Genomic DNA, 41,592 nt, shown 5'->3' on the forward strand with positions numbered 1-41,592 from the left:
CCTCTAGGACGACTTTGGCCTTAAATTCGCTGCTGTAGTTTCTTTGCTTGTTTGCCATGATGCTTGCCCCCTATGGACTCTAGATTACTCTCTCTAGCTGCTGTCCTAAATTTGGGGGTCACTACAGATCGTCTTGCGATCGCCCTACCGACTGCCCATCCCCTAGCAAAACAGAACGATACAACGTTGTCTGATTTGGCAAGCGAACCCTTCGTTATGTGGCCAGCGGTAGAAGGTCGAGGCTTCCATCACCGAGTCATTCAACTGTGTACGGCAGATGGATTTGTGCCCAAGGTGGTTCAAGAGGCGCATCAGATGCACGGTGTGCTTGCCCTAGTTGCCGTCGAGATTGGCGTGGCGATTGTCCCGGCAAGTATGACAGGCTTTCGCGCGGAAGAGATTGTCTACTATCCTCTCGATGCAGAGAGTACGGGTTTTACGCTGTTCCTCTGCCATCGCGATGAGCCGCTCAGTGCAACAGCGCAGAACTTTATGCAGTTGTCTCACGATAGTCAAAAGCTATCGCACGAGCATAAAAGTGGTATTGGACAAATCGCTATAGAGATTTTACCTTTTTACTCAAGGAGACAAGGAGGTAAAAGTGATTGACTTTAAGGGGAGAGTGGCTATTGTTACCGGAGCCGGACGGGGCTTGGGTTTTGCTTATGCTGAGCTTCTTGCGCAGTGCGGTGCTTGTGTCATCGTTCACGATATTGGTGCTGACGGTGATGGTGATGGCCGCGACCACTCTGTTGCTGAATCCGCCGCAGAACGGCTTCGCAAGCAAGGGTTGGAAGCTAAGGCAGCGAGTAGGCCAATCGAAAGTAGAGAGGACTGCCGAACGCTTATTGAGACCACCCTATCAGCGTACGGTCATCTCGACATTCTCATTCACAACGCTGGCTGGGTTGGTTATCAGGAGATTGAAGCGATCTCAGAAGGTGCTTTTGACCACATGATGAATGTTGCTGTCAAAGCACCGCTATGGCTGGTTCAAGCAGCATGGCCGCACATGAAGACAACAGCGTATGGACGTATCGTACTCACAACCTCTGACCGGGCGCTCTATCCACAATATGTCCAGAAAGGTCTTGCTAGCTATGCTGCTGCCAAGATGGGTGCAATTGGATTAGTCAATGTACTAGCTGCTGAAGGACAGCCTTATAACATCATAGTGAATGCCGTTTCGCCAGTGGCTAAAACGCGCATGTGGGGTGTAGATGGCGAGCCTGACGAACTGCGACCCTCTGAGGTCGCACCCGGTGTTGCTTATCTGGTATCCGAAGATTGTTGTGCAACTGGCTGGGTACTACGCGCTAGTAACGGGCAATTTCATGCTGTCAAGCAGGTAGAAGCTGGTGGCGTAGACTATCCACGCGATCTTAATGCGGTGCGTTGTACAACAGTAGAAGAGGTTGCGCAACAATGGCCCCGCATCGTCGTTGAACAGAGGGAGACCCGTCACGATAGTTCGCATCTTTCTAAAAACTCTGCTTGAAACTTTCTGACAGTTGTTGTGCCTTTCTAAATGGTCTGGGTTTGATTGTTGCTCTCTTTTGTTGAGGCTGCCTAGTTGCGCCGCAGACAGCTAGGCAACCGTAGGTAGCAATGCTGCCTTGTTTACCAGATCAGTCACAGCTTGGTAGAGATTGGGAGGATGCTCGGCCAGCCGATTGCATAGGTATAGATGCCACTCCTTACCATAAGGGAGATAGATTCGAGTGCGATAGCCACGCTGGTGCATCGTGTCTAGCCGTTCCAAGGTGACACCTCTAAGCATCTCAAATTCAATGCTGCGAGTAGCTAGTGCCTGGTTTTGAATGAGCTGATGAGCGTAATCCAATATGTCAGAATCGTGGGTTGCAATCGAGCAAGCATGTCCGCTTTCTATAAGCAATTCCATCTGCTGTCGATAGGCCACATCGAGCGCTGCTCCCCTCGAATAGACGAGAGTCGAAGGTGCTTCGTAAGCGCCTTTTACCAAGCGAATCTTGCCCGGTCTTTGCATGACCACCGTTAAATCTTCTGATGTTCTGTATAAATAAGCTTGCAAGGTGATACCCACGTTCGAGAACTGCTCGCATAGTCTGTTATGGATATCTAAAATCAGCGTAGTTCGGTCAGCGCCTTCCATGCTGATCATCATCTCTAATCCTGCTTCGTGAGCAGTTCGAGCAAGAATGAGAGCGTTTTTATAGGCAAGTTCTGGATCAATTACTAGACCAATATGAGATAAATCTAACGAGATAGATGCATCAAGTCCTTTGTGCGTGATCGCACGAATTACGTTGAGAAATTCCTGAGTTGCCTGCGCTGCTGTGACTTCATCGCGAGTACTTTCGCCCATAAAGTCGATGGTGACCGCATGGCCCTGCTGATTAGTGGCGGCACCGGTCTGCACACATTCATCTAACGTCTCACCGCCAATGAAACGCATAGCGGCTTGTAGACCTGCTTGATATAGCGGTGGGTGCTGAAGCACATAGGCTTTAATCGATTCATCTAGGGCGAGATGCCGCAGCGCTTCAGCTGCCTCAAATTCAACACTCATAAGATTCTCCACTCTTCTCTACGAGTTTATGAGAACGTAGACAGTTATGCACTGAAGACGTGTGGTCGATTATCTAGGATAGGGACGATTTGAAACAGAAACCGAATGGAGCAAGCTTTGAGAAGAGACCAAGCCACTATTGGCAGGCTTTTAAGTAGTACGTGTGATCGTTCCGAAAATCTTCCCTTCTGACACTTCTAACCTATTGCCAAGCCCAAAGCATGAAACGCAGGTATATTCTACTTTTTCAGCTTCGTATCATGTCTTACAGTTGATGGCTTATACGAGTTTTGAGACAATCCTGTGAAAGAGGGCAATAAGCCGTTCTGGAGCAGCAGGCAGCTCGCTACTGTACTAAGGAATCGAAAACGGCTGAGGGCGATCGGTATGTAAGGCAATTCGAGTCGGTTGTATGAGCTGTAGGCATTTGGCTACTGTTTCAGCCGTTAGTGCCACACTGCATTACTGGCAGCGGCTAGATCTAACACAGCAGTCAGAACCAGGGCGGTCGCACTGAGGTGAAGCAGGGGGCAATCGCAATACATCTCCTCAAGCCTTTACATAAACGAGTATGAATAAGAGTGAGTATAAAAAATCCAAGCGCTATGTACACCGATGTAGTTGTAGTGGTGGCGATCACACTGTAGATGGAATAGAGCACTAGCGATCGCACTGAGAATGGAGATCACATTGAAAGGAGTAATCAACCTCTCAGCTAACTACCCTACTCATTGCTATGTGTAGAGGAAAAGGCAAAACGATGAGCACTGATTGAGTCGAAAAAGAGGGGGGGCGATCGCGCCTAGGAAGACGCAGCAGCAATCACATCAAACGCAACGGACAAGCAGCTCGACCAAACGATGTGAGTGTCTTGCAGGATGGGTAGCTTGCTAAGGCAATTTAACTAGCCCGCTGCTCTAGTACGTCTACACGACCCCCAATAGAAAGGATTGCGGCAAGCGCTTCCCTCTGTGTCTGTCTGTCTGCTCTGCCTTCTTCAATCAGCACCTGTATCTGCTGCGATTGGTCATTAACAGTAGCTTCTAGTCTGGTAATACTCTCTGTATTACTGGCTATCTGTCGCTGGTTCGCTTCTATCTGCGCTGTATTACTCGCTATCTGTTGTTGATTCGCCTCTATCTGCTCAGCATTAACCAGTGATTGAGCTACTAACGTTTCTAAAGCCGACTCTAACCGTTCTAGCCGTTCGTAGTTTGCAAATGCTTGTTGAGTAGCCGGTCTAATAAATTCAGACACTAAAACATCGATAGTACCGCTCAGTTGCTCTACTACCCTTTCTAGTCGCCCTAGCCGTTCATCTGACATCGTTACTTCCAGTGTCTAACGCTATTCTACATCACGCCAATTTCTCAAGCCAGTTGCTCGATCGCCAGCTTAGTAAAGCCGCTCACCTCTATAACGGTGAAAAGCTTAAAAGACCGATGCAGCCAGATTCAGAGCCGCACCTCCAGAAGGAACGGGAGCGATCGCACCCGAGAAAGAAAGCAACAAGCCGTTCTGGAGCAGCAGTGCCGCTCGCTACTGTACAAAGGAGTTGAAAACCGCTGAGGTCGATCGGTATCTACGGCGATTCGAGTCGGTTGTACGTGCTTTAGGCATCCGACTACTGTTTCAGCCGTCTGATGCCGTACTGCATGACTAGCAGCGGCGCGAGCACGAGGACGCAAAAGGGACAGGAAGAAAAGTATTACTGAAGGACAGATGCTAGAAGCAAGGCGTCTGGCTGAAGAGGGTAAGCTGAGCATTACAAATATATGTGCAAAGGTAGGTATCAGTCGTGCCAGCTACTATCGGTTGATCGCATAGTATGTCTACATAGATCTAAAGCTAAAGAAACCACAGCGATGACACACCTGAATCGACTGGCTAACCTCACAACAGAGCAAGAGCAGCTCATTTGGCAAGAGTTTCAAAGGCGTACCCTGTCGAACTTATTTCGGCCTACGAAAGACAACGAACATCAGCTCAGTATTAGGGACTTGATGACTATCTGCTGTGAATATGTTGACCACGATAATGCAGCTATCGATGTCATTGGCAATAGCTACTCACAGATGGATAAGAAAGCCTTTAAGCAAATGATGGAAGAAGTCCACGGAACCCACTTGCTGATTCCTTTAGCAGGTAGCAAAACTCAGCTAAGAGCAGTTACGTCTGATAGAGATAATGCCGTCTTCGTCTTGATTAAAGAATTGCAGAAGAAGCGGTTTAGGCTTGTTAACTACATAGTACGATCAAAGAAAGCTGCTGCATAAAAGATTATTCACGACAGGCAAACGATAGCTACCCACTCCAACTATCTCTATCGATTAAACGTTTTGAAAATGTGATTTGAGACATCAAAGGACGCATGGTTTGGAAGGTCTATATTTGTAGACGGCTGGACAGGCAAATGATGATGCATTATGTGAAGAAACAGTATAGATACGACATGATATACTCCATCTTTAAGTACATGAGTATTGCCTAACACCTCAGCCGCTGTTATGAGAATCAAGATCTATCCACCGTCTCCTAACATTGAATTTGTGCCTAATGGAATATTGGGAGCTTTAGCGATCGAGCCAGAGGTAGCCTTGTGTGCACTCTTCGTTTCTCAAACGTCAAAGAAAAAACAAGAAGAAGAGATTCGTGGAGAAGATTTCTTTGCTGGGTCTATTAATGAGCTTGTAAACGAGTTAGACGCATTCGGTGACGTTATCGGTCCACACCAGTGTTGTATCCTGATAACGTCACCTCTCTCTAATTCTTTAGAACTTACCTGTACAGTTTTCTCGGTTGATGATTCATCTCTATATATCAGAGCACTGTCTAGAATATGCACAGATATCCCTATCGCTTGGACTACACTCTTGAAGCCTCGAAAATGTGATTCCTTAGATGACTACCGTAAGATGAAGCACAGTGATTGGATTAGTTGGATTGAGAATGATCTCTCAGGTCAAGGAATAAACGCAACATTGAATTATCTGATAGGAGAAGGATACAAACACCGTGGAGAGCTAGCAGGAATCTGGGGTACGATAGCTGATGCATTCACAAGTGAAGAATGGCCACCTCTAGAAGAGCCATAGCTAACTGCACTATCCTTTTCTTCCTACCATAGCTGTCATTAGCAATAAACCTGCCCCAAATCACTCGTTGCCACCTGTACCAATGCCAGGAACCAGCATAGACCTTACTATCATTCTCGCCTTCGCTCTTCTGGCTTCAAAGCTCAAGTAGACAGACTATGCCCCTTCGTATACAACAAGGGGGCACAACACTTTTCCTTCAAAAGGTGCGGGCGATCGCTCAGCAGTGAAGCAACTAACATCCTGCCACAATCTCCTATACTAGCCGACTCACTTCCGGTAACGGTACGTGGACAGCAGGGTTGGATAGGGCAGTAGAGCTAGGGGTGATCGCTCTGCACTGAGTTAGATTGACCAAAGGGGCGGTAGATATAGAGCAGCTCTACTAGGCGTTATTTTCAGATTCTATATAGAATGCGAATATATGCAATAGCGGCAGACGGTAGGGGTGATCACGTGCTAGCAAATGTGATTATAGGTAATCACGTCATCGCAGCGGCTCAGTAGACAAACGCTAGTAGCAATTACACACGCTTTAGTGCTTCCACCCCTTCAGCCCGAGCAGTGACGACAGGCAGAGCACTCTAACTACAGCGGCGAACAGAAAGCTAAGACAGGGTAGGGCGCGATCGCTTCGACAAGGGTAACCAGCCTTCAGCTCAGACTATTCCTTATCCGTCGAGTAGACTATCAAATCGCTAGGACCACAGTTCAAGGCTAGGCAAAGCCTATCTAGCAATCCACCATCCACACGCGGCATATCATCGCGCTGCTTCAATTTGCTGACGCTGGTCTCGTGTAAGCCGATCTGTCCGGCTAGGGCTCGGTTAGTAATGTTCCTATCAGCCATCACCTGACGCAATCGCCACTGAATCATACGAACAACCGCTAAAGTCACCGCTTATTCTACAACAACGCTTAATATATAAACTTAGACGCTATATGTTAAGCGTTTAACGCTATATTACAGCTATAGAATCATAGGAGACTTTCACGGTGAGCAGACCTTCTCAGAATCCACGGCAGGTACCGCCACTAGAAGCACTTTGGCGCGGCTTAACCGCTGAAGATGTCGCTATTCTTCAAGCCGCACTCGACTACTTTGATGGTAGTTACAATAGTTTGACAGAAAGACTTCAGCAGCTTGGGGCGACTCAGCGCGTATATGCTGCTGTCAACGGCACCGCGAAGTCGATTTTGGGTAAGTCTCGTACTGATGTAGATACCTGGAACGTTGAAGAGATGGAAACCTGGGGAGATGGCTATCAGGGTACGATAGAGGCGATGGCGCTATACACTGCTATCAACGAACAACTAGCTGTCCTAGCAACGCGCAGAGGCTTTAGTGATGCCTAACCTGTTTGACCAACTCTATTCAACCATTGACTACGAGCAAGGAATCACGCCCTGGGACGTGGTTGAAACAGCCATAGCGCACGGCTGTACGCCTTGGTATGACCCCCGCTTTGTAAAAGGCTGCTATGAGTTACTCTTTGCTTGCTTTCAAAACACAGCTCACTGGCTGAAGGGACAGTACTACGCTCAGGTAGTGATTGGACAGATGCCACCGGGCATTGATGAAGACCTATTGGCAGTAGCCACGGCTCTAGTTCACGGGCAATTGCCTGCGGTCGAATCTTGGAATGCCGGTAATCCTTACGCCTCTAGGTGGCCTGCTGTCACTACAGAATACTGTTATCCCTGGAATGGCAAGATGCTACGTTGGACAATAGAAGAGAAAGCTAACAGGCGGCTATCACGGCGACTCAAGCTCAAGGCCAGTGGATACCAAAGTCCTCGCCGCCAGATCTACTTTCGGTAGGCTGCTTTGAAGTATTGGTTGCGATCTCTTCTCCGTGAAATAGAAAAGGAGTATAAGAAGCTAACGTTAGCGCTTGCGCGCGACTTGCCTGACTTTACGCTCGACGAATTGCTAGAGCGGGTGACGGAACTAGCTGAGCCTGAAGTCAACTGGGGTCAGCCAATGGGCAAGGAGATTTGATAGGTACATACCGAAACAAGGATGTCTTGAAACGCATTGAGCCTATTCTGCTCTCATATGCAATTGCACCTGAAAACCAGTGGAGTGAAGTAGGGGCGATCGCTCATTAGAAAAACCGTAAGCTCATTGCTTCACCTACAAGCACTATGGCTGCACAGCTCCATCTGCTCCCGATAGCCGTCATAGCGGCTCTAGCGGCAGGCAGCTCCAGCACAGCAACCAGAACGGGAGCAATCGGGGGTGGCGATCGCTCTGTGGATGGACTGAAGCAACGGCGATCGCATTGGTTTAACAGCGACAGCGAAAGAGGGCGATTGCTCTTCTCTATTATCTCTATAACCGATTCCTGCTGACCAGTGACGGCAGCAGCCAGCACCGTACCACTCTTTCACTTGGCGACGACAACGACAGTGCTGTACAACCGAGGGAGATCGCACCGGGTTGAAAAGATGGGGTAATCGCTCTTCGCGAGAAAGGTGATAGTGTGACAGCGTGAAATCACATCATCGCACTGAGCGCAGTAGAGGCGGTAAGGGAAGATAGCGCTGATGGTAGCAATAGTAGCAGGCAGGGAACAAGGGGCGATCTTGCTGTGTCGAAAGGGGCGACGGCAGCAACACATCACAGAGAAAAGCAGCAAATATAACAGCGGCGGTCATTCTAACAAACCTCATCAAGGACGATGACCATAGAATTAAGCGTAAAGTATCTGCCTCAACGGCGCTACTTTACGCTTAATCTGAGCATCATCCTTCATTTTGTCAAGAGGACCTCTGTAGGCTTCTATTGTATTAACCAGCTCTTTGACAGCGGGCCTTGAGACTCTAGTCTTCATTTTGGATATTAAGACCTTAAATTGATTCCGACAGAGGGGAATCTGTAAACTGCTCGCTATATCTATATTTGCAAACGATAGAACAGTAATCAGGACTTGCTTAGGCTCTAGCTGATCAAGCATAGATTCATATACGCTGTTTGCCTCGTGAGCAATGCCATAACCGTTGCTTAGAAATACTTCTACCAGACAAAGCACATACTCTTCTTCGACTTCTGAAGGAACATTACCTCCCTCTCCGATAAGTCTTTTTAGTTGTCGAGCAAAAGGAGGCTCAGTATAGAAGTTGTTCATACCTCTATGAGCGGAGAGCAAATCCTCAATAGCCGTCTGTATCTCTGCTGCGCGTAGGCCGTCTGGAATATAAGACAAACCGGACACAGTTTCTAGAAAGTCCCGTGCGAACTTAGCCTTTTGCTGCTCATTCGCGGCCACTAACCTAGCATATTTGACACCGATGCTCTGCTTCGTCTGCTCATCTACAAGTTCCCACAAATCAGGTGCGAGCAGACGGACGTTCTGCCTTGTCATAGATGCTGTATCCAACTGAATAAATAAACCAAAGAAACCTTCAGCTAGAGTGTACGCATTCTCTCTCGGCAAATTCTGAAAAAAGAAGAGATTTGCTTTGCTTCAGCTACGTCTACTCTATTTCTTTTGATGTTATCTAGAAGTTGCTTAATTCCTACAACTACGTCGGATAAGGGAAGCGTAATTACTTCGTTGATACAGGTCTCTAACATAGTAATTAGCTGCAAGCCAGTGATCTCGTTCTGGTTAGGATGAGCAGCGCTAGCCCAGTTACGCATGTACTTGACATATTCGAGATGCTTGAATCCGAAGTTTGATATCAGACCAATTTCAAGAGCACCATGAATTAGATTATCGTCTGATATTTTGTCAAGATCTTCTTCCGTCTTGAGCTTCTTTCGCTTCGTTGAACTACTGCCGACAGCCGCATCGTAGAAGTAATCTAAGTCGTATCGAGCTACTCGTCTTCTCAACTCATAAATAGTTTCATCCCACATGTAGTTCAAGGCAGCATCAAACAATCCAGCAGAAGCCGCAGCAATGAATTTTGAAATGTATATGGACCTCTGTAGTTGATCTGCCTCTACTTTTTCTACAACACCCTCAACATTAGCAAATACTTTTAGTCGCTCTTTCACAGAAACAAATACCTGATCAGTCGGCAGACCGTAGTGAGCTATAAATTCAAGTAATCCATTCTCAAACTGAGTAATCTGAGCTGAGTAGTCAGAGCCTGGAACAGGGGTTATTGAAGTTGATGGCACGCTCATAGTCCTTTCTGAAGCCAAATAGATTAGGCAGCAATGTAGTGATACGCCGGATGAGTTGAATTGCTTGTTTAAACTACGCTAGTTTAGACCTTTTCCCCTTAAGAAAGCTGAACTCAGATCACACAGAAGACGCTTAACGGCTGTTAGTAGGTGACCCGCTATGTCGGCCAGCGAAGGACTGAGTCAGGAGAAATGAAACTTGGCAGCAGAGCTTGAAGTGGCCCGATCCATGAGGGAAAAGCGTTTTGATAATTTCAAATTCTCTGTAGAATGCCAAAACTTACAGGCCGATGTAGGTCAGGATGGATAGTAGGTGCCGCCCGATGAACCACCGCTCAGTAAGCAGCCAGAGTATGCCAATAACAGTCATCGCTCCACGGTTGTCTCGGCTGACGACGGCGACGGCAGCGGCGGTAGGCACTAGGAGTGACTAACATGGCTTTCCTTGTTTTGGTTGAAGCCATCTAATGAGAAGAACCGCCTAGTGAAAGGCGGTGTGGATGACGGGTGCGCTTCCTTCAATCCTCTTGGTTCTCCTGCTTCTGCTCAATCCACTCAGCAAGTGATTTGCCTGCGTCTCGATAGTCCTTTAGCGCCTCATCCAGCTTTAGCATATTGGCGCGAAACTCCGGCCCCAGTCTCCTTAGATCGTTCATCAGCTTGGTTAACTGGGTATGTGCAAGCTCAAATATCATTTTCCGCTTGGCTAACTCTGGTTGGTAAGGGTCAATAGCCATAACGAGGCGATCACTCCTGTTGAAGAACGGCACAAACGCTCTAACGGCGTTGCTGACTATCGGGATGAATCTGTGAAGTTGAGAATGAGCCTGCTAGCCTTCGGGACAACGATCACAGCGAAGCTAGAGCCGTTCGTCAACGCGATCGCCTACATCCGACGTATCGCCGCTATGTGCCAGTAGTCGCCTGGGCCTCGACCTGGTGAGCTGCATGGTGGCACATAGATAATGCATTGAACACAAAGAGTTAGCGGCTATTGCTCCTTAATTGACACAGTGCCAATAGGCTTCCAATGAGCGATCGGGGTGGGGCTAGTACAGCCGGGCGAGCGGGATATCCGTTAACGCCACTAGTTAGGTAGAGGGCTGTACAGCTTAGGCATGTAGGCTCCGCCGTTTCAAGGAACAACTATGAAGGTCATCTGGGTTTATGGGCGATCGCCGCTATCGTGGCGCTGGACTTGACCGCACTGCTAGTTGGCGGTTCTGTCTCGGTTGGCTTTGGCGATGCCAGTGTACATATAGAATCAACGGCTGAAAGCAGGCCGTCAGTGCGATCTCCACAGTCCAACTAGGCAAGGCCACTTCACCGCAGTTGGCGCATCATCCATCACATCGCTACCGCTCGCAATCACGATCGGGATCTAAGTCCGTACCTTCTGGCAGTCGTGTATTACATAGAAGATTCACGATAAAACTCTATTCATTTTGGAGTCGTAACCCGCGCAGATTTATCAGAGATGCCGCTACCTCCCGACATGCCCGGTGACATCAATCACTTACTCTAAAACTCCAACCGCCACACCATGTAGACAGAGCCACTTGAGGCTATCAAGTGGGGTGAAGTCTATGGTGAGTATGACTGGTAGGGGTCAAGGGGTTGTTGCAACCCGACAGAAAAAGCGACGATGCGATGTCAAGAAGTGGATTACTCATGGATAAGTTGATGTTAGCCTTACTCTTTTTAGGTGTGGGCTACATAGTCGGAGTGGATAGCGAAAGAAGCAGAGAAAAGGAATACTCTATGTGCGACTCTGCGCGGATCTCATGGGCCGCGATTAAAGATAACTTCGAGAGCGAACGTACCTATGCTGAGTTTCAAATGAAACGCAGCGGCTTGACATCTTATAGGATAGAGCGACCCGAAGAAGAGCAAGCGTATATCGAGGCTGTTGATAGAATGCTTGTCTTGTGCGGCGATAGCATAAGTGAAGAGGTGTTTGAGCAAATTGAAGAAAGCATCGAAAATAACGATCAAGCAGAGGTTGATCAGGAGCCTCAACCATCCGACTAACCCCTAGCCCGCAAACACGCCATCACTTTATTTAATAGCCTCGCGAGGTTCAGGCTTACTCGTATTCTGTCTGGTTCCATAGCCAGCATTGTCACTGTCTATTTCAGCTTTATGCTCAACCATCCACTCTTTGACTAGCCCCGGCTTAACCTTGCTTTACTGGCGCAATATCGATCCAGTGATAGCAAACTGCTCAGAATCGTCGCGGCCTGCATCGTATTCCTGTGTCACTTCTACAGAGCGGCGTAGCTTCCCAGGATAGGTATCATGGCGGCGATCGCCATTCAATTCGGCATTCAGGCACGTTGTGCCAGTTGAAACCTGTCTGATCGGCTGTTCTAGAAGTCACCTCCTACGCATATGGAATTATGTCCCGAGATACGAAGTTTGTGACCATCTCCAGCTTGAGCATTCATACATCCACCGCTGTAGACAACAGATAAACCCAAAACAGTTAGACATATGACAATTAGTGGGATTAAAATACGATTAGTTTGCAGCACAACATAGCTCCGTAAACGACTGAAAGCCGCCTCTGACCAGGTGGCTTTCGCTGTCTTTATCTAAACATTAAGTGGATGAAGTTACGTAAGGCTAACGTCAAGAAAAAGGAGAAAAATATTTAGAATCTATTGGGGAAGTAATTGCTTCATCACGTCATCACGCTCAGCGCCTGCGCTGGCAGCAACTACTTCGCTCTAGTACTACGCACCCTTTAGCCTAATCAGTAGGCCAGGGGTGAGCGCGCTGCATAAGAGGGGTGATAGCGTGACAGCGTATAATCACATCATCTCAACAGCACAATAGAGGCGCTGACGGACAAACGAACGAACAGTGCAAAGACCAGCTCGACTCTCGGTGGCGCTGGTGGCCGATGACAACTCACCTTACCTCTTAGCCCGCCAACGCGGTTTGCTGCATTAGACTCTTCCCTAGTAGACACAGACTCAGATCTTCGGCTTGATGATAGGAAAAACGGTGAAGGCGATCGCTCGAACAACACTACAAAGACCAGCTCCAACGCTTTTGATTTCCGTACAAAATTCAAAGGGAAGAGGACACAAAGGAACCGTCCGGAGCGAGACTGCGGTCAAACTTCCCACAGCCTCGCTCTGAATCTAACCCTATACCTTCTGGCAGTTGCGTGTTGCATAGAAATGCTTTTGATAGCTGTTCTTTCCTAAGCTCTATAGAAAAGCGTAGGTCAGCATCGAATAGATAACTATCGTACAGGTTGGTACCGCCTAAGTAGGCATGGCGCAGGTCAGCATTATCTAAGTTAGCACCACTTAGATCTGTACCGCTTAGGTTTGTATTGCTTAGGTTGGCACCGCTGAGGTATGCATGGCGAAGATTGGCACCAAAAAGTATGGTACCACTCAGTCGGCATCGCTCAGGTCAGCTCCGCTTAGGTCTGTGCGCCTCAGATCTAGACCGGTTAAGAGCGGAAGAGACTTTACTTCTGTGGCTTCTAGCCTTCGGCTGAGATTAGATTCTTGCAGAAAGCTAACAAGTAAAGCATTATGTTCACTGCCTAGCTCCCTAACTGTCGTCGTCGTAAGCGCTCTAGCTACGCTGCACACCTCGCTATCTACCGACGACTCGCGCAGGTTTTCCGACAGCAACAGCTCCTTCATTTGCTCGAAATAGCTTGTCAATGTCTCTTGCTTGATCCGCTCATCAGCAATTCTTTCCTGTCGCCTCTCTATCTGGTTCTCCAGGTAGAACGCACCAACAGCCAAAAATGATGGGATTAGCAATAGCTCCATCCACTCCCACGAAGTTTTACCTAAAACGCCTGATGCAAACCATCGCACTGGCGAAGTTGGGATAGCCTTTACAATGTGATTCACAAAGTACACAGAGTGTCGTAGCGGACTGCTAACTATCTCCTGAGCCTGAGCCCAGTCACTATGCTCATCACCGCTACTATGCTGTTGCATACGCTTCTGATAGAGCTGGTAGGCGATCACGGCTATCCTTCGCCGCTTCTTGGCTGCTCGTTGTATTCTCTGCACCTGATGCATTCCTACAATTCTCTTACCTAATGCCATCGCTATCAACCTCATTCACTGAGGTTGATTAATACATGTAGAGGACACTAACGGTAACAATATGAGCGATCACACTGCGTTGAAGTAGATGAGACGACTACAGGGGCGATCGCTCGACCAGATAGCAGAGAAGAAAGCTGCATCTCAACCAACATTCCACTTACCTTCGTCCTGGCCGAGGTTGACAGACTGGCAGGGATAATCGCTCTCTAGCAAATGTGATTACGAGTAATCACATCATCACGGCAGCTCAGCGGACAGGCGCTGGCAACAATTACACATCGCTCTAGTACTCCCACAACCCTTCAGTCCGATCAGTGACAACGTAGATATGGGCGGACCTCGCTGCTCTACGTCAAAAAGACAGTTGCATAGCGATGGTGGCGGCGACAGCGCGAACACAGAAAGGGCAACAGCAGCCTGACAACATGGCTCAGCCAGTTCATGTTCAGACAGTTCATATATACTATCAACAATTGCTCCTACAAAGCATGATTCATATCCTCTGAAGTCTCCGACCAAGTAATCGAGTTTAAGAAGATTAGCTATGAACAAAGAGCAGCTGATGCTGTTTCCGCTGGACAATTACGTCAAACCGTCAGACTCCCTTCCTGAGCATTCACTAGGACTAAGCAAAGACGCAGAAGAAAACTTGTCTCGTTCGCTCAAACGCAATGTTGACGACGGGACACCCTACCTGCCATCGCATGGCGCAGAGTGCGGTTTGTTTACATCAACCTGGTGTAACCGCTGCTTAAAGCAACCACTCGACCCTACTAAAGGGGGCTGTTCAATATTTTTAGAAGCAATTATTATCAGCAATCAACCCGATGAATGGCTCTACTGTGAAGGCCATGCCTGCTGCACAAAATTCAATCGCCGTAAGCGGACTACTTAGATTCTCCTTGACATGCTCCCCTTGCTTCAGCGAGGGGAGCATGTCAACTGCGCTCTATCCTCCACAGCGATTCGCGCAATCCGCAGTACCAAGAGTCTATTGAAGTGATGAACTTTCACGGCTGGGCTAAGTCGATCCTCAGACGCTTACCTAGTCCCAGGTCATTCAAGAACGAAGAGGCTTACTAAGACTTAAGAGAGTTTGAGAGAAAAATCACAAAGCCCAGCACTTCAGGGCGGGGATGTAGTGATACGTCTCTCAAGTGAGCTGGAAGCGAGCAGTTCTAAACGGGTCGTTGCTGGTTTTCGATGTATTGTTTAAGGATCTCCAATGGTGCCCCACCAACCGAAACGCAAAAGTAGCTAGGACTCCATAGCGCTGATTCGGTGGGACATCGAAAACCAGTAGACCTGTATTTTCTACTCGATACGCCTTTAAGCGAATTGACCATCTGAGAGATTGATAGTTTCGGCGGATATTCCAACAGAACATGAACGTGGTCTGATTCACCGTTAAATTCCCGAATTTCAAAATTCATCTTTTCGGCTACGCTGCGAAACGATTCTTCAATGTTTTCAAGGCTTTTGCTCGTGAATATCTTGCGGCGTTTCTTGGTAACACAGACCAAATGACATAAAAGATTCGTAACGCTGTTCCTTTCTCGCCTAAAAGGGGTTGTCATTCCTACAGACCAAAGCTATATTAGTTACAGACCAACCTTAACACGACTTCCGTAAGCGATGCAAACGCGCTTTAGATATAAGCTTCGACCTAATACTTCTCAGTCAGACCAAATGACTGAGTGGGTCGTCAAGCTGCGTAAGCATCGTAACTATGCTCTGCGTGAACGCGAAACCGGATACAACTGCAATAACTTAGATTCCGAAGCGACCGTAACGTATGCGTTTGGTTCATTTTGCGATTTATCCAATAGAACCGAATATGGTGGTTGCTGTCCGTTAACTTGCGCTGTAGTAAAACACGGTGTTGTCTCGGTAGAGGTTTTGACTAAAACTAAGAAAGCGACCAACACTAAACCGGCTACTGTCGTCTGGAATAGTGCTAGTGGAATCCAGCAAAAACGCACGACTGAGCTACGCAACGAATCAGACTATTTCGGATCTATCGATTCTCAAGTTCTCCAGCAGAACATCAAAAAACTAGACGCTGCTTTCACTGGTTTTTGGCAGTACAACAGAGGGTTCCCAGCGTATCGTAAGCGCTCTAATTTCAAGTCGTTTCAGTATCCACCGGGGCGGGTTAAGTTTGAAGGCAGTCGCGTGTATCTCCCTGGTATCGGATGGATGCGGCATCACAACAGCCGCCCATTCCCAGAAAAATCTAAGCTCGGAACGGTCACGGTGATTGAGGAAGCCGATGGTTTCTATCTTTCGGTTATTGTCAAAAACCAACCTGATCTACCGATACCAACTGCGACAGCAGATCTAAAATCTAACGTTTGTTTCGATGTCGGCATCAACAAACTAGCTTCATTAACCGATGGGTCACACATCGAAAATCCACGATTCGCCACGAATAAAGCGACTAAGCGACGTTTGAAAATCAGACAGCGTAGAGTAAATCGCAAGAAAAAAGGGTCTAAAAACAGAGCTAAAGCAGGTGTAGCTCTAGCTAAAACTCATAAAAAGATTCGTGATCAACGCAGTGCGTATCAGTGGAAAGCGGCTCAGAAAATAGTCGATACAGCCGATTCTATTGGTCACGAACATCTCAATGTCCAAGGGATGAAAGCGCGTTGTAAGCCCCAAAAACAGAAGGGTCGTTTTCTTCCTAACGGTCAGTCCCGCAAACGAGGATTGAACCGTTCTATCTCTGACGCAGCTTGGGGCGAACTCTACGCTAAAGTTGCGTGGTTGGCTACCAAGTCTGGGAAGCCTGTTTTCAAGTATCCACCGCATCATACTTCTCAAGAATGTTCAGCTTGCGCTCACGTCTCTAAGTCAAATAGAGACGGTGAAAAATTTGTATGCGAGTCGTGCGGTCACATTGACCACGCTGATACGCAAGCGGCGCGCAACGGACAACGACGCTTAAATCTAAGGTTTGTCAGCACCAGACATAAAAAGCCGACCCCCAACCGTAAGGGGATACCCGTGGACTGCGGGAAATCTACGCCCATCAGTGATTTCGCCAGCAATGGCAAACGGAATCAGGCTGGGAACCGGACATCTAAGCAACCTATCGAGCCTTCTACGCTACGGTCGCTGAATCCCGGATACTTAGACGATATAGCCTGAAAGTCTAGGAGAATCCCCGTTCCTTTAGGTCGGGGAGTGTCAAGAGAATCAAACTCTAGTCGGGCTATGATCTAAGATGAGCCTAACTTTAGAAAGGATATATACACGCTGGTACTGGTCATGAACAACTTCTGGTATGGATATGCCATTGTTAGGATCATTAGTGGGGTCGCTAATATAGTCATTAATGTAGTCACTCGCTTCCCCCGCGCTTCGAGCCTGATGGTTGGCCTTGCCCTCTTGAGCTACGCTGTTGATTCCAAGACTGATATGTTCGTTGGAGGCAAGCAGGGGTGTTTGGCTAAGTTAGAGGCTCAAGGCATACCGAAGGAAGAATATCATTGGTTTACTGACGGTCAAGTTGCAGAGGTGTGCGGCTATATACCGAGTGTGAGGGTTAATTCCGCGTGGGATAGAAACCGCGATCGCCCTGTGAGAGAAGAGAAACTACAGGAGCTGGCCGCTTGCGAGCAAGCGTATAGAAACGCAGGAAGAGACCCTAAAAGGATGCATCGCGATTCAAAAGCTCAGATAGCAATACTTTGCGATGCCGTTCCTTTTTATCTAGATTGACAGGAGGCTAGTCAGGAAACGAACAGCTCATGGTTGATTCCTTTCTTCCTGAGTACTTTCATGTGTCTGGCCGTTCCAATCGGCAATCCACATGGCCCTAGTAGTTCCTGATTGGAAAGATGATGGCTAAAAGCACATGAAAGCTTCCATTCCCCAGTCGCTTTGCTTGCGATCGCTTCCCCGCCATCAGCAGAAGTACCGTAGGCATAGCCGTTGTAAACGACGACATCCTCGTAGCCATCTAGTACACTCGGCGCTGTAGCTGGTTGAAATGCCATCGCTGCGCCAGAGGCGATGGCATTGAAAGTTGCCCAAATTAGGACAGCGCAAAACAGTATAGTTTGCGCTTGCTTCTTAAGATTTCTTCTTTGGTGCCTTTTCATAAATGGACCTTATGGTGTAAGTTCGTTTTGTCTTCTACTAACCTTTGGAATCGCACTGCTAGATCGTGCTGGCTTTGCGTGACGTGGACCTCCATAATCTGCAAGGGCTTCTCTAGTCTGCTCTTGCCGAGTTAATCCGTTTATTTGGTCAGTGATCTTTTCTGCTAAGTTGCTAACCTCACCAATCTCGACGGAATCTTGAACAAGTCCGCTTTTTTGATCGAAGACGAAGACAGCATCTGACGTGACTAGCACAGAGTATTTGCTCTCGCCGTGAAGCGGGTATGTACCCTCCTCTATGCCGTCTTGAACAGCTTGCATCTGCGCTGCGCTTTTAATCTTCTGATGACTCTTAGAGTTTTGCCTACGAACTTCTTCAATGATTTCAGACTGAGCAACCTCAACGTCTGCTTGCGTTGTAGGAACGGTCCAGCCAAGGTTGTTTTCAGGCGTAGCGAGAAAATTAATATTTTCTTCTTCGATGGTAATAGATACGCGCTGTGTGGGATTTTCTCCCTGCATCGCCTCTGCAAACGCTTTCTGCTCTTCTACGCCTAGCTCTTCCAACCGTTCGAGAAGTGAAGACGAAGGTTCTGCTAGAACAGTATCTCCAATTTTGACTGTTACGACAGGATTGGTCTGAGCGATACGGTCGATCTTATCCTTTACAGATTGCCTATCAGGTGGCAGTGCCGTTGGCGGTGCCATAGCAGCGAGTTGATCTTGACTGGCACCTTCAATCGCCTGTATCGCCTTTCCCTCTATTAGAGGCTGCTCGTCTGTGTTGAATCCCTCACTGTATTCGTTCGCTTCTTTGAAGTTTTCTGGTTGGTCCTCAACCTCGACGTCAACTGCTTGAGAATCTTCCTCTTCTTCGGCTTCTGTTTCTTTAAACGCTGCTTTTATCTTCATATAAATCAGAGCAATGCTAAGAGCAGTGTAATAGGACGCTCCCGAGGCACTCGCTTCGGCAGTTCTAGATGAGGAAGATTGAGTATATCCACCTGCCCCTTGAAGTCCTGGATAATTCATGTCTATAGCACCTCAGTTAATCTTTTTAATAAGCTGGAATCCTTCGGTTTACCACTTTTAGTCGGAGCATTGTCATCTTCTAGATAGAACATCTTTTCTAAGAACTGCCGCCGCTGCTCAATCACTTCAGGATCGGTACTGTTATCCTGCGCTCTGGCAATTAGCTTCTGCCTAATCTTTGGCCACAGGTTTTCACATTTATCTGAAATGGCTGCTTCATTTTTTGGAATTTTAATCTGTCCAATGACCGGGACATAAGCTTCCTTTTTAGACGAATAGCCAGGATTGATAAACACGGCCTTACCAATGGGGAACTTCAGAAGAGTTGCCACTTCTACCAACTGTCTTTTATTGAGCTGTCTAGAGCGTGTTACCGATGAACTTTTACCACTGCTCTTACTACGCTGTCTAATATCTAGTGTTTCCTCACCTAAATAGGACGAGAAATATTCAGCGCTTGCTTTGTCTTGCGGATTGAGAATCACCTTCGTACCACAACCACCCAGAACTGTTTGCAAAATTCCCTTACCATAGGATTCCTCAATCTGACCAATATTTTGAAAGCCGATGATGGGACAAAGCCCCTTGAATCTTCCCTCAGTAACCCATCGCTTTAGATCCGGCAGATACAGTGAATCAAGTTCGTCTAGGCATAGGACTAGCGGATCTATCCTTTCTTTGTTGTATAGGTTGTAGTTGACTAGCATAGTCAACACTGTTGCTAACAGTGGCGAGACGGCGTCGCGTCTAGTCTGGTCCATCCCGATGATAAGAAGCTTCTTTCCTTCCATATCGATAGGGATAGTAGTTTTTCCGCAGAGCGTCGAAATTAGCTCCCTGACTAAGAATCTAGAGAAAACACGCTGAGCTGTACCGATGACGCCTGCGATTGTTTTTTCACTTTCCCTTAGTTGGATGACTTGAGCAAACGCCATGTAAGTTAGTGTAGATATCTGCCAGTCATTCTTTGAGGAATTTTCGCAGCGTTGCTTCACTTGAAGAATCCTATCAGGCAGCTTCTGCAGAGAAGCTAGTACGGAAGCAGTCATTAAGTCTGGTTCCGGCAAACTCTTTGCAAGCATCATTAGTGCCTGCATCAGTTGGTCGCCAGAATCTCCGAAGAACTCATCACGCTTCCCTGCGCTTTTCCCAGCCAAGTTTGCCGTCAAGGTTGATCCAATCTGTCTTGCCATCAGGCCATCGTCTGCATCTGACATGAAATCAAGTACGTTACAGATACTGCTTTCCTTGAACCCAGGTGCAAACACGCTAATTTCATAGCCCTTTTTAGCTGCGTAGGCAACTACCTTGCTGCTTTGTTCTGGGTATTTAAAGTCGTAAATGATAGTAGGAAACCCTTGCTCTACAGATGAGCGGATAAGCGGGTCAATCACACTATATGTCTTTCCCGAGCTAGAAGCGCCGATAGCAGCAGTTCCCCTTTGAGCATCGGTAACGAACATGGCACCTGGACCAGTTTTGTAGTGTTTACCGCTTGTGTCTACAGATTGAGTACAAAAGGAAACTTTATTGTGCTTTCGTTCCCTCATCTGCTTGAAGGCAGTTTTCTTCGCTGCTTTTGAATCTACTTTTCCTCCTTTTCTGCCGTGGGCTAGAAGTCTCCTTTCGCTGCCACTTCCATCACCTAGCAAAGAAGAGACAACAACCAAGAGAATAATGACACCTACCGTTTGTGTCATTGGCTGCTTGAGGATGTATCCCAGGTCTAGCGGTGACGAAGGCTGTACCTCTGCTGTCTGTGCAATATATGAGTAGGTCATGCCTTCTTCTTCCCAAATAAGCCTCTTAACATGAAATAGAAAGCGAGTAAGCCTACTAGAGCAGTCCCTAGTCCGGCTGCTATCAAAACCTTGAGAAACTGAGCCTGACCAGCCAAGGGTTGCGTTGCAGTATCAGGTAGATTACCTTCTTCTTCGGTAGTTTCTGGTGCCGAGAGTCTTTCCTCTTCATCTGCTAGGCTCCAGTCTTTCGCTGACACGTAGATACTGTCACCTTCAGCATATTGACCATACGGGAAGGGGCCAATCAGGTTGCATTCTAGTGCTTCTGCTTGTTTCCCGCAGGTTGGAAAGTACGCTGACACTGCTATCTTCTCATCTGATATCGTTGGCACGGCCAGATAGCTATCAAAAGGTCTTAGCCCATCTGCTGGCTGCTGACTCCATTCGAGAGTAAGCCCTGAGCTGTCTTTGAGAAGAACTATTTCCTGGTCGTCTTTTGAGGATATTGTGAGGGTTACTATGCTGCCATCGAGACTATCACTTGCGTCGATCGCCGCCTTTTTAAGCCCTGGAATTTCTGATACTTTGATATCTCCCCATCCAGGGATCTCCATAAGCGGAATCCTTAGTAGTCCTGGAATTTCTTGTTCTCCATATTGTTCTAGCTCTAGAAAGCCAAGTTTGAAGTTGCCGATGTCGGGGTACTTTGTCATCACCTGTGCTAGGGTGAGTTTTCTCTCACTGGCTAGAACAGGATGGGAAAGGAATGTCTTCAGTGAGACTAGTGCTAGAGGAAACTGGTCAACGTCCCTTTTATATGAATTCGTGAGATGAATAATCTCAGCGAAGGTAACCTCGCTAAGGAACGAATAATCTTGAAGGGTTAGCGCTTCGGCTTCTTCCCTAGAAATGTACTGATGGGCAAACCCTAGTGTCATATCCCTGATATCGACCAGGTTGGAAAAGTCGTAAAGGGAAATGACGTCAGCAACGCCTTGGTCACTTTCTGGTAGAGTGCCAAAAGAGTCAATTGATACCTGAGTGATGTCGGGGATTGTGGTGGACTCGTCTTCTATCTCTAATTGTGCCAAGGGTAGACTTGATACGCCAAGCAGCCAAGGGAAAAGGGCTAAAGAGAGATAGTTTGACGATAGGCTGGCGTATTGATTAAAGCGCCTTGTCTTTCTAGTTCTTCTAATAACACCCATTGTATATCTAGCTCCTGAGCAGCAATTCTCTGTACCTTCCCACTGCGAACTTCGTCAATAAAGCTGCGGACTTGAACAACGATTAGACTATCCTCACCTAGCGTTGTAGCATTGGAGTTGATTCCGGCTTCTACATTGTTTATATCTACCGTTGCTAGAAGCGGCGACGCAGTCCCTCCGTCTCTTTCCTGGCCATCAATTAGGCGAATCGATGTGTATTCAGGGTTTCCATCACTGTAGGAAATTGGGAATTGACAGGTTCTTTCACTATCTAGATCGGAGACTATGGCAGTAAGAACAGTCGTGCTAGTAGAAGGTAGTCCCTCAAAGTCAAGGGTCTCAATCGCTCTTAGATAGACAACACGGCTTCCGCCCTGCTCCATCGGTCTGTCGGTATCAAGCGTTAGCCGACTCGGATCTCCTAGCCATGCCCTTCGCACGACAAAGTCAGTTTCTGTAAAGTCGATCACCGCTCCCATCCCTCGATAGACAGTAACAGGAACTTCGCCATCACAAGACGGCGTTAGCTCTGCCTCTTTTACCAGCGACGCTCTGGCAGGCAGCGACAGAATGAAGACGAATAGCCAAGGTATGCAAAAAGGAACTTTCATCACAACAGAATCCGTTGATTTATAAAGATTTCAATGTTTGTTCCATGCTCGATAGCTAGGATAGAACTTCTGTCTTGTAGACTTTCAATTTGGTCCTGGTTCTGCTGCGCTCTCTGCGCTATTACTGTATTAGCAGCACCCTCTAAAACAGCGCCTAGAATACTAGGCGACCCGAAGTCTGTAGAGCTGATAGCACCCGTTGGACCAATCGCACTGTTACTGCTATTGGGTCGATTGAGTACACTGCCAACCTGTCCAATTGCTCCTAGAATTGCTTGGTTTCGAGTAAGTCTGTTGATATCTCTTTCTGAGCCCGACATCTCTTTAGCAACCAGTACGCTACCGTCGTTGCTACGTATCGTAATTGCTTCGACAGGTATCTGCATATAGCTATAACTGCTCTCTGGCAGGATAATCGAGGTAATTCTTAGTTCGACCATTCCGCTCGAACTAGCACCTGCTAATTCGACTGTTAGTTGTGTTCCGGCTGGCATAATGACAGTGCCGTTAGAGACTAGATCTTCTGTCAACTCAACTGCCCCTGGTGGGCTTTGAAGATCCTCTGACCATGCCATCGGCACGATGAACTGTCCCCCGGCACTGACTCCAGGTAGAATCTCTACTGCGCTGGACTGTTCAATGGCGTCGTTGCGGTTGCCGCCTGACATAATGAACGCAACGTCATCCTCGTACGCCTTGTTGAACTCTGTAGGCTCACTCGCAGCAGCTAACTCATTCTCCTCCTGACTCTCAGGTGTGGCTTCTTTATCTGGTTCCGTATCTATAGACGGCTCTGACGACACTACTTCCCGATAGACAGTTGGTTCAACAGAAGTGCTCTCGCTTACAACAACTGGAATGTATCTCTCTACTGGTTGCTGAGCTTCGCTGGTTATGGTCGCAGCAGCTGTCGAACTTTCTGCATTGACCTCAGACTCTAAAGCCCCTCCACCATTTCCCTGGTCGGCGACCCTGCCGTAGCTACCTAGTGCGACCAATCTTTCCCAAGCATCATATGGATCAATTACCTCTTCTGGGGAGGACTGAGCCGATGTAGGCACAGTAGATGGCCGAACTATAGGTTGTCTAGCCGCAGGCTGAGCGACTGACTGCGGTGAAACAGGTTGCCTGGCCACGGGTCTACGAGGAGTTGTGACGGGTCTAGCTACCGGCATGGGCCGCGACCTAATTGCAGAGGGACTAGAGACGGTGGCTGGCTGCGGCTGTCTGACTTCTGATGATGCTTCCTGAGTCTGCTCATCTGCTGGCTCTGACTCTGGCTGAACAGGTGGCTGGGGGCGCACTTCTGCTCTCGTAGGTTGGTTGTTCAACACTGATGCTTGATTGCCTAATGCATTCGCTGTTTTAAGCGCTGCAATCTCATCTTCTGTTGCGTTTTCTGTATCTACTTGTTCTGGTTCTGAGACTACAACGACATCCTCATTTTCATCGTCAGCTCTGTTCAGACCAGTCAGTCCGGTGAGCATAAAGCCAATTACAAGACAGGCAATCCCTAAAGGACCGCCAATGACTAGCATCTTCGTCCACGGCAATTGCCAGGGCTGTCTTTCCGTTCTCTCTTCTACGAAATCACCTTCTTCAAGAAGGTCTGTTTCTTCATCTGAAATAACTGACTCAGCACTAACTGGCGTACTCTTCTCTTCAGTATCACTGAGCCCAACCAACACTTTGATCTTATCTAGAGAATAGCCATTCTCCTGTCCAGTGCCTTTCACTATTTCGCCTCCAATTCGTAAATTTCATCGATTGTCAGCCCCTTAGATCTAGTTTGGTACACCGCTTTTTGTATGGCGGTAGTCTCATCAGGCAACGGATCTATAGCAGGCTCTACAGCTCTTACTACTATTGTTTTGTTGAAACTAGTCGTCTTACCCTGAGGATTCCTACCATCGAAGATCACTAAAAAAGCGACCATATCTACTTCCCAGACTCCCGACTTTAGCTCTCTAGGTTGGCTGAGATAGTCGATCAATAGAGTGCTCTGTACATCACCTGTCAAAACGCCTCTCGGGATAAAAGAATTTGCCATCTCCTCAAGAAAGACTTCTCTAAAGTCTTCTGCTATAGCAAAAGATGCCTGCCAGGTTCTAGTAGGCACTTTCTGCCCAGTCCCAATTGGAATACCAGGATCTGTGATTCGCCTGGTTTGTTGATCTTTACTAACGACGTTCCAAGTGAATATTTGTGAGATAGCTTCTTCGACAAAACTGGTGATAACCTCATCTGTTCTGTCCTGGCTGTCTATAGGTTCAACTAATACAGTCTGTCCATTATCTAGTTGAACCAAGCTTGGAACATCTTTGGCTGCTAAAACGATGAGAACAAACAGGCTAAGAATACCTGTTACGGTCCCAATGACGCCGAAACCTATAGCTGACCAGACAAGCGTAGGCAGCAGGTTTGACTTATCTAGAATCTTTTGTCTAAAGATCTCCTTGTTTAAAGCTGTCATACCTACCCTGCCTTGGCTGCGCCAGTTACTGATGCTATTACCGATCCCACAGAACCAGAGCTAATCGCTTCAAAGACGGCTACGCCACCTCCTTGCGCTAGCTTAATAGCAAGCACAGGGGCAAAAACTGCCAGAACGAGTAGATAGCCGTTCATATCGTGTGCATTTGAATTAACTATCACTACGCCGATGATGCCGATGAATATGTTGTAGTAGAACTGCACCATGACCATTGAAGCATAGGCCAACAACCAGGCGATGATCGGTCTTCCCGTTCCTGGGATGAAAGAAAGGGCGATTGCAAACGGAGCAACTAGTCCAGTTAGCAGCATCGCCATTTCAAGGCTGTTAACGAAGCCCCACTGTACCGCCAGTAAGAAGCCGTGGGTAAAGCCTTGGATAATGCTGCCCAGCGCACCTAGAAATGCGCCAGAGACCGCGCCAACGGCTCTACCTACAATTCCTTTGCCTTCTTCAGCCGCTATATCGAAACCTTCTTGAGCGGCTTCGCCCACCCTTTCTCCTGATCTACTGCCTGGATTTTCAATCATGACAGGATCATCGAAAGCATCATCGAAAGCAAAATCATCAATTGCATTGATAGCATCTCCTCCCCCTGGAACGAGTAGGTAGTCTAACTGTTCCTTCGTACTGGCATAGGCATCGGGTAGATCTAGCAGCCACTCATTCTCATAGGTATCGATCCTCTGCCCAATTTGCTGTCTTGCATTGATAAGACAGTTGTATTGCTCTTGTCCAACATACGCTTTGCATTGACCTAACTGCGCTTGTATAGCTGCTGTTAGATCTCCTCGTCCAACTGACGCCCTGATCGCGTCCTCAAGAGCAACATCATTGAGCTGGTAGGAAAGCGCTTGTTGATTAAAAACCTGTCCGAACCTGTGCAATCCTTGAACCCCATCCGCTAGAAATGCTCCGTTGTTGTTTAATAAAACTATTACGCACATTGCCCACATCAGATTTGGGTAAAACGAACGCTTAAAGACTTCACCTTTATCGAAATCTTTGATTTCACCCGTCATCCATATCACAATTGCAATTACCGCAGGATAGATGCTCATCTGCACGATGATAGAGAAAAGACCCGAATCAAAGATCGTTTCCCATCGTTCGTTCCAAGATGCGATTGCATCTTTGTTGACACCCATCGCATCTTGTACTAATTCTGTTGCTCCATCTACCGCTAGATAGAACGAATTTGACCAGATTAATAAATTAATCACTTGGACTGTCCTCCATAGCTTTTTGACAATGTGGTAGTGGATTGTCGCCACATTCTCCTGGCAGAAAAAGCCCTGCTGTTGCAATCTGCATTGCAGATACGTTACCTAGCAAAGAAGCTCTGTTATTTCTATTTTGCTCACTTAAAAGCTGCGCTATCTCGGTTTGAACCATAGCATCAGCGGCCTGCTGCTGTCTGTCAATGGTAGATTGCCTAAACTCATTTGCTCGAATAACACTATCTTGTGCTAACTGAGCCGATAGATTTTTCATGATGTCTTGGGTGACATCTTTATCTTGAGAATCATCTGCATACTCTATGGCAGCGTTAAGGGATTCCTTCGCACCCTCCAACTCAGCCTGCATAAGATCCTGGCCAGTTTTACTCAGTGTTCCTGCGGCAACGGCTTGTGAACCTGCTCGACGTATTTCGCCTCTTAGAGAAAGAGCTAGCCCTTGAGGGTTAGTTGAGAATCTATCAGCACCTTGTATTACTCGGTTGGGGTTACCATCTTTACCTGCAACTAGGGCATCGACTACCGATGGTATAGAGCTGTAGTCGGGAAGGCCCATACCGCCACTCTCAAAAGGAATGATATCGGCGTAAGGACGTGTGACACCTGCGAGCAGCTCGTTGAACGTAGCTGCAGTGACAACGGACGAAGCTGGAGAAAGGGGATCGTATGCTTTTTCTACAGATCGACTGCCACCGCCAAGAAGTCCGCCAAGAAGTCCACCAGTCGCCTCACCAAGTACATCGCCTGCGATATCTTCAACAGCCTCACCGAAAAGATCAGTGAGCCATTTATCAATCTGACCCTCTATGCCGCTCATAACGTTATCGATAGCCTGATCTACTGGGGCCATCACTTTCTGAATGCTCTTATCTACCTGCGCCTCAACGCTCCCGAGCGCACCTTGAATCGCTTCATCAATTGGAGAGACGGCTCTTGATAAAGCGCGGTTTATGCCATCGGTAACTCTTCCTTTCACTCCCTCTATAGAGCTGTTGACTCTTCCTGTGATCGGATCAATGTACCCGCCCGCATCTATATCTATGATGTCATCTACACTGCCGCGTGTATTGCCAACCACGTCGGGAACTGTAGCGCTTCCCTGTGAGGGGACAAAGCTTTGTGTAGGAGCGGCAGTCCCTGTTTGCGAACTGGTGTCTACACTCTGAGTTGGTGCAGCAGCTTCTGTTTGTGAGCTAGTGTCTACACTCTGCGTCTGCATAGGTAGATCAGAACTTTCTGTATTGCTCTGAAGCGTCCTAAATTCTCTAGAGAGCTGATCGAGAGACGTGTCGCTTTGTGCGACCACAGCAGTAGGAAATAGCAGCAAAACTGTTAGCGAAAGTGTCCATCTAAGCTGTCTCATGAAATTACCTCCATATCGTCACCATTTCGAATAGCCGCAGCGTACTGCTTTGAAAATGCTATGTACCCTTCTAACCTTCTGCCGCCATACCGTTCTGTGACGCGGTTTCTAGCCAGTTGCTCTTCCATATTGTTAGCAACAATCGCCAGCTGAAGTTCGCTTGGATAGTATCGGCAGTGGGTAAGCATTCCCCCTGTGTCCACTAGCCAGTTAGAATACAGCCCAGTTCGCTGTGGAAAGAAAGACTTACTGGCATTTTTGGAGATAATTTCCTCGTCGTAGCGGAGATATTTTACGAATGAGTCAATTGCCGTTTCTTTGATGCGCCCAGTCATAAAGATAGACATGTTCTGCATAATCTTTGGCCCAGCCGGAGATTCACAGATAGTATTGGGATCTTGAGCCGATAGGAACAGCCGAATCCCCTGTTTGGCACCGTTAGCAGCGATACGTCCAATCAGCTTTGCAATCGAATCGTACTCGAATAGGATGGGCGACTCATCAATAAAGAAGATGGACTTCGGCGCTCGATATGCAGATCTTAGCGCCGCTGCATAGGCGCTGAGTGCAAGCACCGCCGCCTCATCGTCATTGGAAAGATTACGCAGTGCGAAGACGATGAGCTGTGCGTTGATTGGGAAAGAACTGGGACGAGCAATCGCACGGCCTATCTTTGAATTAATCCAATACTCTAGCTGGATGGCTATATGTTCTCTGGCATTTGAGAGCGCAGTACTCGTTGATTCATCAAACTCAAGAAACTCTCTTGAGTAAAATGGCGCTAAGTCAGTGAGCGTAGGAATGTTGTTCCATTCATCTGATCCGAATCCGCCTTCTAATGCCGCGTCATACCGAGCGTTGATTTTCTCGTCACTGAAAAATCCGTTGAGCGCTTTACCTAGCAGTGCTCTCGCCATCTGGTTTAATCCCTCATCGCTAGACTTTACTAGCATCAGAAGGGAGCTTTCTAAAAAGCTTTTGTAGTCGTCGAATCGCTCTGTCTTAACCTCTGTTGGCAGTCCTCGCAAATCAGGAATCTCCATGATGTTTGAAGACTCCTTCCCGATATCGAAATAAGCAGCTCTATCTCCCAAAAAATCGGCGTAGTCGCTAAACGTAGATGTACCATCCGATTTTGGATAGTCGAGTGCAACCACGGGAAATCCAGATGCAATAAAGGGGGTTAGCATACCGCTGGCAGCAACAGATTTACCAGAACGAGTGGTCCCAAACAAAGCAACGTTCTTGTGTTCTTTGATGTAGTCGATCTTGATAGGGGTTCCACCATCGTTTGCAATCAGTTCAAAGCCCGTGCTGTCGAGCTGGCGGGTCATCGTGAGTGGAATGATTCCCGGTGCGGACGTTGTGAGATAGGGAAGTGTTCGCTTGTATGGTTTATCTAGTAGCCTTTCCCAAACAATTGGTAGCGTCTGCAACCAGTAACGCCAAGCAACATCTTTCTCACGAACTATCCTGGCAGGTAGAGGAAAGCAGCTTGAAATCAAGTTTGCCGTATCGTCTATCTGTCCAGGATGATCTTTGTGGATTAAAACTACTGTTGCGGTTGTAAGCGGAACTGAACCCTCATACAGTTGATACTGAGCTTCCATTCCCTTCTTCAAGTTGATATCAGCGCTGATGTCGATAGAGCGCTGGTCAGAGGCTAAATCAGACTTACGCTTAGATGTTTTGATCACATCTGACATCTTCTCGCGCATCACTTTAAGCGATGAGGAGCGTATCTGTGAAAAAATTTCTACATTCTGAACTTGCGGACGGCATATCATTCTCCATAGATAGAGCTGCTGGGCTCTCATATTTGGAAAAACCTCTGGTCGTTCTGTGAAAGCCATCAAGCCTATGTACTTATCGCGGACTTTCATCCATTCGAAGTCTGATTTTGGCACTCTAGACTGGCCATTTTCTCCTTGTATTAGTGCTGAGCGCGGATGCAAGTGAGAATTGATAGTCTCTGTTAGCCTTTTTTCAGTACAGGTAATGAACTGAGGTATCTCAGGCGCTTGATGTTTATTGAAACGGCTGTACAAGCGCTCCCATAGCTCCTGTTTTGAAAGGGCTCTAATCTCCAAACCCATTCTGTTTGAGAGGACTTGTTCCCACCTTAAATAACCATTGTTGAAGGCTGACTCAATAAGCGCGTGATAGCGTCTCTCATTGATATCATCTCCCCTCACGCTTGTCTTCGTAGATTGCCAAAGCGAGAAGATTCTAGCAACTGCTTTTTCGCTCCAGTCTCCATCGCTTATTTGAGCGGTGTCAATATCAACCGTGTAATCGACGTAGATAGTTAGTCGCTTGACCTGCCTTATTCCATCTACGGATAGCTCGTGAGAACGTTTCTTCTCAGAACATAGGAGTGCTTGCAAGTCGGACGAACTACATTTATGGATAAGAGAATCAAGATAGCTTTGTCTGTCGCTGTCTTCTGAAAATGACTCCATGTGAAAGGTGGCGGTGCCTTCCATTTCCTGAAGTCCCTGCCTTTGATCAGTGATAGCCCGCTCTACTTGAGTGTCAGTGAGATTGTCATGTATTCCGTTGGTCTCAAACCCAAAGACAAAGCGAAACTTCTTAGCCCCTTGCTGGAGCATGGCACAGCCAACCCTTCGCTCCTTTAGGTGAATGTCGACAAAAGTTTCGAGAGCTAGTTCTTTCTCGAACGCTTCCAAAATCAAAGACTTTACACCTTTTTGGGTTAGCCTTTTAACTTTTCGTCTTTTAACCTTGGTCGCTGGCATATTAATGGTTCCTTATAAGCGAGTGAGGGTAGTTAGAAGCAAGACAAGATTTGCCAGAACGGGTGGTAGCGAATAAAGTGGAACCTCTCATCTGCTCAGCAAAATCAAGTTCTGTCAGAATTTCTGCATTGGGCAAGGGTGGTTTCCAGCGATACTGTCTGAATCGTCTTTTACGCGCCTGAATTCTTTTTCGCAATTCCTTCACCTTCAAGAAATGAATGATAGAGCAGTCCAGCAAAAACGTATCGTCGCGGCTTGTGAAATCTGTTTAGAAATTTCCAAGAGTCTTTTCCGGTTAGTATCCATGACGTTCCTGCTAGCCATGCAAACAAAGGAAATCCTACAGGCCACCCTTTGTTGAATATTGTACAAACTACGATGGTGAAAATTAACGCCCCGCTCCACCACCAGATCTGACTGCCGGGAACAGGCCCTATGTTGACGTTAGAGCTGATTGCCTTTTGTACATAGATGGGGTTATCGATACGAGAAGATTTCATCTTGATCCGATAATTAGCCGCCTACACCACCAACAAGGAAGTCAACAGCTGTCGCTCCAGCTAAGACAATGCCCACAACAATCATTGGTGTTTTAGCTAAGCTGCGCCATTCTTCACCTTCTCTAGCGGCTTGAATTGCAGGCAATAGAGCAATCGCTACACCGATTACAAAGGCTCCTCTAATCAACCAGAAGATAAGGAAAATAAGATTACCAAGATTATCATCTAACCCAAACGTATCAACTCCAGTGTTAAAGAAGTCCTCTGCGTTCTGTAGGAACTGAGCATGAGCTGGACCGCCGTGGCTGAATAGAAGGACGAGCAGCGCTCCTACGCCAGTCATTACGAGCATTCTATTTGCTGGACTGAATTTTCTATAAACCTGACTAAAGGCGTAAACTAGGACGCCGTAGAACGCGATGGAGGCAGCAAGACCAAGCTCGTAGCTGATCTGGTTTAGATGCCCCGCTACTGCTACGCATTCCTTGACGAATAGAACGCCAACTACTGCGATCATCCAATCTTTGAGCTTAACTTTGTCATAGAGAGACAATGCATGATTCATAGTCCGACTAAACCTGTTTGAGTTACACCCGACAGCTTAGAGAAACTACCTTTGGTTGTAAATTGAACAAAGCTCAGTTAGATCTGTTCATTTTTCTTGAATTCTGTATAGACCATGAACAGATAGAACAATTTTTATACAAAAAAACAAAAAGCTGTATATTTTCTCAGATTTCTGTATAAAACCAGCAAAAAAAGTGCTAAACATGCACATCTTTCGCCTTTTTAGCACTTTTTTGTTTGTTATATATGTTAACAGTCATCTGTCTGATGGGTTACATTCTTCGAGCCTATATACTATGTTGGTCTAAATTAGTGCTTTAGGAGAAAAGAGTGTGGCTTTAAACTTCAGCTGTGATGGAGAAGTTTTATTATTCCTGGGGAAAGAAGCTGCTGCCGGAGGCTACAGCACAACCCAATATGTCAATATCCTCTTACGCAAGATTTGTTCGATTCCCAGCACATCAGCTAGCGGGAGCAAACTACAAGAGATCGACGCTTATTCTCTGCTTTTTAACGACAAGTTAATGCCCATAATCTGTGAAATCGCAGAAAAAAATAAGAGACACCCTATACAACAGATTTGGTGTCTGGTTGAGATAGGTCTAAAGCATACGAATCCAACAACCTCATCTCCGTCTCACTCCGAAGTTAGATCAATTGATGTAGCCTCACCTTGAACCCTACGGAAATCTTTTACTGCTTGACTCTCTTTACCTTGATGTCCGGTTGACATTGCAGCTCCCCAATTTATAAAAGGAGATACTTTATATCCGTATTCCCATAAATCGACGAAAGAGTCGCCTGGTACTCCAAACGGCTCGCTCAGAACAATGTTCGGAACACCTTGGTAGTGGATTCGTGGCTGATTCACCGCACTGTACGGAGAAAGTTCAAAGTCAATCAGGTTAGTGATTATCTGGAAAACGGTAGTTGGAATTGTAGGACCACCTGGACTACCTGTTACGAAATAGAGATTGTCATTAGCATCCATGAGGATAGTTGGGGTCATAGAACTAAGTGGTCTCTTGCCAGGCTCGATTCTATTTGCCTCGCTTTGTACTAGGCCGTAAGAATTAGCCTCCCCGACTTTAGCTGTAAAGTCGTCCATTTCGTTGTTTAAGAAGAAGCCAGTCTCTGGTGCTATGATGCCTGATCCGAAAAGTGTATTGATTGTATAAGTAACAGCAACTGCATTTCCTTCCCCATCTACGATAGAAAAATGAGTGGTGTTCGCTCCCTCTCTCGTTTTGGGAAAGTTATCTTCTAGTTTTACTGCTTTACCTCTAGGAACTTGCGTTCTCAACTCCTCAGCATACTTATCTGAGAGTATTCGGTCTAGTGGAATATCGGAGAAATCAGGATCACCAAAATAAAGGTTGCGGTCTCGGTAAGCAAACAGCATCGCCGAGAGCATCCAGTGAAGGTGCTGTGCCGATTGATATTCTGACTCTCCAATTGGATACCCCTCCACAACGTTGAGCATTTGGCAAAGTACAGAACCTCCCCCAGGAGGAGGGGCTGTCACGATAGTAAAACCTCGATAGTCACAGTTAAGGGGCTCTGTGTCTTGAACCTGATAAGTCGCGAAATCCCTCATCGTTAGGATTCCGCCGTTTTCCTGGCTATCTGTGACAATTCTTTCTGCTATTTTTCCGTTATAGAAAGCTGAGCTTCCTTCACTAGCAATCAAGGCCAGGGTTTGGGCCAAGTCTTTTTGCACCAGGCGATCACCTGGATTTAGTGGCTCTCCTTGCTTTGTAAATATAGCTGACACCTCGGAATCTTTGTTGGTTTCACTCATTTCTCTAGATAGCAGCTTTTGCCCTGGCTCGCTTAGAGTAAACCCTTCTTCTGCCAGGCTTTGTGCAGGACTTATTAGTTCTTCCCTGGTAAAATTACCACTTCCATACTTCTCTCTAGCGTACTCTAGTCCCGCGACTGTGCCTGGAGTAGCTACCGCTAGATATCCATCGGTGCTAAGTCCTTCGACTACCTTCCCTTCCGAGTCCTGATAGAGCGTTTCGGCGGCGGCTAGTGGGGCTGTCTCGCGAAAGTTTATGAATCTAGTCGTTTTATCAGATAGACGCAGCGTCATAAACCCGCCGCCGCCCAAATTTCCGCAGCAAGGATGGACTACAGCCAACGCATAACCGACTGCGACTGCCGCATCAATTGCGTTTCCACCCTCGCTGAGAATGTCTATCCCTACCTGCGTAGCCTCGTGATGACTAGTTGCCACCGCTGCTTGACCGACTTTCGGTGAAGATAAGTTGTCGTCGTACTGACAGCCTGCCGCTGTAGATTTACAAATCCCCCAGCTCATGAATCTGTAGACATGGACTAGAGGATGATATGGGCTACGACCAGCTAGCATATCTATAGCTATTACTACGAAAGGCGCAAGTATTGCTCCGACTATAATTTTCCGTCTTTTGGCCATGTAATCTATGTATGATTAGGTAAAGATCTCTCTAACCCTTCTATCAAACCATGAAGAAGATTACTACTCTTCCTCTATACAGTCTGCTCTTGTGGAGCCTTTCTACTCAGGTAGGGGCATCTTTTGCACAAGTCATCCCTGATAGTTCTCTTGCTGGAGAACCATCAATCGTTATTCCGAGCACGCTGCCTGATGGGTCTCAAGGAGATCTGGTTGTAGGCGGGGCTAGGAGAGGCTCTAATCTATTTCATAGTTTCGAGACATTTAGTATTGCAAACGAGCAGGCTTTGTACTTTTTGGAGTCAGAAGGGGTTGCTCGCATCTTCGCAAGGGTGACGGGATTATCTCTATCTAATATCGAAGGAACTTTGGGTGTTGTTAGTACGCCTGACGCCCAAGGAGTTCCTGGCGGTCTCGGCACTGCCGATCTCTACCTGCTTAACAACAATGGAATTGTGTTTGGCCCAAATGCACAGCTGCAAACAGGAGGTTCTTTTTTAGCTTCAACTGCAAGCAACATCGAGTTCGCAGAGGGCGTTAAGTTCACGACTACTCCAGCCGTATCTAGTCCGCTACTAACTAATAACGTTCCCCTTGGCCTAGGGTTGCGAGGAGCTTCTCCTATTGTTGTGCAAAACGATGGAAGAGCTGTTGTGGACAACATATATTTAGACGAACTTTCGCCTAAAGTAGGTCTAGCTGTTCTTCCAGGTCAAACGATCGCCCTAGTAGGTGGTGAGGTAGACATTCGCGGCGGTATCATTCGTACACCTGGCGGCAACGTAGAACTAGCCAGTGTAGAAGACGGACTCGTCAATGTCGTATCGTCATCATCTGCGCCAGGATTTGAACTCAATTACGAGTCGGTTGATTCACTCGGTAAGCTTACGCTCTCTGAACTTTCTTTTATAGAAAATAGTGGTATGCCAGCTGGACAGGTCAACCTCGTAGGAGGAGAGGTCTCAATCAGAGATGGCTCTCTTATTATTCTAAACAACACAGGCGATCGCCCTTCTGGTAGCATTAATATCCTTGGAGAAGCATCTTTCGAGGTAGGGCAAACTGACCTACCAGGTGAGCTTCTAAGCGGTTTATACAGCAACAACTTGGGATTTCAAGGCGGTGACATCACCATAGAATCTCCGCAGATACTAATTCAAAATGGTGGACAAGTTCTATCTAATAATATTGGTATAGATGCCGGAAATATTGTCGTTGATGCGTATGATTACCTCCAAGTAGATGGCTTTAATTCTGAATCTGAACGATTGATATCAGTGCTCAGTAGTAATGGTGTCAACGACGGAAGTTCCGGCGATCTGACTGTGAATGCAGGAGTGGTTAGAGTTCTCAACGGCGCACAAGTAGGCACAACTGTAATGGATGGACAGTCTGGTAGAATCGATGTTCAGGCAGAAGAAGTCATTGTTCAAGGGGCTCTACCAACTACATTAAAGCCTTCTACTCTATCTTCTTCTACGGGTGGATTTGGCAGCTCGAATCAGCTAACCATCGATACTGATACGCTTCGAGTTATAGACGGTGGAAACGTTGGGACGAACTCTATTAGTGAGGGAAATGCCGGAGATAGCATCATCAGAGCAAGTGAGTTAATAGAAGTGAGCGGAACTCTTCCTGATCATAACCCAAGCAGTATTGATTCAAGTGTTGCTTTAGTGGGTCCAGCTACCGAAGGATTTCTCAGAGATGGTCCTGCTATTAGGTTTAACGTATTGGGTGAGTCAGGTAGTTCACCACCAATCTCGTTGAATTTACTCGGACAAGCAGGAAATCTCTCTATCGACACGCCAAACTTGGTTGTAAAAAATGGTGGTAGCATCAGCGTACAAAACGATGGTGTAGGTGATGCTGGCAACTTGGTTCTTACCGTTGATCAACTACGGATTTTCTCAGGAGGCAACATCTCTGCTATCACCAATGGTGGACAAGGTGGTGGTGTCGTTATAGATTCCTCAACTATTTTTGCTGATTCTCAAACAGCAATTAGTGCATCAGCAGCGGGAGAAGGCACCGGAGGCAATATCTCAATAGACAGCGAAGCGATCGCGCTCCTGAACGAAAGCATCATTTCTGCTAATGCCGAAGAGGGTTTGGGTGGCCAGGTTCGGCTTCAGTCCGACTCGTTATTTCAGTCACCGAACAGCGCGATCACCGCGACTTCAGAAGCTGGATCAGCCCTAGATGGCACTGTTGATATCAGAGTGCAAGAAGAATCACTTCGGACAGAAGACCAGGTAATCCCACCTCTAGAGGTACCTGCTGTAGCTGTTGCCTGTACCAGGGCTTCTGAGGAAGGCTTTGCCGTTGTGGGTCGGGGAGGACTGCCACTCTCTGACGAAACTCTAGGTCGAAGCTGGGAAGGCTGGAACAACACGCCCGAAACAGTTCTACCCTCTGAAGCTAGTCAAAGTAGTCAGATTATAGAAGCGCAAGGATTCCTCCCGAATGGAGATGGCACTGTCCGTTTTGTAGATGAAAATACTCTCGCAAATGCAAACGCGCTCACAGCATCAGGCGTAGCCTGCGTAGGCGAGCCTCCAGCCTAGAAGCGAAGCTGATAGCGGACTTCAAAATCTATTCCATTCTCTTGAAGGCTATTACCTGTCGTCCCTACATCTGTGAAGGGTACGGCGTAGTTGATCCGAGCTGAGAAATCATTCCAGGTATATTGTGTACCTAATCCTACAGCAGCTAGAAAATTATCATCTAGGGCTCTTTCTCTGCCGTTATTCCAACCTACGCCAACGCCTGCGAAAGGGATCAGGCTCAGCTCCTGCTCTCTAGTCTGGAGGATAGGAAATAAGACTTCAGCAGTGCCGCTGACGCCGCTGTCGGCTAGCAGTGCTCCTTGCCGATAACCTCGAACGGAGCTAGGGCCACCGATAGAAAATTGGCTGAAGGGAATTAGGGGCTCGCCGCTAAGCTGCACTTTCCCTCTAAGCCTGAGTTCAGATGAGTTAGAGAATCGCTGTATCCAGGCAACTTGCCCTCCCCAAGTTATGTACTGAGCATCAGGTTCTTCGCCGACAGTGGCGTTGAAAGCGTCTATACCTACGTCAAACTGAGAGCTAATAAATAGGGCCTCATTGCCAGTACGTCGTGAGTATGCCTGGAAAGCCGTCAACTCAGCAGTACGAGTCACCCCATTATCATTGGCACCGGGTGAGAGAGGGAAGGGAAATCCAGCGAGCGTAGCCTGACTGTTTACTCTGGTACCCCGAATGCCAACAACGAACTCATCAATGACGCTATCTGTTGCTCTTCTAAGGATGGGCTGCTCAAAAGACAGCGAATATGAACGACTGTCTGTCCTAATATCGAACTCGTCTATTGGCTCCTCCACGATTTGACCATCAATGGATGCATACTGAAAAGACAAAGTGCCATTCCTAGCATTTACGGGAGCAGCGAGCTGAACGTCGAATGCGTCGCTACCTTCAGTCAGGCTATAGCCGAAGCTCACTCGCTCACCTGCGCCTAACAGGTTAGAAGCCGATAGGCTAGTTTGTCCTTGAACACTACCCACCGAAGGCAATCGCCGATTGTCCGTCCCTGCGCTGAGGGCAAAAATAGGCTCTCCAACAGCCTCTATTTCAAGGATACTTAGACCTGTTTGAGAGCCAGGCGAGAGATTTCCAGAAACGCTATCAACTAGCGGATCAACCTGTAGCAAACGAAGCGCCTCTTCTAGCTTGGATCGGCTGAGAGGAGCAGCCGTTGCAGGTGCTATTCTCCTTCGGACGTACGCTTCAAGTCGTCTGTCCCCAGCTACTTCAATCTGCTCAACACCCCCTTCTATAACTTGAAGCGTGATGTTAGCAGCACTCGGATCAACGTTTTGGTTAGCCTCTAAAGGCACATACGCTCCAGAAGTAATGTAGTCATTCTGGAGATAAAGATCGGTTATTCTACTTCTTAACTCAAATAAGTCTGAAAAAGTAATCCTCCTACCTGTGTAGGGCTGCGCGATCGCCTGAAGCTGCTCATCAGAAAAGACGGTATTCCCAACAAATGTGAACGCAGTAACGAATAACGTTGATTCGGTCGATGGTATCTCAGGAATGCCATCAGGCGGCAGATCTGGTACGTTCAACTCAGGCGGCGTTTCAGGCAGCTCGAATGGCTCAACTGATGGTTCAGGTTCTATTCTTGGCGATGGCTCAATTCTTTGAGGTGGTAGTGCTGGTACACTTTGAGCAGAAACGATTGATGCTGTTGAGAATAGCGCTGGAATCGTAATTGTAATAGCTGCCAATATCGACTGAGAGGGCGATGATAAGTCCACGCTATCCCTACGCTCCTACTTGGCTAATAGTTTAATTGTACTATGAGATTCTCTCGCAACTGGCTACTGACCTTAATCGGCTTTTTCTTAGCTTTCGCGCTTTCTGCGAATTCTTCTGGTTACGCCCAAGCCTATTCAACGGCTGATGAGTTAAATCAGGAAGGATTTAGCTTACTTTACAGTGGTGTCCCGGCTGAAGCTCTCTCCACCTGGCGCGATGCGGAAAGACTTTACCGAGAGAAAGGCGACAGAGAAGGAACTGTAGGGACTCAGCTAAATCAATCACTGGCTCAACAAGCGTTGGGGCTAAATCCTGTAGCTTGTAAAACAATTACAGAGGCACTCAGCGTTACCGAGCGGCTCTGTCAGCCGCAAGCTGGGCGAGAGATGGTTGTTACCGAGCTAGCTAAAGTGAGTACTAGCCCAGTCAACACAATCGGTATTCGGTTGCTAGGCGAGAACTTAGGTTCGCTTAGTAATTTGGAGGAAGCAATCGCGGCATTGACCATTGCCGAAAGTCTTACTTCGGAAACATCTGAGCAGCGGCTATCGACTATGCTTGCTTTGGCTAATGTTTATAATCTCTCACTTCAGCAAGCATTACAGGACTACAGTCGTATTGATAAAAATCAGGTGATAGAGCAATCTCAACAGCTGACTCAGATAGCTGAAACGAGCAATAAGGCAGTCTCTCTTTATCAATCCGTTGGCAGCTCTTCTAATCCGCAGCTAGCAGAGAAAGCGCGTCTGAACATGATTGGTATGTTTGCTCGCGCTTTAGAACAGCGTTCAGACAACCGTTCGCTAGAAGAAGCCTGGATTGAATCGCTAGCGGTATCAGCGCAGCTTGTCTACGAAGACCTAGGCGATAATGGATTCAATCAGCTACCAGCTATTGAATCTATTTATGCGAGATTGAATCTAGCCAATAGTCTGATGTCGATTAAGCGTAGCGAGGATCAGTGGAGCTGGGGAGATTCTATTGCTTATGACAGGATTGAGTTACTCACGACAGAAGCCATCGATATAGCTGAGCGAATAGATAACCATAGGGCTCGCTCCTCAGCCTATGGAACTACTGGAGAACTCCTCGCCCAAACAGGTGCGGCGCGATCGCTAGTATCAGAGCAGTATCACCAAGCGCTTGCGCTTGCCCAGTCGGTCAGAGCTTACGATCTTTCCTATCAATGGGCCTACAGACTGGCGGTACTCAGTGAGCAAGGTGGTGAAGATGACACAGCAAAGCAGTACTACCGGAATGCGATCTCCGCGCTATCTGATGTCCGCAACGATCTACTCGCTGTAAATTCTGAGCTGCGCTTCTCTTTTAGAGAAAATGTCGAGCCAGTTTACCGAGACTATATGAGATTGCTAGCATCCCAAGAAGTCCCTGATCTCCAGCAAGTCAACCAGGTCCACGACTCACTTCAGCTAGCACAGTTAGAAAACTTTCTTCGCTGCGGACGTCTGGCACCTGCTGTTCAAAGAGCTGATCAGACAACAGCTCATATTATCAATCTAGGTGATGTAATCCAGGTTGTTGTTACTCAAGATGGACGTTCATACGGCTATAAAGGCGCTGCCGCCGATATCACAGCAGCGGCTGATAGCCTTATTGCCAATACTCAGTCGGTGAGCTTTGTCGATACGCCAGAAGAAGAATTTCTGCCATACGCTCAAAGACTTTATGACGCCTTGCTGAGACCAGCTGTCGAAGCTGGTCTGCTACAAGACAATCAAGAGATAACTTTTGCCCTAGATGCACCTTTCCAGTCGATTCCAGTAGGACTCTTGCATGACGGACAGCAGTATTTGATAGCCACTCATCCTCTCTCTATATCGCTACAGATGCAGCGTGTTAATCCGACTGTATCAGGTGCTGATGTCATGTTTGCGGGGCTTTCAACGTCGGCACCCAGCTTTGATGCAGTGAATGAAGTCTCGTCTCTCTCTGGTGACATTGCTCCTTTGCCAGAAACAGAACTAGAAGCCCAGTACTTAGATGCCTATATTGGCACTCAACAAGCTTTGCTCAATCAGGAGTTTACGATAGAGGGACTAAACGACGTGCTGACCGATAGCGGCTTTGAGATCGTCCATATCTCTACACACGGACAATTTAGTTCTCTGCCGGAGCGGACTTTTTTGTTGGCGTGGGATGAGCCTATTGACTTAATTGATCTGAGTCGTCTTTTCCAACGTACAGAAGGGATAAACCTACTTTTTCTGAGCGCTTGTCAGGCAGCATCTGGTGACGATAGGGCTGTGTTGGGTCTGGCCGGATTAGCAGTTCAGTCAAGTGCCCGCAGTGCGATCGCCCCTTTATGGCTTCAAGACACCACGGGAGGATCTACTCTGATAGATAGCTTCTACAGGTCACTAGCAGAGGGCAGAAGTTCTTCTGAAGCGCTACAACAGGCACAGATTAACCTAATGAATAGCGATGACTTCAGTCATCCTTACTATTGGGCTCCGTTCATCCTGGCGGCAAGCTGAAGGGTTACTCGCCGCGCGGCAGTGTCTCTAACGTTAACAACAGTAGAGGCTGAAGCTGTGATCTGCTCGTCAACAACAGCTGTGATAATAATCTCGTAGGCAGTTCCGATAGTTAGCGGCGATTCATCCGCAGGATAGGCCAAGCTTGTCGTCGCTGTTTCTGTAGCCCGCTGCCACTCAATATCCGAGCCTACAACATAAATAGTGTAGGATTGTGCTTCGGGTACCGCTTCCCACTCGATATCGGGTCTTGGTCCACTTACTACATCAGGCTCTAGCACCTGAAATTGAGACTGTTCCGGCGTTTTTGGATTGAAACACAAAAAGCGGAGAATACCTTCTCTATGACAAATAGACGAATTGCCACCTATTGTTGGCTGATCGCATGTATCCGAATCAATAGTGAGTGTACGATCCAAAAGAATAGTTTCCCTAGTAGAGAAACACCATAGTTCTATCTCAACCGGATTAAGGATTTCAGAACCACTGCAAACGACTGTACCTCTCTGCGTATAGTTGTCGCTGGTACCCCCTTCAATGCGGCCTATAGGGTTGCAAGTAGGCACAGTTTCAGCTACTACGGTCCAATTGGGAAGTGGTAACAACAGGACCGACAATAACAGGGTTGGCTTCAGGTTGAACATAGTGACTAGGCAGTGCGAAGTTTTTGTTGAAAGCTGAGCTTTATTTTAAGCGGCAACAGGCAGTTCTTCTTGGCGTTCAGGGTACTTAGGTTTAGCTTTGAGTAATTTAGGGAGAAGTAGAGCGGACTTACGTTTGGATAAAACGGTTGGCTGTAGATGCTGAAGCGCCAGGCGCACAATTTGCTCGCTGGGCAACCCGTGTTTAGGGAGC

At 47.3% G+C, this 41,592-nt stretch carries 41 protein-coding genes; 17 read left to right on the forward strand and 24 right to left on the reverse strand.

The window, feature by feature from the left end; all coding sequences use genetic code 11:
- The first annotated feature begins 72 nt into the window (after window positions 1-72).
- Both IQ256_RS14690 and IQ256_RS14695 read left to right on the forward strand, forming a co-directional pair.
- The gene (locus IQ256_RS14690; RefSeq protein ID WP_193856299.1) at window positions 73-609 is read left to right on the forward strand and encodes a LysR family substrate-binding domain-containing protein; all 537 of its coding nucleotides are present in this window, start codon (window positions 73-75) and stop codon (window positions 607-609) included.
- Window positions 602-1,498: an SDR family NAD(P)-dependent oxidoreductase gene (locus IQ256_RS14695; RefSeq protein WP_193856300.1), complete on the forward strand. Its 897-nt coding sequence runs from the start codon at window positions 602-604 to the stop codon at window positions 1,496-1,498. The genes IQ256_RS14690 and IQ256_RS14695 overlap by 8 nt, the downstream gene beginning before the upstream one ends.
- A 90-nt stretch (window positions 1,499-1,588) precedes the next feature.
- Here IQ256_RS14695 and IQ256_RS14700 read toward each other — a convergent pair whose 3' ends face one another.
- Window positions 1,589-2,551 carry a proline dehydrogenase family protein gene (locus tag IQ256_RS14700; protein WP_193856301.1) on the reverse strand — a complete coding sequence of 321 codons (963 nt, stop codon included), beginning with the start codon at window positions 2,549-2,551 and terminating at the stop codon, window positions 1,589-1,591.
- Window positions 2,552-3,451: 900 nt separating this feature from the next.
- Window positions 3,452-3,877, reverse strand: coding sequence for a hypothetical protein (locus tag IQ256_RS14705; RefSeq protein ID WP_193856302.1), 426 nt, complete (start codon window positions 3,875-3,877; stop codon window positions 3,452-3,454).
- An 11-nt stretch (window positions 3,878-3,888) separates the two neighbouring features.
- On the opposite strand from IQ256_RS14705, the gene IQ256_RS14710 reads away from it, so the two are divergent.
- From IQ256_RS14710 to IQ256_RS14725, 4 genes are all read left to right on the forward strand, one after another.
- Complete coding sequence (locus IQ256_RS14710) at window positions 3,889-4,110, forward strand: hypothetical protein (RefSeq protein ID WP_193856303.1); 222 nt, start codon at window positions 3,889-3,891, stop codon at window positions 4,108-4,110.
- A 148-nt stretch (window positions 4,111-4,258) separates the two neighbouring features.
- Entirely contained in the window at window positions 4,259-4,378 is a 120-nt protein-coding gene (locus tag IQ256_RS30410) for a helix-turn-helix domain-containing protein (protein WP_193856335.1), read from the forward strand.
- 38 nt (window positions 4,379-4,416) lie between these two features.
- Window positions 4,417-4,827, forward strand: coding sequence for a hypothetical protein (locus tag IQ256_RS14720; protein WP_193856304.1), 411 nt, complete (start codon window positions 4,417-4,419; stop codon window positions 4,825-4,827).
- A 231-nt stretch (window positions 4,828-5,058) separates the two neighbouring features.
- A complete protein-coding gene (locus IQ256_RS14725) occupies window positions 5,059-5,646 on the forward strand; it encodes a hypothetical protein (RefSeq protein WP_193856305.1) in 588 nt (195 codons plus the stop codon).
- Window positions 5,647-6,310: 664 nt separating this feature from the next.
- On the opposite strand, the gene IQ256_RS14730 is transcribed toward IQ256_RS14725, so the two are convergent.
- Entirely contained in the window at window positions 6,311-6,544 is a 234-nt protein-coding gene (locus IQ256_RS14730) for a helix-turn-helix domain-containing protein (RefSeq protein ID WP_370623452.1), read from the reverse strand.
- A 98-nt stretch (window positions 6,545-6,642) separates the two neighbouring features.
- Between IQ256_RS14730 and IQ256_RS14735 the strand changes: the two genes are divergently transcribed.
- The 4 genes from IQ256_RS14735 (at window position 6,643) to IQ256_RS14750 (ending at window position 8,001) form a co-directional block, all read left to right on the forward strand.
- Window positions 6,643-7,002, forward strand: a complete 360-nt coding sequence (locus IQ256_RS14735; protein ID WP_193856306.1) for a hypothetical protein — start codon at window positions 6,643-6,645, stop codon at window positions 7,000-7,002.
- Window positions 6,995-7,468 (forward strand): hypothetical protein, encoded by a 474-nt coding sequence (locus IQ256_RS14740; RefSeq protein WP_193856307.1) that lies wholly within the window; start codon window positions 6,995-6,997, stop codon window positions 7,466-7,468. The genes IQ256_RS14735 and IQ256_RS14740 overlap by 8 nt, the downstream gene beginning before the upstream one ends.
- A gap of 18 nt (window positions 7,469-7,486) precedes the next feature.
- Complete coding sequence (locus IQ256_RS14745) at window positions 7,487-7,648, forward strand: hypothetical protein (RefSeq protein ID WP_193856308.1); 162 nt, start codon at window positions 7,487-7,489, stop codon at window positions 7,646-7,648.
- Between the two features lie 146 nt (window positions 7,649-7,794).
- Entirely contained in the window at window positions 7,795-8,001 is a 207-nt protein-coding gene (locus IQ256_RS14750; RefSeq protein ID WP_193856309.1) for a hypothetical protein, read from the forward strand.
- A 341-nt stretch (window positions 8,002-8,342) separates the two neighbouring features.
- Here IQ256_RS14750 and IQ256_RS29665 read toward each other — a convergent pair whose 3' ends face one another.
- From IQ256_RS29665 to IQ256_RS14760, 3 genes are all read right to left on the reverse strand, one after another.
- Window positions 8,343-9,014 (reverse strand): hypothetical protein, encoded by a 672-nt coding sequence (locus IQ256_RS29665; RefSeq protein WP_228024896.1) that lies wholly within the window; start codon window positions 9,012-9,014, stop codon window positions 8,343-8,345.
- A gap of 44 nt (window positions 9,015-9,058) precedes the next feature.
- On the reverse strand, window positions 9,059-9,784 hold the full coding sequence (locus IQ256_RS29670) for a hypothetical protein (RefSeq protein ID WP_228024897.1): 726 nt from the start codon (window positions 9,782-9,784) through the stop codon (window positions 9,059-9,061).
- A 518-nt stretch (window positions 9,785-10,302) separates the two neighbouring features.
- Window positions 10,303-10,479, reverse strand: a complete 177-nt coding sequence (locus tag IQ256_RS14760; protein ID WP_228024898.1) for a hypothetical protein — start codon at window positions 10,477-10,479, stop codon at window positions 10,303-10,305.
- 21 nt (window positions 10,480-10,500) lie between these two features.
- Between IQ256_RS14760 and IQ256_RS14765 the strand changes: the two genes are divergently transcribed.
- On the forward strand, window positions 10,501-10,704 hold the full coding sequence (locus IQ256_RS14765; protein ID WP_193856311.1) for a hypothetical protein: 204 nt from the start codon (window positions 10,501-10,503) through the stop codon (window positions 10,702-10,704).
- 751 nt (window positions 10,705-11,455) lie between these two features.
- Complete coding sequence (locus IQ256_RS14770) at window positions 11,456-11,815, forward strand: hypothetical protein (RefSeq protein WP_193856312.1); 360 nt, start codon at window positions 11,456-11,458, stop codon at window positions 11,813-11,815.
- Window positions 11,816-12,602: 787 nt separating this feature from the next.
- Here the strand turns inward: IQ256_RS14770 and IQ256_RS14775 are convergent.
- Genes IQ256_RS14775 through IQ256_RS14785 form a run of 3 tightly spaced genes read right to left on the reverse strand, consistent with a single transcriptional unit; the run spans window position 12,603 to window position 13,869 of the window.
- Complete coding sequence (locus tag IQ256_RS14775; RefSeq protein WP_193856313.1) at window positions 12,603-12,863, reverse strand: hypothetical protein; 261 nt, start codon at window positions 12,861-12,863, stop codon at window positions 12,603-12,605.
- A complete protein-coding gene (locus tag IQ256_RS30415) occupies window positions 12,860-13,198 on the reverse strand; it encodes a pentapeptide repeat-containing protein (RefSeq protein WP_193856337.1) in 339 nt (112 codons plus the stop codon). The genes IQ256_RS14775 and IQ256_RS30415 overlap by 4 nt, the downstream gene beginning before the upstream one ends.
- Window positions 13,195-13,869 (reverse strand): hypothetical protein, encoded by a 675-nt coding sequence (locus IQ256_RS14785; RefSeq protein WP_193856314.1) that lies wholly within the window; start codon window positions 13,867-13,869, stop codon window positions 13,195-13,197. Before IQ256_RS14785 ends, IQ256_RS30415 begins: the two co-directional genes overlap by 4 nt.
- A 547-nt stretch (window positions 13,870-14,416) precedes the next feature.
- On the opposite strand from IQ256_RS14785, the gene IQ256_RS14790 reads away from it, so the two are divergent.
- Complete coding sequence (locus IQ256_RS14790; protein ID WP_193856315.1) at window positions 14,417-14,767, forward strand: hypothetical protein; 351 nt, start codon at window positions 14,417-14,419, stop codon at window positions 14,765-14,767.
- 283 nt (window positions 14,768-15,050) lie between these two features.
- Here the strand turns inward: IQ256_RS14790 and tnpA are convergent, their stop codons facing one another.
- Complete coding sequence (gene tnpA, locus IQ256_RS14795; protein ID WP_193856316.1) at window positions 15,051-15,449, reverse strand: IS200/IS605 family transposase; 399 nt, start codon at window positions 15,447-15,449, stop codon at window positions 15,051-15,053.
- A gap of 112 nt (window positions 15,450-15,561) precedes the next feature.
- On the opposite strand from tnpA, the gene IQ256_RS14800 reads away from it, so the two are divergent.
- Window positions 15,562-17,025: an RNA-guided endonuclease TnpB family protein gene (locus IQ256_RS14800; RefSeq protein WP_193856317.1), complete on the forward strand. Its 1,464-nt coding sequence runs from the start codon at window positions 15,562-15,564 to the stop codon at window positions 17,023-17,025.
- Window positions 17,026-17,145: 120 nt separating this feature from the next.
- Window positions 17,146-17,598 carry a hypothetical protein gene (locus IQ256_RS14805; RefSeq protein ID WP_193856318.1) on the forward strand — a complete coding sequence of 151 codons (453 nt, stop codon included), beginning with the start codon at window positions 17,146-17,148 and terminating at the stop codon, window positions 17,596-17,598.
- An 11-nt stretch (window positions 17,599-17,609) separates the two neighbouring features.
- Here the strand turns inward: IQ256_RS14805 and IQ256_RS14810 are convergent, their stop codons facing one another.
- From IQ256_RS14810 to ggt, 12 genes are all read right to left on the reverse strand, one after another.
- On the reverse strand, window positions 17,610-17,981 hold the full coding sequence (locus IQ256_RS14810) for a hypothetical protein (RefSeq protein WP_193856319.1): 372 nt from the start codon (window positions 17,979-17,981) through the stop codon (window positions 17,610-17,612).
- Between the two features lie 9 nt (window positions 17,982-17,990).
- Window positions 17,991-19,013 carry a hypothetical protein gene (locus tag IQ256_RS14815; RefSeq protein WP_193856320.1) on the reverse strand — a complete coding sequence of 341 codons (1,023 nt, stop codon included), beginning with the start codon at window positions 19,011-19,013 and terminating at the stop codon, window positions 17,991-17,993.
- A gap of 2 nt (window positions 19,014-19,015) precedes the next feature.
- Window positions 19,016-20,794 carry a type IV secretory system conjugative DNA transfer family protein gene (locus IQ256_RS14820; RefSeq protein WP_193856321.1) on the reverse strand — a complete coding sequence of 593 codons (1,779 nt, stop codon included), beginning with the start codon at window positions 20,792-20,794 and terminating at the stop codon, window positions 19,016-19,018.
- Window positions 20,791-21,846 (reverse strand): hypothetical protein, encoded by a 1,056-nt coding sequence (locus tag IQ256_RS14825; protein ID WP_193856322.1) that lies wholly within the window; start codon window positions 21,844-21,846, stop codon window positions 20,791-20,793. The genes IQ256_RS14820 and IQ256_RS14825 overlap by 4 nt, the downstream gene beginning before the upstream one ends.
- Window positions 21,847-21,884: 38 nt before the next feature.
- The gene (locus IQ256_RS14830) at window positions 21,885-22,574 is read right to left on the reverse strand and encodes a hypothetical protein (RefSeq protein ID WP_193856323.1); all 690 of its coding nucleotides are present in this window, start codon (window positions 22,572-22,574) and stop codon (window positions 21,885-21,887) included.
- A complete protein-coding gene (locus tag IQ256_RS30420; RefSeq protein ID WP_193856324.1) occupies window positions 22,574-24,310 on the reverse strand; it encodes a TrbI/VirB10 family protein in 1,737 nt (578 codons plus the stop codon). The genes IQ256_RS14830 and IQ256_RS30420 overlap by 1 nt, the downstream gene beginning before the upstream one ends.
- Complete coding sequence (locus IQ256_RS14840) at window positions 24,310-25,047, reverse strand: hypothetical protein (RefSeq protein ID WP_193856325.1); 738 nt, start codon at window positions 25,045-25,047, stop codon at window positions 24,310-24,312. Before IQ256_RS14840 ends, IQ256_RS30420 begins: the two co-directional genes overlap by 1 nt.
- A gap of 2 nt (window positions 25,048-25,049) precedes the next feature.
- Window positions 25,050-26,291, reverse strand: a complete 1,242-nt coding sequence (locus IQ256_RS14845; RefSeq protein WP_193856326.1) for a hypothetical protein — start codon at window positions 26,289-26,291, stop codon at window positions 25,050-25,052.
- Complete coding sequence (locus IQ256_RS14850; protein WP_193856327.1) at window positions 26,284-27,669, reverse strand: hypothetical protein; 1,386 nt, start codon at window positions 27,667-27,669, stop codon at window positions 26,284-26,286. The genes IQ256_RS14845 and IQ256_RS14850 overlap by 8 nt, the downstream gene beginning before the upstream one ends.
- Entirely contained in the window at window positions 27,666-30,428 is a 2,763-nt protein-coding gene (locus tag IQ256_RS14855) for a hypothetical protein (RefSeq protein ID WP_193856328.1), read from the reverse strand. Before IQ256_RS14855 ends, IQ256_RS14850 begins: the two co-directional genes overlap by 4 nt.
- 513 nt (window positions 30,429-30,941) lie before the next feature.
- Window positions 30,942-31,493, reverse strand: coding sequence for a hypothetical protein (locus IQ256_RS14860; protein ID WP_193856329.1), 552 nt, complete (start codon window positions 31,491-31,493; stop codon window positions 30,942-30,944).
- A gap of 639 nt (window positions 31,494-32,132) precedes the next feature.
- On the reverse strand, window positions 32,133-33,869 hold the full coding sequence (ggt, locus tag IQ256_RS14865; RefSeq protein ID WP_228024899.1) for a gamma-glutamyltransferase: 1,737 nt from the start codon (window positions 33,867-33,869) through the stop codon (window positions 32,133-32,135).
- 116 nt (window positions 33,870-33,985) lie between these two features.
- Between ggt and IQ256_RS14870 the strand changes: the two genes are divergently transcribed.
- A complete protein-coding gene (locus IQ256_RS14870; protein ID WP_193856331.1) occupies window positions 33,986-36,502 on the forward strand; it encodes a filamentous hemagglutinin N-terminal domain-containing protein in 2,517 nt (838 codons plus the stop codon).
- Here the strand turns inward: IQ256_RS14870 and IQ256_RS14875 are convergent.
- Window positions 36,499-38,241 carry a ShlB/FhaC/HecB family hemolysin secretion/activation protein gene (locus tag IQ256_RS14875; RefSeq protein WP_193856332.1) on the reverse strand — a complete coding sequence of 581 codons (1,743 nt, stop codon included), beginning with the start codon at window positions 38,239-38,241 and terminating at the stop codon, window positions 36,499-36,501. The genes IQ256_RS14870 and IQ256_RS14875 overlap by 4 nt on opposite strands.
- Before the next feature lie 42 nt (window positions 38,242-38,283).
- On the opposite strand from IQ256_RS14875, the gene IQ256_RS14880 reads away from it, so the two are divergent.
- Window positions 38,284-40,737, forward strand: a complete 2,454-nt coding sequence (locus tag IQ256_RS14880) for a CHAT domain-containing protein (protein ID WP_193856333.1) — start codon at window positions 38,284-38,286, stop codon at window positions 40,735-40,737.
- Here the strand turns inward: IQ256_RS14880 and IQ256_RS14885 are convergent.
- Window positions 40,704-41,156, reverse strand: a complete 453-nt coding sequence (locus IQ256_RS14885) for a hypothetical protein (protein ID WP_193856334.1) — start codon at window positions 41,154-41,156, stop codon at window positions 40,704-40,706. The genes IQ256_RS14880 and IQ256_RS14885 overlap by 34 nt on opposite strands.
- Window positions 41,157-41,592: the final 436 nt, after the last annotated feature.

Origin of the sequence: cf. Phormidesmis sp. LEGE 11477, assembly GCF_015207105.1 — a bacterium.
In the GTDB taxonomy this organism is placed as follows: domain Bacteria; phylum Cyanobacteriota; class Cyanobacteriia; order Phormidesmidales; family Phormidesmidaceae; genus Phormidesmis.

What these genes read in the sequence shown, in the direction of transcription:
- IQ256_RS14690 (WP_193856299.1), top strand. Translation starts at nt 73, where the DNA reads ATGGACTCTAGATTACTCTCTCTAGCTGCTGTCCTAAATTTGGGGGTC.
- IQ256_RS14700 (WP_193856301.1), bottom strand. Translation starts at nt 2,551, where the DNA reads ATGAGTGTTGAATTTGAGGCAGCTGAAGCGCTGCGGCATCTCGCCCTA.
- IQ256_RS14705 (WP_193856302.1), bottom strand. Translation starts at nt 3,877, where the DNA reads ATGTCAGATGAACGGCTAGGGCGACTAGAAAGGGTAGTAGAGCAACTG.
- IQ256_RS14720 (WP_193856304.1), top strand. Translation starts at nt 4,417, where the DNA reads ATGACACACCTGAATCGACTGGCTAACCTCACAACAGAGCAAGAGCAG.
- IQ256_RS14725 (WP_193856305.1), top strand. Translation starts at nt 5,059, where the DNA reads ATGAGAATCAAGATCTATCCACCGTCTCCTAACATTGAATTTGTGCCT.
- IQ256_RS14740 (WP_193856307.1), top strand. Translation starts at nt 6,995, where the DNA reads ATGCCTAACCTGTTTGACCAACTCTATTCAACCATTGACTACGAGCAA.
- IQ256_RS14750 (WP_193856309.1), top strand. Translation starts at nt 7,795, where the DNA reads ATGGCTGCACAGCTCCATCTGCTCCCGATAGCCGTCATAGCGGCTCTA.
- IQ256_RS29665 (WP_228024896.1), bottom strand. Translation starts at nt 9,014, where the DNA reads ATGACAAGGCAGAACGTCCGTCTGCTCGCACCTGATTTGTGGGAACTT.
- IQ256_RS29670 (WP_228024897.1), bottom strand. Translation starts at nt 9,784, where the DNA reads ATGAGCGTGCCATCAACTTCAATAACCCCTGTTCCAGGCTCTGACTAC.
- IQ256_RS14760 (WP_228024898.1), bottom strand. Translation starts at nt 10,479, where the DNA reads ATGATATTTGAGCTTGCACATACCCAGTTAACCAAGCTGATGAACGAT.
- IQ256_RS14770 (WP_193856312.1), top strand. Translation starts at nt 11,456, where the DNA reads ATGGATAAGTTGATGTTAGCCTTACTCTTTTTAGGTGTGGGCTACATA.
- IQ256_RS14785 (WP_193856314.1), bottom strand. Translation starts at nt 13,869, where the DNA reads ATGGCATTAGGTAAGAGAATTGTAGGAATGCATCAGGTGCAGAGAATA.
- IQ256_RS14790 (WP_193856315.1), top strand. Translation starts at nt 14,417, where the DNA reads ATGAACAAAGAGCAGCTGATGCTGTTTCCGCTGGACAATTACGTCAAA.
- tnpA (WP_193856316.1), bottom strand. Translation starts at nt 15,449, where the DNA reads ATGACAACCCCTTTTAGGCGAGAAAGGAACAGCGTTACGAATCTTTTA.
- IQ256_RS14800 (WP_193856317.1), top strand. Translation starts at nt 15,562, where the DNA reads ATGACTGAGTGGGTCGTCAAGCTGCGTAAGCATCGTAACTATGCTCTG.
- IQ256_RS14805 (WP_193856318.1), top strand. Translation starts at nt 17,146, where the DNA reads ATGAACAACTTCTGGTATGGATATGCCATTGTTAGGATCATTAGTGGG.
- IQ256_RS14810 (WP_193856319.1), bottom strand. Translation starts at nt 17,981, where the DNA reads ATGAAAAGGCACCAAAGAAGAAATCTTAAGAAGCAAGCGCAAACTATA.
- IQ256_RS14815 (WP_193856320.1), bottom strand. Translation starts at nt 19,013, where the DNA reads ATGAATTATCCAGGACTTCAAGGGGCAGGTGGATATACTCAATCTTCC.
- IQ256_RS14820 (WP_193856321.1), bottom strand. Translation starts at nt 20,794, where the DNA reads ATGACCTACTCATATATTGCACAGACAGCAGAGGTACAGCCTTCGTCA.
- IQ256_RS14830 (WP_193856323.1), bottom strand. Translation starts at nt 22,574, where the DNA reads ATGAAAGTTCCTTTTTGCATACCTTGGCTATTCGTCTTCATTCTGTCG.
- IQ256_RS14840 (WP_193856325.1), bottom strand. Translation starts at nt 25,047, where the DNA reads ATGACAGCTTTAAACAAGGAGATCTTTAGACAAAAGATTCTAGATAAG.
- IQ256_RS14850 (WP_193856327.1), bottom strand. Translation starts at nt 27,669, where the DNA reads ATGAGACAGCTTAGATGGACACTTTCGCTAACAGTTTTGCTGCTATTT.
- IQ256_RS14855 (WP_193856328.1), bottom strand. Translation starts at nt 30,428, where the DNA reads ATGCCAGCGACCAAGGTTAAAAGACGAAAAGTTAAAAGGCTAACCCAA.
- IQ256_RS14860 (WP_193856329.1), bottom strand. Translation starts at nt 31,493, where the DNA reads ATGAATCATGCATTGTCTCTCTATGACAAAGTTAAGCTCAAAGATTGG.
- ggt (WP_228024899.1), bottom strand. Translation starts at nt 33,869, where the DNA reads ATGCTAGCTGGTCGTAGCCCATATCATCCTCTAGTCCATGTCTACAGA.
- IQ256_RS14870 (WP_193856331.1), top strand. Translation starts at nt 33,986, where the DNA reads ATGAAGAAGATTACTACTCTTCCTCTATACAGTCTGCTCTTGTGGAGC.
- IQ256_RS14880 (WP_193856333.1), top strand. Translation starts at nt 38,284, where the DNA reads ATGAGATTCTCTCGCAACTGGCTACTGACCTTAATCGGCTTTTTCTTA.